The organism is Chitinophaga hostae, from assembly GCF_018224885.1.
GTDB classification, from domain to species: domain Bacteria; phylum Bacteroidota; class Bacteroidia; order Chitinophagales; family Chitinophagaceae; genus Chitinophaga; species Chitinophaga hostae.
Genome location: NZ_JAGTXB010000007.1, coordinates 288,358 through 346,028 on the forward strand (window position 1 = coordinate 288,358; position 57,671 = coordinate 346,028).

The 57,671-nt window shown below is 48.1% G+C and carries 47 protein-coding genes (2 of these 47 only partly in view); 15 read left to right on the forward strand and 32 right to left on the reverse strand.

From position 1 onward, the window contains the following. From KE626_RS16850 to KE626_RS16875, 6 genes are all read right to left on the reverse strand, one after another. Window positions 1-1,002, reverse strand: the 5' portion of a protein-coding gene (locus KE626_RS16850) for a mandelate racemase/muconate lactonizing enzyme family protein (RefSeq protein WP_211974091.1). The gene continues 165 nt to the left of window position 1, outside the view; the window shows 1,002 of its 1,167 coding nt (coding positions 1-1,002); its start codon is at window positions 1,000-1,002; the stop codon falls past the left edge of the window. An 11-nt stretch (window positions 1,003-1,013) separates the two neighbouring features. Next, window positions 1,014-3,872, reverse strand: coding sequence for a glycoside hydrolase family 2 TIM barrel-domain containing protein (locus tag KE626_RS16855; protein ID WP_211974092.1), 2,859 nt, complete (start codon window positions 3,870-3,872; stop codon window positions 1,014-1,016). Between the two features lie 18 nt (window positions 3,873-3,890). After that, entirely contained in the window at window positions 3,891-4,580 is a 690-nt protein-coding gene (locus tag KE626_RS16860; RefSeq protein ID WP_211974093.1) for an RraA family protein, read from the reverse strand. Between the two features lie 140 nt (window positions 4,581-4,720). Further along, window positions 4,721-5,620, reverse strand: coding sequence for an AraC family transcriptional regulator (locus KE626_RS16865; RefSeq protein WP_211974094.1), 900 nt, complete (start codon window positions 5,618-5,620; stop codon window positions 4,721-4,723). 39 nt (window positions 5,621-5,659) lie between these two features. Beyond that, the gene (locus KE626_RS16870) at window positions 5,660-5,872 is read right to left on the reverse strand and encodes a hypothetical protein (protein WP_211974095.1); all 213 of its coding nucleotides are present in this window, start codon (window positions 5,870-5,872) and stop codon (window positions 5,660-5,662) included. An 11-nt stretch (window positions 5,873-5,883) separates the two neighbouring features. After that, window positions 5,884-6,378, reverse strand: a complete 495-nt coding sequence (locus KE626_RS16875) for a DinB family protein (protein ID WP_211974096.1) — start codon at window positions 6,376-6,378, stop codon at window positions 5,884-5,886. 111 nt (window positions 6,379-6,489) lie between these two features. Here KE626_RS16875 and KE626_RS16880 point away from each other — a divergent pair, with 111 nt between their 5' ends. Next, window positions 6,490-7,491, forward strand: coding sequence for a GlxA family transcriptional regulator (locus KE626_RS16880; RefSeq protein ID WP_249207513.1), 1,002 nt, complete (start codon window positions 6,490-6,492; stop codon window positions 7,489-7,491). A gap of 2 nt (window positions 7,492-7,493) precedes the next feature. Here the strand turns inward: KE626_RS16880 and KE626_RS16885 are convergent, their stop codons facing one another. From KE626_RS16885 to KE626_RS16920, 8 genes are all read right to left on the reverse strand, one after another. Beyond that, window positions 7,494-8,015 carry a DinB family protein gene (locus KE626_RS16885; protein WP_211974097.1) on the reverse strand — a complete coding sequence of 174 codons (522 nt, stop codon included), beginning with the start codon at window positions 8,013-8,015 and terminating at the stop codon, window positions 7,494-7,496. Between the two features lie 292 nt (window positions 8,016-8,307). Then, complete coding sequence (gene uxaC, locus KE626_RS16890) at window positions 8,308-9,714, reverse strand: glucuronate isomerase (RefSeq protein WP_211974098.1); 1,407 nt, start codon at window positions 9,712-9,714, stop codon at window positions 8,308-8,310. Between the two features lie 19 nt (window positions 9,715-9,733). Beyond that, a complete protein-coding gene (locus tag KE626_RS16895; RefSeq protein WP_211974099.1) occupies window positions 9,734-11,389 on the reverse strand; it encodes a UxaA family hydrolase in 1,656 nt (551 codons plus the stop codon). A gap of 16 nt (window positions 11,390-11,405) precedes the next feature. Further along, window positions 11,406-12,869, reverse strand: a complete 1,464-nt coding sequence (locus KE626_RS16900; RefSeq protein ID WP_211974100.1) for a tagaturonate reductase — start codon at window positions 12,867-12,869, stop codon at window positions 11,406-11,408. A 3-nt stretch (window positions 12,870-12,872) separates the two neighbouring features. Then, window positions 12,873-14,051, reverse strand: coding sequence for a glycoside hydrolase family 88/105 protein (locus KE626_RS16905; RefSeq protein WP_211974101.1), 1,179 nt, complete (start codon window positions 14,049-14,051; stop codon window positions 12,873-12,875). Next, window positions 14,041-16,272 (reverse strand): glycosyl hydrolase family 28 protein, encoded by a 2,232-nt coding sequence (locus KE626_RS16910; RefSeq protein ID WP_211974102.1) that lies wholly within the window; start codon window positions 16,270-16,272, stop codon window positions 14,041-14,043. The genes KE626_RS16905 and KE626_RS16910 overlap by 11 nt, the downstream gene beginning before the upstream one ends. Then, the gene (locus KE626_RS16915; protein WP_211974103.1) at window positions 16,272-17,912 is read right to left on the reverse strand and encodes a RagB/SusD family nutrient uptake outer membrane protein; all 1,641 of its coding nucleotides are present in this window, start codon (window positions 17,910-17,912) and stop codon (window positions 16,272-16,274) included. The genes KE626_RS16910 and KE626_RS16915 overlap by 1 nt, the downstream gene beginning before the upstream one ends. Before the next feature lie 17 nt (window positions 17,913-17,929). Then, on the reverse strand, window positions 17,930-20,887 hold the full coding sequence (locus tag KE626_RS16920; protein ID WP_211974104.1) for a SusC/RagA family TonB-linked outer membrane protein: 2,958 nt from the start codon (window positions 20,885-20,887) through the stop codon (window positions 17,930-17,932). 223 nt (window positions 20,888-21,110) lie between these two features. Here KE626_RS16920 and KE626_RS16925 point away from each other — a divergent pair, with 223 nt between their 5' ends. Continuing rightward, on the forward strand, window positions 21,111-22,157 hold the full coding sequence (locus KE626_RS16925) for a LacI family DNA-binding transcriptional regulator (protein WP_211974105.1): 1,047 nt from the start codon (window positions 21,111-21,113) through the stop codon (window positions 22,155-22,157). A 32-nt stretch (window positions 22,158-22,189) separates the two neighbouring features. On the opposite strand, the gene KE626_RS16930 is transcribed toward KE626_RS16925, so the two are convergent. Together KE626_RS16930 and KE626_RS16935 are read right to left on the reverse strand one after the other, a co-directional pair. Continuing rightward, window positions 22,190-23,812 (reverse strand): glycoside hydrolase family 43 protein, encoded by a 1,623-nt coding sequence (locus KE626_RS16930; protein WP_249207514.1) that lies wholly within the window; start codon window positions 23,810-23,812, stop codon window positions 22,190-22,192. Further along, complete coding sequence (locus KE626_RS16935; RefSeq protein WP_249207515.1) at window positions 23,812-24,927, reverse strand: pectinesterase family protein; 1,116 nt, start codon at window positions 24,925-24,927, stop codon at window positions 23,812-23,814. Before KE626_RS16935 ends, KE626_RS16930 begins: the two co-directional genes overlap by 1 nt. Window positions 24,928-24,992: 65 nt before the next feature. Here KE626_RS16935 and KE626_RS16940 point away from each other — a divergent pair, with 65 nt between their 5' ends. The 3 genes from KE626_RS16940 to KE626_RS16950 all read left to right on the forward strand — a co-directional run bounded on the left by KE626_RS16940 (window position 24,993) and on the right by KE626_RS16950 (window position 26,262). Then, the gene (locus KE626_RS16940; RefSeq protein ID WP_211974106.1) at window positions 24,993-25,454 is read left to right on the forward strand and encodes a GNAT family N-acetyltransferase; all 462 of its coding nucleotides are present in this window, start codon (window positions 24,993-24,995) and stop codon (window positions 25,452-25,454) included. A gap of 54 nt (window positions 25,455-25,508) precedes the next feature. Then, window positions 25,509-25,973: a YMGG-like glycine zipper-containing protein gene (locus tag KE626_RS16945; protein WP_249207516.1), complete on the forward strand. Its 465-nt coding sequence runs from the start codon at window positions 25,509-25,511 to the stop codon at window positions 25,971-25,973. Window positions 25,974-26,052: 79 nt separating this feature from the next. Then, window positions 26,053-26,262, forward strand: a complete 210-nt coding sequence (locus tag KE626_RS16950; RefSeq protein WP_211974108.1) for an NADPH-dependent FMN reductase family protein — start codon at window positions 26,053-26,055, stop codon at window positions 26,260-26,262. Here the strand turns inward: KE626_RS16950 and KE626_RS16955 are convergent. Further along, a complete protein-coding gene (locus tag KE626_RS16955; protein WP_211974109.1) occupies window positions 26,259-26,579 on the reverse strand; it encodes a hypothetical protein in 321 nt (106 codons plus the stop codon). The two genes, KE626_RS16950 and KE626_RS16955, sit on opposite strands and share 4 nt — an antisense overlap. Before the next feature lie 8 nt (window positions 26,580-26,587). On the opposite strand from KE626_RS16955, the gene KE626_RS16960 reads away from it, so the two are divergent. Then, the gene (locus KE626_RS16960) at window positions 26,588-27,673 is read left to right on the forward strand and encodes a mechanosensitive ion channel family protein (protein WP_211974110.1); all 1,086 of its coding nucleotides are present in this window, start codon (window positions 26,588-26,590) and stop codon (window positions 27,671-27,673) included. Here KE626_RS16960 and KE626_RS16965 read toward each other — a convergent pair. From KE626_RS16965 to KE626_RS16980, 4 genes are all read right to left on the reverse strand, one after another. Beyond that, window positions 27,665-28,141 carry a GNAT family N-acetyltransferase gene (locus KE626_RS16965; protein ID WP_211974111.1) on the reverse strand — a complete coding sequence of 159 codons (477 nt, stop codon included), beginning with the start codon at window positions 28,139-28,141 and terminating at the stop codon, window positions 27,665-27,667. The genes KE626_RS16960 and KE626_RS16965 overlap by 9 nt on opposite strands. 221 nt (window positions 28,142-28,362) lie before the next feature. After that, complete coding sequence (locus KE626_RS16970) at window positions 28,363-30,990, reverse strand: glycoside hydrolase family 2 protein (protein ID WP_211974112.1); 2,628 nt, start codon at window positions 30,988-30,990, stop codon at window positions 28,363-28,365. A gap of 320 nt (window positions 30,991-31,310) precedes the next feature. Beyond that, window positions 31,311-31,748, reverse strand: coding sequence for an SRPBCC family protein (locus KE626_RS16975; RefSeq protein ID WP_211974113.1), 438 nt, complete (start codon window positions 31,746-31,748; stop codon window positions 31,311-31,313). An 11-nt stretch (window positions 31,749-31,759) separates the two neighbouring features. After that, window positions 31,760-32,743 carry a GlxA family transcriptional regulator gene (locus KE626_RS16980; RefSeq protein ID WP_211974114.1) on the reverse strand — a complete coding sequence of 328 codons (984 nt, stop codon included), beginning with the start codon at window positions 32,741-32,743 and terminating at the stop codon, window positions 31,760-31,762. Between the two features lie 119 nt (window positions 32,744-32,862). Between KE626_RS16980 and KE626_RS16985 the strand changes: the two genes are divergently transcribed. After that, complete coding sequence (locus tag KE626_RS16985; protein WP_249207517.1) at window positions 32,863-33,285, forward strand: VOC family protein; 423 nt, start codon at window positions 32,863-32,865, stop codon at window positions 33,283-33,285. A gap of 2 nt (window positions 33,286-33,287) precedes the next feature. Here KE626_RS16985 and KE626_RS16990 read toward each other — a convergent pair whose 3' ends face one another. Continuing rightward, entirely contained in the window at window positions 33,288-33,764 is a 477-nt protein-coding gene (locus KE626_RS16990; protein ID WP_211974115.1) for a VOC family protein, read from the reverse strand. 208 nt (window positions 33,765-33,972) lie between these two features. Here KE626_RS16990 and KE626_RS16995 point away from each other — a divergent pair, with 208 nt between their 5' ends. After that, on the forward strand, window positions 33,973-34,806 hold the full coding sequence (locus tag KE626_RS16995; RefSeq protein WP_211974116.1) for a ThuA domain-containing protein: 834 nt from the start codon (window positions 33,973-33,975) through the stop codon (window positions 34,804-34,806). A 54-nt stretch (window positions 34,807-34,860) separates the two neighbouring features. Here the strand turns inward: KE626_RS16995 and KE626_RS17000 are convergent, their stop codons facing one another. Both KE626_RS17000 and KE626_RS17005 read right to left on the reverse strand, forming a co-directional pair. Continuing rightward, window positions 34,861-36,042 carry a hypothetical protein gene (locus KE626_RS17000; RefSeq protein WP_211974117.1) on the reverse strand — a complete coding sequence of 394 codons (1,182 nt, stop codon included), beginning with the start codon at window positions 36,040-36,042 and terminating at the stop codon, window positions 34,861-34,863. A gap of 234 nt (window positions 36,043-36,276) precedes the next feature. After that, window positions 36,277-38,664: a glycoside hydrolase family 2 protein gene (locus KE626_RS17005; RefSeq protein WP_249207518.1), complete on the reverse strand. Its 2,388-nt coding sequence runs from the start codon at window positions 38,662-38,664 to the stop codon at window positions 36,277-36,279. Between the two features lie 655 nt (window positions 38,665-39,319). On the opposite strand from KE626_RS17005, the gene KE626_RS17010 reads away from it, so the two are divergent. Then, window positions 39,320-40,537 carry a glycosyltransferase family 87 protein gene (locus tag KE626_RS17010; protein ID WP_211974118.1) on the forward strand — a complete coding sequence of 406 codons (1,218 nt, stop codon included), beginning with the start codon at window positions 39,320-39,322 and terminating at the stop codon, window positions 40,535-40,537. Window positions 40,538-40,653: 116 nt separating this feature from the next. Here KE626_RS17010 and KE626_RS17015 read toward each other — a convergent pair whose 3' ends face one another. Next, window positions 40,654-41,238, reverse strand: coding sequence for a PhnA domain-containing protein (locus KE626_RS17015; RefSeq protein WP_211974119.1), 585 nt, complete (start codon window positions 41,236-41,238; stop codon window positions 40,654-40,656). Between the two features lie 207 nt (window positions 41,239-41,445). Here KE626_RS17015 and KE626_RS17020 point away from each other — a divergent pair, with 207 nt between their 5' ends. Further along, a complete protein-coding gene (locus tag KE626_RS17020) occupies window positions 41,446-42,882 on the forward strand; it encodes an MBOAT family O-acyltransferase (RefSeq protein WP_211974120.1) in 1,437 nt (478 codons plus the stop codon). A gap of 2 nt (window positions 42,883-42,884) precedes the next feature. Beyond that, window positions 42,885-43,814, forward strand: coding sequence for a DUF1574 family protein (locus tag KE626_RS17025; RefSeq protein WP_211974121.1), 930 nt, complete (start codon window positions 42,885-42,887; stop codon window positions 43,812-43,814). Window positions 43,815-44,057: 243 nt separating this feature from the next. Here the strand turns inward: KE626_RS17025 and KE626_RS17030 are convergent, their stop codons facing one another. The 6 genes from KE626_RS17030 to pdxR all read right to left on the reverse strand — a co-directional run bounded on the left by KE626_RS17030 (window position 44,058) and on the right by pdxR (window position 54,918). Beyond that, complete coding sequence (locus KE626_RS17030) at window positions 44,058-46,403, reverse strand: PDZ domain-containing protein (protein ID WP_211974122.1); 2,346 nt, start codon at window positions 46,401-46,403, stop codon at window positions 44,058-44,060. Window position 46,404: 1 nt separating this feature from the next. Beyond that, window positions 46,405-47,838, reverse strand: a complete 1,434-nt coding sequence (locus KE626_RS17035) for a RagB/SusD family nutrient uptake outer membrane protein (RefSeq protein ID WP_211974123.1) — start codon at window positions 47,836-47,838, stop codon at window positions 46,405-46,407. 18 nt (window positions 47,839-47,856) lie between these two features. Then, window positions 47,857-51,186: a TonB-dependent receptor gene (locus KE626_RS17040; RefSeq protein ID WP_211974124.1), complete on the reverse strand. Its 3,330-nt coding sequence runs from the start codon at window positions 51,184-51,186 to the stop codon at window positions 47,857-47,859. A 246-nt stretch (window positions 51,187-51,432) separates the two neighbouring features. Beyond that, window positions 51,433-52,617: a FecR family protein gene (locus tag KE626_RS17045; protein ID WP_211974125.1), complete on the reverse strand. Its 1,185-nt coding sequence runs from the start codon at window positions 52,615-52,617 to the stop codon at window positions 51,433-51,435. A gap of 66 nt (window positions 52,618-52,683) precedes the next feature. Continuing rightward, a complete protein-coding gene (locus KE626_RS17050) occupies window positions 52,684-53,259 on the reverse strand; it encodes an RNA polymerase sigma factor (protein ID WP_211974126.1) in 576 nt (191 codons plus the stop codon). A gap of 213 nt (window positions 53,260-53,472) precedes the next feature. Continuing rightward, window positions 53,473-54,918: a MocR-like pyridoxine biosynthesis transcription factor PdxR gene (gene pdxR, locus KE626_RS17055; protein ID WP_211974127.1), complete on the reverse strand. Its 1,446-nt coding sequence runs from the start codon at window positions 54,916-54,918 to the stop codon at window positions 53,473-53,475. 118 nt (window positions 54,919-55,036) lie between these two features. Between pdxR and KE626_RS17060 the strand changes: the two genes are divergently transcribed. From KE626_RS17060 to KE626_RS17075, 4 genes are all read left to right on the forward strand, one after another. Next, window positions 55,037-55,507, forward strand: a complete 471-nt coding sequence (locus KE626_RS17060; protein ID WP_249207519.1) for a cupin domain-containing protein — start codon at window positions 55,037-55,039, stop codon at window positions 55,505-55,507. A 52-nt stretch (window positions 55,508-55,559) separates the two neighbouring features. Then, the gene (locus KE626_RS17065) at window positions 55,560-56,441 is read left to right on the forward strand and encodes a dihydrodipicolinate synthase family protein (protein WP_211974129.1); all 882 of its coding nucleotides are present in this window, start codon (window positions 55,560-55,562) and stop codon (window positions 56,439-56,441) included. Between the two features lie 153 nt (window positions 56,442-56,594). Continuing rightward, a complete protein-coding gene (locus KE626_RS17070; RefSeq protein ID WP_211974130.1) occupies window positions 56,595-56,804 on the forward strand; it encodes a hypothetical protein in 210 nt (69 codons plus the stop codon). Between the two features lie 60 nt (window positions 56,805-56,864). Continuing rightward, complete coding sequence (locus KE626_RS17075) at window positions 56,865-57,332, forward strand: hypothetical protein (RefSeq protein WP_211974131.1); 468 nt, start codon at window positions 56,865-56,867, stop codon at window positions 57,330-57,332. A gap of 62 nt (window positions 57,333-57,394) precedes the next feature. Here the strand turns inward: KE626_RS17075 and KE626_RS17080 are convergent, their stop codons facing one another. Next, window positions 57,395-57,671, reverse strand: partial view of an HAD-IIA family hydrolase gene (locus KE626_RS17080; protein ID WP_211974132.1) — the 3' end only. The gene runs 542 nt beyond the window's last position; 277 of the gene's 819 nt are visible here — the last part of the coding sequence; its start codon lies beyond the right edge, outside the window; the stop codon is at window positions 57,395-57,397.

Below are 57,671 nucleotides of genomic sequence, written 5' to 3' on the forward strand. Positions count from 1 at the left end.
ATTAAACATAAATTCCTGCCGGAAGAAATTAGGTACCGATGCACATACATGCGCACTGGCGAGGGTAGACAAAGGACCATTAGGATTATGCGGCGCCAGCAAAACATTATACGCTTCCATCATCGTGGCCATCCGCTTCATTTCCGACGGACCGCCACAACGCGTGATATCGGGCATAATAATATCGCATAACTGCTTTTCCAATACCTGCCGGATACCATGACGCGTATAATGCCGCTCTCCCACACAAATGGCAACATTGCCCGGCAGCCGCTCCCGCACTGCTTTCAGGGTATCTGCACTTTCAGGCCCCACCGGTTCTTCATACCAGGTAATATCCAAGGCAGCCAGTCTTTGCGCCATTTTCACCGCCACCCTGAAATTTAGCATGGCATGGGTTTCTATCATAATGTCAAACTCCGGCCCCACCGCCTCTCTTACCGCCCTGCTTACCTCAAAAGCCAGGTCCTGCTGTGCTGCCGTAAGATTCAGACTGGCGGAAAGATCCTCTCCATAAAAATAATTTACATGGGCGAAAGGATCGAATTTCAAACCGGTGAAACCGGCAGCTTTCACCTGTAATGCCTGCGCAGCATAATCTTCCGGCGTATGCGCACCGCCGGTAAACCAATAATTGGCATACAGCTGAATATCCTTGCGGAAAGCGCCTCCCAGCAATTCATAACATGGCACGCCGAGTACTTTAGCTTTCAGATCCAGCAGAGCCATATCGATACCACTGATCGCACAAAGACTCGCTCCGTAAGGACCTATCCAGTTCAGATCGCGGTAAAGTTTTGTCCAGATGAAATCCGTGCGCATAGGATCCATGCCTGTTATACGATCTCCTACATGTTTGGCGGCATGGTAAACGATAGGACTTCCCGGCCAGTTGGTGGCTTCTCCCACACCGGTATAACCTTCGTCCGTATAAATTTTCAACAGGGTCCAGTTATACTTGACACCTTCCACCAGCCATACCTTAACATCAGTTATTTTCATATGCTAATCAGTTAATCTATTGTAAATACCAGCGCTCCTTTTACAATTTTGGGTACGCTTTGCTGCGCGTCGGTAAATGGGGCGCTGTAAAAAGGTTCTGATCCGTTATTACTATAGTCTGCTATCAGCAACTGCAGATGCGCATCCTGTAACCAGCTGCGGAGCGACTGTTTACCGTCCGACAAAACAGTAATACCGTTGCCTGCCGCATCTGTCAACGAAGCCCGCAGGATATGCTGTTTGGTGGCCCTGAAATCATTGCTGCCCAGCTCATTGGTATCGTCTTTCCATTTGCCGGCAGGCACTTTTCTCCAGGGCTCCACTCCTTCGGTGATCTGCGCGTGTAGAACAGCCTTCCCTTCATTACGTGCAATATCATCTGCCGGGTAAACGGAAAAACCACCTTTCCTTTTCCAGCTCAGCTGATCAAAGGTAGGGGGTAATTGCAACAACATTCCATATTGTCTTGCCAGCGAATCTGCCCCATGATACCGGATCTCATAAACCATACTTACTTTATTGTCGGGACGGAAATGATACCTGATGCTGCCTTTCGCATTAGTATAGGTAACGGTTTCGTTTACCACAATACCGCTGTCGGTAGCTGCCACCTGCAAGGCAGTGGCAAAGAGCGTATAAAGCGGGTAATTTTTTAACGGGTAGATGTTATTCTGATAGGTTTCTCCGGCTACGTTGGGCTTACCGCCATCTTCACGGTTCACCGGCACCACGCTCCACACCGGTCCCTGCGACAGGATCGTAACATCTCCTTTCTTTGCGGAAACGATCATGCCGGTTAACCGGCTGATATCAAAAGTATGATCTCCCTGGTAAATGGTATAGCTTTGTTCATTTTGTGTATAGCTCAGTTTCACCGGTGCTTTCTTTTCTTCCATAGTAGCGGATTTCAGCGTTATCAACTCTTCGTTCACCACGTTACCTTCAGGATCTGAAAAAGTGAGTTGCACTTCCGATCCCTCGTTTACAGGAATGGTTAATATACCTTCTCCATGCGGTGCTATGTGCACATTTATTTTCTTCTCCTGCCCGTCTACCTGGCAATGGATATTTGCGCTAGTGAGCGTGGTAAAATCAAAACGGTTCTCCACCTGCAATAGCAGTTGTTTACCTTTCACGACCGGCGTTTTGATGTTAGTGACCACTACCGGGGCATACGCTTTTCTCATCCCATAAAATTCCGGTTTTTCCCTTCTCCAGGCATCCAGCGGCCCCCATGGACCATAGCCCACTATACGGCCATCGGGAAGATGAAAGTCATCATCGATCCCCGCCCATATGGCGCCTCCCAAACAATTGGGATGACGGTACATGGCATCATACATCAGGGCGAGCGGCTCGCCGTAAGCGGCCCTGATGCCCGGATCTGTAGCCAGTTCACGCCGGTTGTAACAGGACACATGTGCGTACTCTCCAAACAATACCGGTCGTTTCATCGTATCTGCAGCACGCGGCCCGGTGCTATCCGGATAATGATATACTGCAATATCGGCCTGACTGCCCGCGTTGTTATAGCCGCCCCAGCACTGATCGTGAAAGGTGGTGGGCCGGGTAGGATCCATGGCTTTCACGATCGTATTTACACGTGCAAACAAAGGACTCCACAGCGATTCATTTGCAAGCGACCAGATAATGATACTCGGATGATTACGTTGCGCATTTACTTTTTCTACGTTGGCGCGGATAAAATAGGGCAGGTATTTTTCATCTTTATAATTCCATAATCTCCATATTGGTGAAGCGCCGTGTTCTATCCAGCAGATCGCCGATTCACTTTCCACAAACAATCCCAGCTCATCTGCCGCCGCCAAAAATTCTTCCGAAGGCGGATAATGGGAGGTGCGGATATAATTGCAGTTACCTTTTTTAAACAAGGCTGCATCTTGCCGCGACAGTTCCGGTGTAATGCTGCGGCCCAGGATGGGATGCACATCATGACGGCATACGCCATGCAGTTTCACCGGTTTGCCATTTACCAGCAAAAGACCACCGTTTACTTTTACTTCGCGGAAGCCTACCTGTTGAGCGATGGTTTCCAATACTTGTCCGTTTTCCAGCAAACTGGCCTTCAATGTATACAGGCAGGGCTTTTCCGGGTTCCAGGTCTGAACGCGGCCCACCGGTATTTCCTGCGGGGCGCCGGCAGCTATCGTTTTTTCCGCCACTTTTTTCCCGGCGGCATCCGTGAGTACATAATGCATTGTTCCTTTGGTACTGTTGGTACCCAGATCTACCAACAGTGAACCCTGTGTATAGTCCCGGCTTAACTGCGTAGTAATATTTAGTTTTTCGATATTAATATCCGGTAAAACAAATAAAGTAACTTTTCGTAAGATGCCACCCATCGTGTGCACTGCGTATTGTGAAATACATCCCAGTTTATCCGAAATGGTCAGGGCCTGCACCTGTACCTCCAGCTGATTTTCACCCGCTTTCACGGTGCTGCTGATCTCTGCTTCAAAAGGAACAAAACCTCCTTCATGCGTTACTACTGCTTTTCCATTTACCAGTACTTTACCCCAGGAGCTTACGCCGTCAAAGCGGATCATGATCCGTTTGCCCTGCCAGTCGTCCGGCACCCGGAAGTTACGGTGATAGATGGCAGTATCGCCTTCATTTACCCGGAACCCCTGCATGGTCCATTCGCCGGGTACTGCAATGGAGGCCGGCTTACCTGCGGCGCCATTTGAAAAAGACCAGTTGCCATTGAGCAACAATAACGGGGCAGTAACACCGGCTACCATTACGGGCCGGGGCGAAAGGCGGGGAATGGTATAATTATCAGTGGGGGTTTGTGCCTGTGCCCATCCATTGATCAAGAGGCCGGCGGCAAATAAAACTTTCTTTATCACCATACATATTTTAAACAACTACATAATTCCATACTTTTCAAAGGCAGCAGATGCCGACATCCCGTTCTCTATCTCCCGCTGCACTATTTTTTCTCCGCGTACCTTTTCAAGGGCGAGGCGAAACACGTCTTGTTCCGCATGCTGCGGCACAATGCAAGCGCCATCCATATCACCCAATACGATGTCACCCGGTTGTATAATTACCCCGTTCATTTCAATGGGGATACGGAAATCGAGCACTTTACCACGCGGGCCCTGGTCCTGCGCATAACGGCCATATGAAAAAGTCGGGAACTGTAATTTTAAAATACCCCGGGTATCGCGGGAGTAGCCGTTTACAACGGCGCCGGCAGCTCCCAGCTTCATGGCTCGGGTGCTCATCAGCTCACCCCAGAGGGCATAGGTTGGGGAAGAACCGGTACAGATATATACTTCATTTTTTTTCAGGTCATCGAGTGCCCGGAGCATCAGGCCAAACGGTTGTTGCAGGGTAGCATTGTGCAGACTTTGTTCTCCCGAAATCATATCCGCTTCCAACACCGTCATCGCTCGTCCGGCTACGACCATGGCGCTGTGCAGGGGTTGTATCTGCGGAGGCAGGAACTGCCGGAACAAGCCCATTTTATCCATCACGTCGCCTACCACCGCGGAAAACAATTCTCCTTTGATCAGCGAAAAAAGTTCATCGTCATTTTTCCATCTATTCATAGTTGTCCTGTTTCTGTTAATACTCCAAAGGTATTTCTCCTGTACAGGAGTTCATCCAACTATATTAATCAACATTGCAACTTTTTTAACCCGATTTGATGAAAATTCGTTTTAGTTATATTAATAAAATTACAATCTGGTTATGCTTTATGGGTAGATGTTCTCATTGATTTCCGGTATTGACTGGGGTTTTCTCCTTTAATTTCCCGGAAAAATTTATTGAAGTTGGTGAGGTTCTGGTAACCGCTTTCATAGCAAATTTCGCCTATGCTGCGATCTTCGTCCAGCAATAGTTTACAGGCATGACCTATTCTTATTTCGTTGATAAACCGGGTAAGGGATTTGCCGGTATGCTTCTTAAAATAACGGCAGAAAGCCGGTGGCGTCATATTCGCCAGTGCGGCTACATCATCGAGGCTGGTATCTCCCGGAAAATTATTCATCAGGTATTGGTAGACCACATTAATGCGGGCGGTATCTTTTGGCTGAAAGGAGTTTTCGAACTGTATACTGCTCAGGTATTCAAATTCGGCGGAGTCGGTAAGCAGCTCCAGTATTCTCATAAAATCGAGCAGCTTTCCCAGCCCTTTCCGGCGGGTAATGCCGGCCAGCAACTGTATTACCTGTTGCTGGGTGTCGCCTGTAAAACGCACACCCCGTTCCGCTCTTTCTATCAGGCGCTTTACGGGGGCAATGATTTCTTCTTCCTCTGATAGCTGCTGCAGAAAGTTCGCCGGGAAATAGACCACGATAGACTTTACATTTCCTTTAACCGGGGCGTCGCGGAACGAGGCATCGTTCAGCCAGATATGCGGCAGGTTGGGGCCCATCAGTACCAGGTCGCCCGGAAGAAAATGATCAACATGATCCCCGACAATACGTTTGCCATGGCTTTCCTGTATCCATACCAGCTCGCATAAATCATGAAAATGAAACGGCGACTGCAGGTAATCCGTATTGATTTTTTTAATATGAATGGTTTTCGCAGCAGGCGTTCCCACTTCAATAAACTGCGCTTTCATGCCCTGAAAGTAAGGCATATCTATGAATTAAGTATCCGGCTCGCCGGAGCCGGATACTTAGTCTTCCATCACCCGGCAATGAAAACCGGTTTCATTTACCAACATGACTATTTTTCCCGCCTGGAAATCCTCTCCTTCTACTCTTAGTACTTTATCGCGGTCTTCCAGGTCGAAATTGATTTTACTTTCCGGAAAATTCCGGCGTAACAGCGCTACAATTTCTTTTGCGGTATCCACCCGCTTAACGTTCGTTACAAAGACTTCTACCATTCGAGTTTTTTTTACATATAGCTCATAGCGGGATATCCCAAAAGCCGTCTCCACAGCGCTATCTGGCCAATACAGTTAGCTTCGCGGTAAATGGAGAATGTTACCATATCCCAAACAGGAAACGACATTTTCATTTCCGGGAAATCGAGGATACTGTTCAGTTGTTCATCGGAGGCCTTGATCAATGCTTCTCTTAACACGGGAGTAATAACTTCCCAGTCTTTCTGATATACATCGAGCGACGGATAAGTTACACCATCCTTGATGCCCTGATTTTTCTGGAAAAACTCACCAATGGATGATTTCTTTTCTACCTTTAAAAAATGTGCGAGATCAAACCGCTGTTGCACCAGGCTACCTGCCAGCCAGGCCACATGGTTGGCAGCAGTATCGAGGCGTTTGTGTGCATCTGAATCAGAAAGTCCAAACAGTGCTTTTGGGTAAAAGCCGGTCTGCAGATCATACAGTGAGAGAATGCCGAGCATCCTGTTGCTTACAGTTTCCATATTTTATTTATTTTAGGTATTCAAACTTCCTGTAAGTTAGCTGATAATCGCTTCACACACCGATGCTGATGGAGCCAATCTTAGGGGGTATTTGCGACAAAAACGTTATGTTTGAGAATAACACCAAAAATTGAAAACCGTATGTTACAGATAGGTATCCTGCTTATGCGCCACTACAAGCTGTTAAGCCTTGCAGCCATCACTGACGTACTTGACACCGTCAATAAGATTTACCACAAAAACGGTCAGTCAACCCCGTTTACCATTCACATGGTACACACCGCAGAAACAGCACATCTTGCAGCCGCTTTTCCCGACTACATTTCACATGGAATAGATGTTGCCACTACTTTTAACCTGGTATTGGTACCTTCTTTTACTACGGACGACCTGAAGCAGACTATCACAGCAAACCGGGAATACGTTCCCTGGCTGAAACAGCAGTATAAAAACGGCGCAGAGATAGCCAGCTTCTGTACCGGCGCCTTTTTATTGGGTGCTTCCGGCCTGCTGGATGGAAAAATTGCGACCACCCACGTGGATGCCTGCAAAGATTTCAGCACTGCATTTCCGGCGGTAAATTTATTATCAGACAAAACCGTTACCCACGACGCCGGCATCTATACCAGTGGTGGCGCCACCTCGACCTTCCACCTGCTATTGCATTTGCTGGAAATACATTGCGGTATTGAAATCGCTGTGAGAACCGCAAAAATATTCGCCATTGATATGGGGCGTGATAAACAATCCTATTTCAGCACTTTTCAGCCAACCCGCAATCATCACGACGACCTTGTGGCCACCGCGCAGCAAAGGATTGAAGCCAGCTACCAGGAGGCTGCCACCATTGAAGAAATGATCAAAGACATTCCTTCCAGCCGCAGGAATATTGTAAGAAGATTTAAGCAGGTAACCGGTGTGACCCCTATCGAATACCTGCAGCTCACCCGTATTGAAGCCGCTAAAAAACTACTCGAACAAACAGGACAACAAATGATGGAAGTGATCTTTAATTCCGGTTATAACGACCCCAAGGCATTCAGAAAGGTCTTTCGCAAAACAGTGGGAATGACGCCTTCTGAATACCGGGAGAAGTTTAATGCGGTGAGATAGCATTAGTTCCTGTCCCAGAAAAAGGGTGGTTCAATACCTAAAGAGCGGAGATACACAAACCCCTGTCCGCGGTGATGAATCTCATTGTCGATAAAATAGAACAGCAGGCTGGTAATAGTTCCTTCATATTGGCCAAAGGCTTTCATGGTTGTATGAAAACCGTCCGGGGCAATCCTCGGCCAGTAGTCGTCGATCTGCGTGGTCACCACATCCCATAACTGTAACAATTCCTCTTTGCTGGTTGGTGCTGTTAACCCGGTATGTTTAAGCAAATCTGCCATCTGCAGCCATTCCCCTGTGGCAAAGCCATGTACCCCGGAAGAGGCAATACGCAGCATTTCCATAATAAGCTCCGAAAATGGACGCATGCCACCCACGCTGTAGCTGAAAAGCTGGTCGGCCGGGAACTTCTCTATTGCCCTGCGGGTTACCTTGCGATGGCCCTGCCAGTGCTCCAGGAGCTGTTCACGATTGATAATAACTTCTGTAGCGGGTGCGGTAGCTGTCAATGTATTGTTTTCCATAAATCTGTATGTTTTTTGATTACAATACAAAGAAACCAGGGGGGGTGTGACAACCCTATGTCAGTAGTCTCAAAAAAAAGTTTCTGGAGCGGAGGGGAAGGCCTTCGGCCTTTGTCTTGGGCAGGATTAAAATGATTTTGATGATTAGGATGATTTTATTCCTTACTTATATAGGACGCTTTTTTTTACTAAAGGTCAGCGCAATACGATGGCACTACCTGGTAAAAGAAATAAAATCATCCTAATCATCAAAATCATTTTAATCCTGCCCAAAGACCAGCGCCGAAGGCGCTCATTCCCATCCAAAATAGGCCCTGGCATTCCCGTAACAAATGTTCTGAATCATCGCTCCCACCTGGTCAATATCGTCCGGGATTTCGCCCCGTTCTATTTCTTCCCCGAAGAGATCGCAGAGCAGGCGCCGGAAATATTCATGGCGGGGGTACGACAGGAAGCTGCGGGAGTCGGTGAGCATTCCTACAAAGCGGGAAATAAGCCCCATATTGGACAGCGCGTTTAGTTGCCGCGTCATGCCTTCCTTTTGATCGAGGAACCACCAGGCGGCGCCAAACTGTACTTTTCCGGCCACAGTACCGTCATTGAAATTGCCGGTCATGGTGGCCATGAGCTCATTGTCGGCCGGGTTGAGATTGTAAATAATCGTTTTGGCCAGTTTATCCTGGCTGTCCAGCCTGTCGAGGAACTTTGCCAGCGCCCGGGCCTGCGAAAAATCGCCGATGGAATCCCAACCGGTATCAGGCCCCAGCAAGCGCATCATGCGGGAATTGTTATTACGCAGGGCGCCGAGATGGTATTGCTGTACCCAACCCTTTTCATGATCCATCAGGGCCAGCTCCAGCAGCAACGCTGATTTGAACTGTCTTATTTCCCCCGGTTCCAATGCCTTACCTCCGCGTACTTTCAGAAAGAGCTGCCGGATGGTTGTTTCCGTAAAATCTTCCGCATATATTTCTTCAATACCATGATCAGATACCCTGCAACCATGTAAAGCAAAGAAGTCGTGACGCTCTTTTAAAACCAGCAGCAGGTCGTTGTAGGTGTTAATGTTGCGGTTGGCTGTCTGCTCCAGTTTTTGCAGATACTGAAGATATACCTGCGGATGATCCACATTCATGGCCTGATCCGGGCGGAAGGCAGGAATCACCGGTATTTCAAAACCATCCTGTTTTATTTGCCGGTGATACTGCAGGTCATCTGCCGGATCGTCGGTGGTGCAGATCAGTGCCACATTCCTGCTTCGCAGCAGGTTACGCACGCTGTATGCCGGTGTTTGGAGCAGCTGGTTACAGGTATCGTAAATACCTGGCGCCGATGCTGGATTCAATATTTCTGAGATACCAAAATAACGCTGCAGTTCCAGGTGCGTCCAATGGTACAAAGGATTGCGCAAAGTATGGGGCACGGTGTCTGCCCATTTTTCAAACTTCTCCCAATCCGTATTATTGCCTGTGCAATAGTTCTCCGGGATGCCGTTGGTACGCATTGCCCGCCATTTATAATGATCTCCGTATAGCCATGCCTGTGTGATATTATCAAAACGGGTATCCGCCGCTATCTGTGCCGGTGGCAGGTGACAGTGGTAGTCGATCACCGGCATATCCTTTGCATAATCGTGATATAATCGTTCCGCAGCTTCGCTATTCAGGAGAAAATTTTCATCCATGAATTTTTTTCTCATTAATCGTTCATTTTAAGCATTACAATGACACGCCTCTTTTCCAGGGAATAAAATCATCCTGTCCGTGTAACACGGATTTAGCGGTGATAGTTCCGCTGGCCACCTGTATAACGTAGTCGAGTATACGTTCTCCTGCCGCAGCAATGGTTTCTTCTCCATCTATAATGGTACCGGTGTTGATATCAATAATATCCTGCATGCGCTGATAGAGCTTTGTATTGCTGGACAACTTGACAACCGGCGCAATCGGGTTACCGGTGGGTGTTCCCAGCCCGGTTGTAAACAACACGATATTGGCACCGCTGCCTACTTCTGCAGTAGTGGACTCCACATCATTACCGGGCGTGCATAACAGGTTGAGGCCTGGCTGTTGTACTTTTTCCGGATAATCCAGTACGGCTGCCACGGGTGAGGTACCTCCCTTTTTGGCCGCGCCGGCCGATTTGATGGCGTCAGTAATGAGTCCATCTTTGATATTTCCGGGAGAAGGATTCATATCAAATCCGGAGCCTGCTTCTTCTGCGCGACGCTGGTAAGTGCGCATGAGCTGAATAAAGCGGGTAGCGTCTTCTGCGGAACGGCAACGGTCGCTCATTTCCTGTTCTACTCCGCATAACTCCGGGAATTCAGCCAGTATCACCGAACCGCCCAGGGCTACCAGCAGGTCAGAGGTGTAGCCGATAGCCGGATTGGCGGAGATGCCTGAAAAACCATCTGAACCGCCGCATTCCAGTCCTATGCAAAGTTTGCTCAGCGGCGCCGGTTGCCGGGTGCATTGATTAGCGGTTACCAGGCCGGCAAATGTTTTGCGAATCGCATCGGTGATCAGCACCTGTTCTGCACCTGTTTGCTGTTGATCCAGGATATAGAGTGGCTTGGAAAAATTAGCGTCCCGCTTTTTAATTTCTTCCTGTAACATGCTGACCTGCGCATTCTGGCAACCCAGGCTCAACACGGTTGCACCTGCTACATTGGCATGTGTAATATATCCTGCCAGCAAGCCGCAGAGCGTTTGTGCATCCTGCCGGATACCGCCGCAACCGCCGTCGTGGGTGAGAAATTTAATGCCATCCACATTTTCAAAAATGCGGTGTTGTTCGTTATTACCTGGTCCTGCAGCGTAGGTGGTTTCGAGGATGGCGGCAAGGTCTTTGCCCGCCTGTTGTTGCGCCACCAGCGAACGTGTAAAGGCGGCGTATTGAGCAGGACGGCTATACCCCAGTTCTGACAGCAGCGCTTCTTTCAACACTTCCACATTCCGGTTTTCACAAAATACCAATGGTATTACCAGCCAGTAGTTGGCGGTGCCCACGCTCCCATCGGCCCGGTGGTATCCCATAAATGTTTTTTGTTGCCAGCGGGAGATATCAGGCTGCTGCCATGCTGTTCTTCGCTGGGTAGCCAGTTGGTATCCACTGGCGGCGTGGTGCACATTTTCCACTGCAATGCGGCTACCGGCAGCAATGTGCTGCTGCGCCCGCCCTACCAGCACGCCATACATCACCAATGCATCGTCTTTATCAAAAGCTTTTGCAGCAAATTTGTGTTTTGCCGGGATCTGCTCCTGTATCGTGTATACGGTTCCGTTATACTGCACCGTTTCCGCCTTTTCCAGGTCCTGCAGTGCCACCAGTACATTATCGTCCGGGTGTACTTTTAATACTTTCTGCTTCATGACTATCTTCTTATAACTATGATATGGTTATTTCTGCTGCTACCCGTTCCAGGTAAGCAGCCGTTCCTTCCTGTAATAATGCATTGAGCATAATCGTTACTACGGCGGCAAAACCGGGAATGGCAGTGAGGTCGTGCCCCCACAGGTTTTTGTTACTCAATGTTGTTCTCACGAGTACATCAACCGGTAATTGCTGCCACTGCTCCTGGTACCAGCCCGCGTGTTCGTCCTGGATACTGTATGTTTCGCTGCCGCGCATAAACAACAGGTGTGCGGCAAAGCCCAGCGAAATAAGTGCCGGTATCTGTCCCGTGCGCTGGTTGTACTCCAATAATACCGGCACCACCCGCATCTTTAGTTTGGATGTATACTGTGTGCAGATACTCAACCAGCGGTGTTCGATATATGGATTACGGAAGCGGTCGAGTACGGCGCCGGCAAAACGAACAGCCGCATCGTTTCGTATATGCAAACCAGTTATGGCCGGAATAATCTCCTGCATCATCAGTCCTTCCATGTAAGCAGCCATTGATTCCTGGTTCATCGCCGCCACCACGGTATCTATTCCGGCCAGAAAAGCCAGTCCGCAACTGAGTGTATGCGTGCCGTTCAACAAACGCAGCTTCAGCTCGCGGAATACATTAATATCCGGCGATAATACCACGCCGGCATCTGCCTCACTGAAAGACAATACCTTCCGCACCTGTTCACTGTTTGTTTCAATGGCCCATAAACGATATACTTCCGTCATGATCATCAGCTCATCCTCATAGCCGGTATCCATGGCTGCAGCGCCGGGTACAATACAGTCCACCAGCGAATTGCAGTAATGGTTGCTATTATGCAGCCAGTCAACAAACGCATCATCCAGGCGGTTAAAGGCACATAACTCCAGCAGGATTTCTTTCAGCCTGCTGCCGTTATCCGGTATGAGTTCTGTGGGAATGATCACCATTCCCCTGCCGGGATCACCGCTGAAATGCTGGTAACGCTTATACAGGAAAGCCAGCAGCTTAGCAGGAAAAGATGCCGGCGGTACGGCGAATATACTTTCCGCCACATAGGCAATGCCGATCTCAGTGGTATTGGATACCACGATCTGCATGTCAGGGTTGATGGCGCATGCCAGGATCTGCTCCCATTGCGAAGCGGCATTCAACACCCTGCTGATGGAGCCATTCACAATATCCATCGCTACCTTTTGACCGCCTTCGATGCCGCGTATACATTGTGTATAGAGGTTATCCTGATCATCGAAGGCACCTGTACTTCCTTTGCCGGTAGATTTCACTACTACAACCCGGCCATTGAATAGCCCCTGCCTGTTCGCTTTATCAATGAAAGCATCGGGCAAACCTCTCAGCAGCACGCCCGTACCAAACTGTAGTACTTTTTCCGGCAACTCAAAACAGCCTGCAACAGGCAGTTGCAGCGTATCACTTTCGTTTAGCCGGGCCAGTGTTTTTTTTGATAATTTCATACCTTATTTTTTTGTCGTCATTTCCATTTCATTGGCAGCTAACAGGTACGCCCCTACGCCTTTTGGATCGTTGTCGATCACTTTTTCACTGAGATAATATTCATAGCTGCCATCACGGTAAGGTTCTCCGCCCAAACCGGCTACGCTAACGGTACCGGCCAGGGTGATATCTCCTTCCTTATTTTTTTTGATAAACTGTTGTAAGATACCGGCATATCCTTTTGCTGCCACCTTGCGGTAGCTGGCGGGTAAATAACCCAGACGCACGCCTTTCGCTAACGCATACACGAACATGCAGGAAGCAGAAGCCTCTACATAATTACCTTTACTCCCTGCCTTATCCAGCACCTGGAACCAGCAGCCGGTGGCGGTATCCTGGTATTTTCCGACCGCTGCAGCGGTGCGGTTTAAAATAGCGATCAGACTGTCTTTTCCCGGATCTCCTGCCGGGTAATAATCCAATGCATCTACCAGTGCCATCGCATACCAGCCCATGGCGCGGCCCCAGAAATTGGGGGACTGCCCGGTCACTTTATTGGCCCAACGCTGCTGCCGCGATTCGTCCCATGCATGATACAATAATCCTGTCCGGGCATCGCGCGCATGTGTTTCCATGAGTACGAACTGCCGCGTGATATCCCGGAAAGAGCTATCTTCATGAAACAATGCCGCATACGCTGCATAGAACGGCTCTCCCATGTAAAGTCCATCCAGCCACATTTGCCAGGGGTATCGCTGTTTATGCCAGAAGCCGCCATCGCTGGTGCGCGGCTGTCCTTTCAGTTGCTCCCGCAAATGCGCCGCTGCCAGTTTATATTTATTGTTGCCGGTGGCCTTATATAACGTCAGCAGCGCATGGCCGTTCTTTATATTATCGATATTATAATCCATTAGCCGGTACGTACGGATATCACCGTTATCTTCCACAAAAAAATCCATACTCTTTTGCATATACCGGAGGTAACGCGGATCACCGGTCCGCTTCCATAAACCGGTAAATCCATCCAGGATCACTCCCTGATCATAGTTCCATTTAACGGGCGTGCCGGGTTGCATTGTCAGCGAGTCTTTCCATATCCGCATAACGGTGGCGGCCATACCGGCAGCGCCGGTCTGCGCCCGGGCGCTAAGAGCGTTGATCGCAAACAGCCCGGTAATAAGTAAGGTCTTTTTAAAATGCATGGTCTTCCGTTGATTTGTTACGGGTATCACGATAACGGCAGCTATCGCGTATAATATCTTTGACATTGCGTGTTTGCATCACCGGTAAACCGGAGGAGGTAACGAGGTATGCATTTTGAAAATGCACATTATTTGCTTCCATACAGCTGATGCCTTCTTCCGCTTTCATGACAAGGTTGCGCAGAAAAATATTGCTGACAGGCATCTCCGGTAAACCGCGGATGAAAACAGCCTTCTTTGCGCCATCACACACAATGTTGTTAATATAAAAATTACGGAACCGGGGCGTGGCCGCTGTTACCGGCAACAGCTCCACCTTGGGTGCTGCCCTCTTTTCCCCCAGCAACGGCACAGGATCCTTGGCGGCATAGTACATATCGAACAGGATGGCTTCTCCCGGGATATCTTTCATGTTGATATCTGCCGCATAAATATTTTCCACTACCCCGCCACGGCCACGGGCGGTTTTAAAACGCAACCCGATATCGGTGCCCAGGAAGGAACAATCCGACACATAAATATTACGGGCGCCGCCAGACATTTCACTGCCTATTACAAAACCGCCATGCGCATGATATACCGTACAATTGTGTACAATCACATTCTCTGTGGGTTTGCCGCGTTTTCGACCCTGCTCATCCCTGCCCGATTTTATACAGATGCCATCATCCCCTACATCAAAAGTGCAGTCGAGGATCTGTGCATTGCTGCATGATTCCAGGTCTACGCCGTCTCCATTTTGTGCATACCAGGGATTTTTCGCGTAAATACCACGCAGCGTAATGTTTTCGCAAAGCAGCGGATGCAAACACCAGGCGGGAGAATTCTGGAACGTAACGCCTTCCAGCAATACATTTTTACAGGAAGAAATACTGATCATATTCGGGCGAAGAAAATCCTTGATAGCCGCATAGTCTGCAGGCTGGCTTCCCGGCGTAATGACGCCTGCCTGCGGAGTTTTGGACCCCAGGTACGATTGCTTCGATGGATACCAGGTAACGCTGTCTTCCCCCAGCAGCCCGCCGGAGGCCAGGAGTTTCTCCCATTGCGTAGCGGTGAGTTTTGCTTTCTTTACAATACGCCATGCATCACCACCGCCATCAAGGATGCCACTACCGGTAATGGCTATATTTTCCAGGTTATTGCCTGATACGGGCGGCTGACAACGAACCGCCGCCAGTCCCTCATAGGTAGTATTGATCAACGGGTATTGATCAAAGTCGGTAGTAAACTGTAATACGGCGTTGGCGGCGAGATGAAGATTTACATTGCTCTTTAATACCAGCGGCCCTGTAAGCCACAGTCCGCGGGGGATCAGCACTACGCCGCCCCCTTTATTGCTGCAGGTGGTAATAGCCTCATTAATACTTTTACTGTTCAGGGTAATACCATCTGCTTTAGCACCAAAGGCCAGGATATTGAAGGTATCGTTTCTAAAATGCGGTTCATATACCAGTGGCAGTTCATAAGCATACTTTCCTTCAAAAGGCGTTTTCTTCAGCCAGGCGGCCAGGGGTAATTGTTTGTCCCTGATATCGCGGGCAATCAAAGCAGCCATCTTCGCAGCGCCGTAACCGTTAAAATGAGTATTGTCTGTAACGCCCTCGGGCAAAGAGTTATAGTGTCCTGGCGGTATAGTTTTGAACATTTTCACGGAAGCGGTATCTCCTTCCTGCGCAAGCAATGCCGCGCTGCTTTTTTGCAGATCCAGTAACGGTACCTGCATGGACGCCGCCACGGCTCTTACTACGGTCGGGTATTCGCCATGGGTATCTTCTAAAATACCATTCACAAACTTACGCCGCGCTACGGGGGTAATAAGTACCGGGTGGGCGCCTTTGGCGCGGGCTTCTTTCACAAAACGTTCCAGGTTTGTTTTATAAGCGCCCTGCGGTGCGGCATAGCGGGTACTGTCGGTTATTTTGGCATCGTTATGACCAAACTGGATCATCACCCAGTCGCCGGCATGTAATTGCGCCAATACACTATCCCAACGATGTTCATCGATAAAGCTTTTGGTACTGCGACCGTTAACGGCATAATTTTTTATCACGGTGCCAGGCTCAAAAAATTGCGGGAGCAGCTGTCCCCAGCCTCTTTCCGGGTTGCCGGCCAATGGTTTGTCGGCCATCGTGGAATCACCGATCAGGGATATAGCGGGTTTGGGACCGGCTGGCGCCAGTCCCAATAATGATAACAGTAATAGCTGTAAATATCTCATTAGTTATATTTATCGTTCTGCTTAAACTCTCCTTTGTTGCTTACGGCATCTATCTGGTCCTGCGGGATGGGCCGTACATTGTGGTACGATTGGAAATACTGGCTGGCATCCGGATTATGGAGCGCAATCCTTTCTCCCAGTTTACCGGTACGTTTCAGATCAAACCAGCGTAATTGTTCGCCTGCCAGCTCCCGGGCCCTTTCATCGAGGATAAAATCCAGGTTGATGTCAGTGGCTCTTATCTCCATCGCCGTTTCCTGCCCGGGAATGGCCGCGCGTTTACGGATCACATTGATATAGTCTGCCGCTTTGGATGCATTGCCCAGTTTAAATTGCGCTTCGCCGGCAATGAGGTACATCTCTGCGAGTCTTATAATAAATGCGTCGCGGGCGCTTTGTTCTTCGTTCATGGATGCCCGTGTGGGGTCGTCAAATTTCTGCAACGATACATAGTGCGTACGATCGTTTCCGCCACCTGCTGCGGTATACACCGTATTCCGGTCGTACACGCGGTATTTCGTGGTAGCCGGTAAAACATATTTGCTGCAAAGCACCGCGGTATCGCCAAGCTTCATCCCTGCCGGCGCCGTTTTCAGGTTATTGCAGTACCATACTTGTTTAAAAGAGGCGCCGTAGCGGGCATCTGCCTTTTCATCAAACAAGTTTAACAGGAACAAGGTTGGCATATAGCGGTTAAACGGACGCTGATTAGCAATATCGCGTTGCATACCCGGGAGATCGTCGTACTTCATAGCAAACATCAGGTGACCGTTGTTGGCGCCACGGGAATGCCCATTGGGGAAAAGCGTGGCGTCTGTGCGGTCATCAAATACCAGGTTCTTCATATAGTTTACAGCCCAGATCACTTCTTTGTTCTGCAGGTTATCCATGCGCCACAGGTCTGCATACTTTGGCAATAACGTATAGCCGTAGCTGTTAATTACTTTATCTGCCAGGTCTGCAGCCTGCTGATTTTTGCCACGGGTGAGATACATCCTTGCCAGGAAAGCCTCTGCAGCGGGTTTTGTAACCCTCCCATAATCACCGGTGGTAACGGGAAGGTCATTTACAGCCACATCCAGGTCACGGAAAATTTGTGCGTAGAACGTATCCACCGGCGTGCGGTTCGCGGTGGTGATAACACCGGAGGTTTCTTCCAGCGTAAAATGTACCGGTCCCCAGGTTTCTACGATATGCCAGTAATAAAACGCCCGAAGGAAATGCAGCTCGGCATTGCGCGTTTTTTGTTTGTCGGCGGTAAGCCCTGCTTTACCGATGCGGGCGATACCTGTATTACAAAGATTGATAGCCGCATACAACTGTTTCCAGAGCCCGCTCATAACAGTGTTGCTGGCCTGCAGGTTGTTATAATTGGTAATGTCGGGATATTTGTCGCCGGTGCCACTGGTCCAGATATCCGTTCCCATTTCCGCGATGCTGTATCCTTCTTCTTTTCCGTACCACCAACGGTTATAGGTATACGCTGCATTCACCAGGGTTTCAAACCCTTCCGGCGTGGTGTAAACAGCATCTGTAGTAGTGCCGCCCGGATTGTATTCTTCCAGTTGTTTATTACAGGAAGTCATACCTGCCGCTGCTATGGCGAGTATAATAAGGTACTTATTTATGTTAGGTTTCATAACTGCTTTTTTAAAAATTAGAACTCAACATTTAATCCGGCCACATACATTTTTGTCAATGGGTTACTGAGGTCGCCTCCTCTTTCCGGGTCATAATTCTTTACCTTACTGAAGGTAAAGAGGTTCTTACCGGTTACGTATAAACGCAGACTGCTCAGGTGCAGCGGTTTCAACGCCTGTGTAGTGAAGGTATACCCGAGCGACAGGTTACGGATCTTGACAAAGGAGCCGTCTTTATAACCCAGCGTTTTAATAAACGGGGTACCGTCTTTCGAAAGACTCGCATTGGGCCTTGGATAATCGTTGGAAGCATTTTCCGGTGTCCAGTAGTTTAATGGCGCACTGTTTTCCAATCCCTGCGGATCGAATTTAGCGGCGTATTCGGAGTTGATCCACTGACCGATACGGGCAAATACATAAATATTGAGGTCAAAATTTTTGTATCGTATGTCATTATTAAAGCCTCCGCTCCATTTGGGTACCTGGGCGCCGAGGATGATGCGGTCGGCAGAATTGATCTGTCCATTTCCGTCCTGGTCCTTCACCCGGATATCACCGGGTTTATAACCAAACTTGGCAGCCTCGGCTGCATCGGCTGTTTGCCAGATACCAATTTTTTGCTGATCAAAATATACCCTCACCGGGGAGCCGATAAACCATCCGTTGGCTACATCATTGGTATTACCATCTGCCAGTGCAACAATTTCTTCCTTATTGCGGGAGTATACGATGTTGGAAGTCCAGCGAAAATCGGCAGTAGCGATATTGGTAGTATTGATACCTATTTCTACGCCACGGTTACGGGTTTTACCAATGTTCTGTACCACGGAGCTAACGCCGGAGGAGGTAGGCAAACTGCGCTGCAGCAGCAGGTCTTTCGTTTTGGTATCGTAGTAATCGATGCTGCCGCTTACTTTTCCGGCGATGATGCCGAAGTCGATCCCGATATTTTTAGTGGTAGACAATTCCCATTTCAATCCTTTGTTGCCTGTCTGGTCACCGATGGCGTAGGCCATAGCGGCGTTTGTGTCATCATAGGAGAAAGGGATTTTTGTCAGATAACTGGCGGTAGAATATGGATCTACCGCATCATTACCGGCCACGCCATAGCTCACTCTTAACTTCAGGTCGTTCAGGAATGTTTGTGATTTCATGAACTTCTCGTCGCTGATGCGCCATGCGCCTGCTACTGAGGGAAAGAAGGCCCATTTGTTACCGGGCGATAATTTAGAAGAGCCATCAGAGCGACCGGTAAGTGACAGCAGGTATTTTCCTTTAAAGGCATAGTTGAGCCGGCCCGTAAAGGAGATCAGTTTGCTGGCCTGGTACATGGTGCGCACCGCAATGCCGCTCACATTATTTTGCAGCGCATAGTAAAGCTGGGAAGGCAGTAATTGTCCTTCGCCCTGCATCAGGGAAGAATCGCGCTGATCAGACAATACGCTGGCTACGCCGGTAACGCCGAAGGTGTGGTCGCCGATGGTTTTGTTGTAGGTGGCCACGTTTTCCCAGCTGAGATACCTGCGGGTGCTGCCGTTTGATTGCGACCTCGAAGTAGAAGCCGTTGATCTGTCGATAGAACTTTTAGAAGCAAAAACGCCTTGTTTGGCATTTTCCAGGGTAACGCCAAAATTGGATCGGAACATAAAACCTGCGAAGGGCGTGAGTTCCAGGTAAGCATTTATAAAGGTGCGCGTGGTGCGGGTAATATTCTGGTAGGCATTGGGTTGTTCATCTGCCAGTGGGTTGATAGCGGAGCCACTGTTAGGAAACAGCACCAGGTTACCTGCAGAATCGTACGGCATTGCCAGCGGAATATATTTATTGGCCTGGTTCAACGGGTCGCGGCGGGCACTCTGATCATAGTAGGTAATCTGGCTTTGTGCACCTATCTTGATAGCGTCGTTGATGGTTTGATCGATGTTTAAACGGGTGGAATAGCGTTTCAGCTGATCCAGTTTCAGGAGTCCTTTCTCATCGAAATAATCGAAGGAAAAGTAAACTTTTGTTTTTTCAGATCCTCCGGAGATGCCCGCCTGGTAGTCTTGCTGTAAGCCATTATGCAGCAGCAGATCGGCGTAATTCGTCCACAGGTTATTTTTGATTTCATCCAATTCAAAGGCATTGAATATTTTCGGATCATCCGCTACACTGTTCCATCTGCCGGTAGTACGATTGGCTTCCCGTTTCAGGGCCGTATATTCTTCCCCGTTACTCATGCGCGGGTAGCCATTTACTTCAGACACGCCCACATAGGAGCTCACATTTACTTTTGGTTTGCCGGAGGTACCTCTTTTGGTAGTGACCATGATTACCCCGTTGGCGCCGCGGGAGCCGTATATGGCGGTGGAAGAGGCGTCCTTTAATACTTCCATGGACTGGATATCGTTGGGGTTGATGTCCTGTATATTTTCATATTGCACGCCATCAACGATGTAGAGCGGGCCGTTGCTCGCCTTGATAGACCTGTTTCCTCTTACCGTTACATTCACTTTTGCGCCGGCGGCGCCGCTGCTGCGGGTAATATCTACGCCGGGAAGCCGGCCCTGGGCGGCTTCCATAACGTTGGTAGAAGGCACTTTTTTCAATTCTTCCCCTTTTACAGAAACTACCGCGCCGGTGAGATCACGTTTTTTCACCATTCCATAACCCACTACTACGATTTCATCCAGTTTTTTATTATTCGATTCCATTTTTACTGTCATATTGACATTATCAGCTACCATAGTCAGTGGCGTGTATCCCACATAACTGAAGAGCAGCGCTGTTCTTTTCCCTTCCGGCACCTGGAGGGTAAAATTTCCATGTGTATCTGTTTGGGTACCACTGGTCGTTCCTTTCACCTGTACACTCACAAGTGGTAGCCCGTTGCCGGAAGAAGCATCGGTTACCCTCCCTTTTACGGTACGGGTCTGTGCAATCGCCCAGCCGCTAAAACCCAATAGCAGCAAGCAAATAAGGTAAATTCTTTTCATAACGTTCGGGTGAATTTAAATGGCAAATAAAGGTTGTGCGATAATGAGCAATAATTAAACGTGGCAATTTGTTGGTTGAAAACAGGATCGCTTTTTCGTGTCGTATGGACACAAGTCTACAGAACTATTTATTAATTGTGAAGTTTATTTACGCAATCGTTCCCGGAAAAATCAGTACTTTCACTGTCTGTGAAAAAGCCGGGAAACACAGACCGGAAGGCGTATGAAGTATAAAGCAGCTACTATAAAAGATATTGCACAGGCGCTTCACCTGTCTACCTCCACAGTATCCCGTGCGTTACGGGACAGTCATGAAATCAGCGCCGCTACCAAGCAGCTGGTGCTGGATCATGCAGCAAAGCTGAACTATCATCCCAACCCGATTGCGTTGAGTTTGAAAGAAAAAAAGAGCGGATCTATCGGGGTAATTGTATCTGAAATTGCGAACAGTTTTTTTTCACAGACGATCAACGGCATCGAATCTGTTGCTAACGAGAAAGGCTATACGGTAATTATTTCGCAGAGTCATGAGTCTTTCGAAAAAGAAGTGAGAACGCTGCACTACCTGGCTTCCCGCTCTATTGACGGGTTACTCATTTCTGTATCCAGCGCTACCAAAGATCTGACACAGCTGAAAGCCCTGCATCAATATGGCTTTCCGATTGTATTTTTCGACAGGATTGTGGAAGATATCGCTACGCATAAGGTGATGGTAGATAATTTCCAGGGAGCCTACAATGCTACCATGCACCTGCTGGCAGAGGGATATCAGCGTATTGCCTGCATCACCAATTCGGCGCATTTATCCATTACCCGGGAGCGGGTGGCGGGATACGTAGCGGCGTTGGAAAAGCATGGTATATCATCTCATCCTTCCCTCATCAAATATTGCTTTCATGGCGGCATGCTGCTGGATGAGGTTACGGCAGCGGTGAACCAGCTGATGAAGGCAAAGCCCCGCCCGGATGCGATCTTTACTACTTCAGATAAATTAACTACCGGTTGTATGCGTGCGCTAAAAAAAGCGGGCGTGGCGATTCCCGGAGAGATAGCGCTGACAGGGTTTTCCAACTCGGAGTTAATAGAACTGTTGCATGCGCCGATCACAGTAGTGCGGCAGCCGGCATTTGAAATGGGCCGGGTAGCCACAGAATTGTTGTTGCAATTGATAGAAAGCAAACGACCGGTAAAAGATTTTGATACCAGGATATTGCAAACAGAGCTGATCACAGCACCGGAAGTACCTGCAAAGAAAAAAGGACGGAAGTAGTTTTGGTGGCTGAAAAACTGCCCGCGCCTGATCTATTTATCTACCCGGAACCAATCCACATCAGTCCATCCGGCATCATTGGTTTTAACATTCCTGCTGCAACACAAGCCCAGTTTAGCTCCTATCCACCTGCCGGGAACAGCGGTAAACGGTGCTCCTGCCTCGTGAAATGTTTGCCCGTCGGTGCTGTAGCTGAACCGGCAAACGGCGCCTTTACTCACCCGTACCCGGAAAAATATATCTGTAGCCGTTATCTTCTCCTCCGTTGTTATTATTTCCGGCGCGCCTTTATCTGCTTTATTACAGGTAAACCGGGAAAGATAAACACCATCCGTTTTTTTGATAAGCGCGAGTCCTGCATAGTCAGCTCCCAATACCAGCATACTCATACGATCGCCTTCCTGCCTGGGTTTAAACGTACATTTTGTGGTAGCGGAAAATTCCGCCGCCGGAAATTTCTGCAACAGTACATTCGGAACCTCCCACAGGTTACGCGCACTATCGGGCTGTTGTGCAGCAAAGAGACGTAAGCACCCATGGGCAACGGAAGGGAAAGCCCAGCCCGCCGATGGATTGGCCTGCCATTGCCATTGCAGACCGATGGTATTGCCGTTAAACCCGTCTGACTCCTGCGGCGAGGTTACGGCTGTTGCGCCGAGGTTGCCCACATCCGGTTTGCGGTAACGGAGCACCGGCTCCCCTTTGCCATCGTTGTCTTTATCAACACCTATCACCGGCCAGTCATCGGTCCATTTCATTGGTTGCAGGTGCACTACTCTGCCATAGGCGTCGAGGTCCTGGAAATGCAGGAACCAATCGTCTCCTTTGGGTGTTTGTACCCAGGCGCCCTGGTGCGGACCATTCACGGGCGAGCCGCCCTGATCCATTACAATCCTGCTTTCGTAGGGGCCGTATATGTGTTTGGAACGCAGCACCAGTTGCCAGCCGGTACTTACGCCGCCTGCGGGTGCGAAAATATAATAATAGCCGTTCCGCTTATAGAACTTAGGTCCTTCCATCGTAGGATGATCATCATGGCCATCAAATACAAGCACACCTTCATCGAGTGCCTTTGTACCTGCATCGTTCAGTTGTTTTACCACTAGGATGCTTTTGATACCGGCGCGACTGCCTGCATAGGCATGGATCATATATACGTGCCCGTTATCATCCCACAACGGGCAGGGATCAATAAGTCCTTTACCCGCTACCACCAGCTCCGGGCTGCTCCAGGGGCCTGTGATCTGTTTCGCTTTGATTACATAAATGCCGTAGTCGGGATCCGGGTAATAGATATAAAACTCCTGCTGGTGATAACGGATGGCCGGCGCCCAAACGCCATTGCCATGTTGCGTGGTGGCAAAATGATCGTAGGGCGGCTGCCGCAGCAGCGCGTGACCGATGATTCGCCAGCTTACCAGGTCTTTGGAATGCAGGATGGGCAAGCCCGGCACTGCATCAAAGCTGGAGGCAACGAGGTAATAATCATCTCCTACCCTGATAGCATCCGGATCGGAATAGTCGGCATAGATCACGGGATTCCTGTAGGTGCCATCGCCATTATCCGGCACCCATACTTTAGAGCGTTCATTCTTTGTTTGTGCGATGGTAACTGTGGTGAACAACAGGCCCCACAGGAAAAGCATTATCTTCATTACAGGTTGAGTTTCCAGTCTCCGAATATATATTCCCTTGTGTATTGCTTTGCTTCTTTCCTGCTGAGTTGCCGGCTCCATTTCACTCTGTCGCCGGGCCTGGCGCCGGGGCCGCTGCTATTGTACTCCGCATAGCGGGCCGTTTTTTCGTTGGCTTCCTTGCGCCAGTTATCCCAGCCTTCCGGTAAAATATGTGCGCCCATTTTGCAGTTGAGCCATGTAACGCTGGCATAAGGCCGCCATGGCCTGCCTAGAAACACCTTCGTAACGCTGCTGTCGGCGGTAAGAAGGCAGTCTTTAAATACATACCCCACCGGGCGGGATTGCAGTGTAGCCGCTGCCGTAATATAAGAGTTCCTATTACTGTTTATATGACACTTATAAAACAAAGCAGCCGCATAGCCAAAAATGAAGTCTGTACTTCCGGTGATATAACAGGATTTATAGTATTGCCTGCAGTAAAAGGTGCCGGCCAGCAGTGTATCCTGGAAGCCCAGCATGCGGCAATGTTCAAAAACGGCCCTGTCTCCCTTAACACTCAATGCCACTGCCTGACCGGCATACATGCCCGCAGTGTTTTCAAAGGTGAGATGCGCTGCCCGGAAATCATTGGCATTGATCATACAGGAGGGAGAAGAATAGGTAGTAATGCTGTCACCGGCAATATTACGCATCCCGGCGTGATCGTCGTATGTGAGGATGGTATTGTACTCGTCTTCTCCCGTCAGCGTAACAAAATCTTTGGTGGAATCCAGGTGTAGTTTTTCCCTGTAAATACCTTTTTTTATGAAGATGTGTACTGGTATTTTATTATGCAGCGGTACCGCATCCAAAGCCGCCTGCACGGAGGTGTAATCGCCGCTGCCATCTTTTGCCACTGTTTTTGTCAGCGGCCGGGCAGCAAGTTGCAGGCACACAAACAGGTAAACGAATGTCAGGATAAATTGTTTCATAGCGTGGTAGTATTTGCGTGGTTCAAAATAATAAATGGTATACAGAACAGCAGTGTTATTTACGCAATCGTTCCCGGAGGAAGGTGGCGTAAGATCTTCCTCGCCCTGCACATCTGCACCGCTGCATGGTTTTGTGGTAAGTGGCGGGTTGTAATTTACCATTACTGTATATTGATAGTAGTCTTAAAAAACTGATATTTGCGTGCAACATTTTAATCAAAACAATCATGGAAAATATTAAAATCCGGAAAGCTGTGGTAACAGACCTGCCTGTTCTGTTAACATTTGAGCAAGGGATTATCGCAGCAGAACGTCCGTATGACAACCGGTTAAAAGAAGGTACCATCCATTACTATGATATTGCTGCAATGATCGCCGCAACGCATATAGAAGTACTGGTAGCCGAAAGCGATGGCGTCATCATTGGCTCAGGGTACGCGCGTATACAGGATGCCAAGCCATATCTTAAAATTTCGCAGTATGCCTACCTGGGATTTATGTATGTAGTTCCCTCCCATCGTGGCAAGGGCGTAAACAAACTGGTGATGGCGGGGTTAAAAGCCTGGGCGATGGAACAGGGCATCGCTGAATTGCGGCTGGATGTGTACGCCGGAAATGAGGCGGCTATTAAAGCTTATGAAAAGGCCGGGTTCGCTAAAAATCTGATAGAAATGCGGCTGCCACTGTGATTTCCCATTTTGGCACAATTTTCGACAATGGGCAGGTATAAAAGGATTTTAACCATGAAACAGATACTTGTAGCCTTAGCAACAGCAGTCGTTTTATTTTCTTGCAAAAGCAATGCTGATAACGCTGCTGCTATAGAAAGTGCAAAAAAAGCCACCATCGATTCCATGAATAATGTGAGTGCGATCAAACAACAGGTGGTAGATTCGATGAACAACCTGAAAAGACATCGTCATAGCAGCGAAACTGCACCGGTGGTAGTAGATAACAATACCCCACAGGGTGGTGGCGGTGGAGGAGAAACAGTAGCTCCGGCCCCTGCTCCTAAAAAGAAAGGATGGAAATCATGGAGTCACACCGCGAAAGGCGCCGTAGTAGGTGCTGGCGCAGGTGCCATCACCGGAGCCATCGTGAATAAAGACAGGGTAAAAGGTGCGGCAATTGGTACTTTGATTGGTGCCGGTGTTGGCGCCGGAACCGGGGCGATCGTAGATCATAAGAAAAAGAAACAAGGACAGTAAGTAGCTTTTATAAGGATAGAGGAGCGGTGCACTTTTTAGTGCGCCGTTTTTTTTACGACTACCTCGTCTTCCGGTGGTCATGCCCGGTTTACCCGGCGACCTCAACACCATGCTGAAACCTTTGTACCGCGGTATTTTCCAGTTCACCGGCTTTTCGGTCCTTGCACCACAGGTCGTGTACGGCCCGAGCAGGCAAACACCCGAAGAACGCAGCGAGGCGCTCAACAGCTGGGCCGGCCGGTTGAATCATATCTTTGATGAATCACCCATCACCATTACACCTTACTAACAGGCGGCTACTTTATTACCGGCACGACCGGGGCCGGTAATAAAGTAAAAGAAGAGCTGGTCGCCAGGCATGATATTATCGGTGCAGGCCGCAACAGCGATGATGTATAGCACGATAAAGATACCTTGCGGCAAATTATGGCCATGCTGGAGAAAGAAATCCTCACTCCGTCCCCTGCATATATAACAGGGCTCTTTAATGTAACTGCCGTACAACAAATGCAGCCGTTGCCGGAACATAACCAGGGCAAAGGCCGCAAGCCGGTGACGACGGTGCTGCCGGAAAATGCATACCAGTACGGCATCATCTTTGGGCATCGGCGCGCATGTGGAATCAATTTACAGCATATGCGGATCACCTGCCAAATCTCCTATGGAACCTGATGCTGGCAGGTATTGCAGTCGTTATCGGATGGCTGATCAAATTTCTGTTATCGATCTTCCTGCGCAGATCAGTACAGCCTCACCATGAATTTTCGCTGGTGCACAGTATCCTGTTTCGTTTAGGTAAAGCGTTCAATTATTTCCTGCCCCTTTTGCTGTTGAATATGGCATTGCCCCTGATGCGTGTAAACCCGGTGTTGGTACCTGTGATGAGTAAGCTGGCAGAAATAGCCCTTACCTTGTCTTTCGCCGCGCTGGTAATAGGCATTATCAAAGTGTTGGAAGACTATGTATATCACGCGTATGATCTTAACAAAGCCAACAACCTGAAAGAACGGAAAATACGTACGCAGCTGCAGTTCATCCGTAAGCTATCCGTCACCCTGGTACTTATACTAACCGCCTGTATCATATTGCTTAGTTTCGACAGCATGCGCAGGCTGGGAACCGGATTGCTCACCGGTGTGGGAGTAGGTGGTATTATTATAGGTTTTGCGGCGCAAAAGTCGTTAGGGAACCTGCTCGCCGGTTTCCAGATTGCTTTTACGCAGCCTATCCGTATTGATGATGTATTGGTGGTAGAAGGAGAATGGGGTCGTGTGGAAGAAATTACACTGACCTATGTAGTGTTGAACATCTGGGATCAGCGTAAACTGATTTTACCGATTAACTATTTTATAGAGAAGCCCTTCCAGAACTGGACCCGCACCGGTGCGGAAATATTGGGTACGGCTTTTTTTTATATGGATTATACCATACCGGTAGATCAGCTGCGAACAGAATTTGAACGGCTCCTCTCCTTGTCGCCCCTATGGGATAAACGCGCACAGGCACTCCAGGTCACCAACACCAGTGAACGCACCATTGAAGTAAGGACGCTGATGAGTGCAGCCACTTCCGGCGCGGCATTTGACCTGCGTTGTTATATCAGGGAAAACCTGATCAAATATGTAAGGGAGCATCATCCGGACAGTTTGCCGAAAACAAGGGCAGTTATCGAAAATAATCCGGCTACAGCGTCAGCCTAACCATTTTTCCAACACTACCAGGTGTTTGCATTGAATACCGTTTTCGTAGATCGGCTCCTGGTAATGCAGCATAAAATAATCCTTTTTAATACCAACGATTTCAAATCCCTGGCGTTGATACAAATACAACTGCGCAATACTGGAGTTGCCGGTGCCAATGCAAATGCGCTTATAACCGTTGGCCCTGGCCCGTTGCGCGGCATCCTGCAGCAATATTTTACCCAGTCCTTTCCCCTGCCAGGCAGGGTTCACTGAAATATTTTTTATCTCCGTTATATCGGTATTATGGGCCAGTAACACATAACAGGCAATTGCCTGCCGGTTCTGTTCCATCACGTATACTTCAGATAATGATAAATAGGAAGTGATCAGCACAATGGAGGGATCGGCCAGTAATAACAGGTCATAGGGAATCTTTTCGCCCGGCGCCAGTTTCCGGATAAGAGTGTCTTCCTGGATAGAGGTCATCGCTAATAATTTGTTGCTGGTAATACAATTGATGATTGTTGTTTCAAAACCAGGTCCCGAACAACAGCCGCAAATAGGATCTTAGGGATCAGATTAACAAAATGAAGATACAAAAAACCTGCTAGCAAATGCAACGAAAAAATAGAAAGTTGCCGGCACAAAGCAAAAGGCTCAGGCCTGTCAGCATTCAAAGTGCTCCTTTCCGTTGCATTTGCTAACCTCTAACGGCTAATCGTTAAAAGCTGGCGCAACACATTATTGCCGTACACTTCTATCAACGCACCACCATTAGCTGCTACAGCAGCGCCGCTTACGGTAATGGTCCGCTGTTCTCCCGGCAATACGGAAACATAGTTATCGCTGTAAAACACGGGCAATACTCTTTTCTTCGTTTGTGCATCGACCAGCGATATACGGTTAAAAAATGCAACAGGGCCACCAGCGGGGTTATTGATGGTAACAAGAACACTGTCGGCATTTGTTTTACGGGCAGTTATTTTCACCGATGCCGGCAACAGGTGCTGCAACCCGGAATAGTTGCCCGTGGCATCCGGCAGCCAGTAAAGATTTTCATCTACTGCCTGTTGTTGGGTATTAAGGAGACGGAGAGAAAAGAATGCGCCTTCTTTTTCGCTTAATTTGTCCAGCACTGCTTTCACGGACATAAATTTCTGTACGGTGGCGGGTCCGGCTTCCACAAATACCTGCGACAATAACGAATCGTGTCCGTGCATATCATAAACTTTCAGTTCCAGCATCAGGTCACGGGCGTAGCTGAAGGTATTGTTTACGGCCATCACCATGCCATCGGTGGGATCGTACATCACATGCAGCGGAGCCGCTCCCTTGCGGGTGCCATACAAACAGGCATTAGGATCCAGGTAGTAGTCATACATCTGGCCCCGGAGCGCGGTCCATGGATTCTGGGTTTTCCAGATGATCACACCGGTATACCAATCCCACATATGAGAACTGAACCCTTCCATCAAACCGCGGTACTGGTCGTAGTTGACCAGCTGCGCTTTGTCGGCCCAGGCTTTCAGATCAGTGGTCTTACCATAGGGATCGATCGATTTATTATAGGCAATATATTTATGATAATCCCATAGACTGTCTATCTTGCCGGGTTTCAGATCCGGTGGCACCTGGTTGGCTACCGGTAAAAATCTTTCCAGCGATTCATAGTCCCCCACCCCTACGGAGCCTACTTCCGAATTAAACGGGAAAGTGCGATAGCTCCAGAAATAAGGGACAGACTGGATACCATAGGGTCCGTCTCCATTGCCGCCAATGCCGTTATACGACATACTGTCGGAGTTGGAGTAATCGAAAAAATAGCGGGTACCGTCCAATGCCGGGAGAATAGCATCTTTCATGGCATGAAAAATATCTGCCGGAGGCGTAATTTCATTACCACCACACCAGAATGCCAGGGAAGGATAGTTACGCAACATTTTTACCTGGTCGGCCACGCTTTCCAGGAACAGCTGGTGGTTATCGGGATACTTGCGGCGGGTCCACTGGTCATCTTTTTTCATCGGATCCTGCCATCTGCCATTACAGTCGCCCGACATCCAGAAGTCCTGGAATACCAGCAAACCATACTTATCACAGGCTTCGAAAAATTCCGGCCGCTCTGTCAGGCTGCCGCCCCATATCCTGATCAGGTTGAGGTTCATATCGCGGTGAAAGCGTACTTCCGCATCGTATCGTTCTTTGCTGAAGCGGAACATCGCATCGGAGGTGATCCAGTTGCCACCTTTGATAAAAATTTTCTGCCCATTCACCGCAATTTCGCGGCTGCGGGTATGTGTATTCCAGCTGGTTTGAATTTCGCGGACACCAAATTCCACCTCTTCCACATCATCCTGTTTTCCGTTATTGAGGAATTGCAACTGCAGCTGGTATAAATGCTGCGGACCATATCCTGCCGGCCACCACAGGGAAGGCTGTTTCAGCAACAGGTCCGGCAGCTGGATGGTAGTTACCGCATGTGGCGCCAGGGTTACCTTCTGTTGAATCGTGTTGCCGGCCAGCGTATAGCGCAGGGTGCCGGCGATACTTTTAGCGCCGGCATTTTCCAGCGTTGCAGATACCAGGATGATAGCCGGCGCCTGGGCGCCCCCGGGTTTCCTGGTACCGGGTACCCGGGTAATGATATGCGGATCTTTAATCCTTACCGCACCTGTTTTCTCGATGGTTACCTTATCCCAGATACCGGTGTTGCGGTCGCGCATAGGCTGTATCCAGTCCCACCCTGCGGTATACTGCGGACCCACATTCCTGGCAATAGTGCCATCGCCGCCCTGACCGCCGTTTGGATTGCCGGGAAACTCCGGCGGATACACGATCACGGCCAGCCGGTTTTTGCCGCTTTTTGCCAGCCAGGGCGTAATGTTGTAAGACTGGCGCAGGTAAGCGCCGAAGTGGGTAGCAGCAGTTATTTTATGTCCATTCAGGAAAATGTCGCAGCCATCGTTTACACCTCTGAAATGCAGCCATACCTGGGCATTGCCGGCAGGAGCCTTTTCAGGGAAGTCTTTTACAAACCAATAGGTATAGTGGTTGCGGCCCGTATGATAGATATCAGGAATCCGTTCGTTGTTCATCCCATACATCGGATCCGGTACCTGCTTATTATCCAGCAACGTGGTTAATACCGTACCCGGCACTGTGGCGGCTGTCCAGCCGGACAGGCGGTAACCGGGATCTGAAATCTGTTGTCCTGTTGCCTGTATCCCGGCAATGTTCCTGCATTGCCATCCGCTGTTAAGTTCATATTTTTCCTGCGCTGATAATTTCAAAAAAGCCATTAGCAGCAGGCAGGAGATCACTGATTTCCGAAACATCATGTATAATTTTCTGCGGCAGCTAAGGTAACGATGATTGAACAGCTTTTAGCCATTAGCTTTTAGCTTTTAGTAAAAATGCAGCGGGTTTTGTCTTGCTCAGGATTAGACTGATTTTAGGATTTTCAGGATTTTTACTTATATATTTTATGATTATGAAAGATAAAAGGGATAAAAGCAGATATCCGCTTATATCTCCGCCAATCTTTAAGAATCAAAAGAAAAAAATCCTGAAAATCCTAAAATCAGTCTAATCCTGAGCAAGACAAAACCCGCTGCATTTTTACTAAAAGCTAAAAGCTAATGGCTAAAAGCTGTAATCACTTTTCCGAGAGTGCTTTTAATTTGTCGAGGGCTACCGGCCATGTTTTCTCGAAAAATTCCTTGAATGTTTCATCTGACTCCATTTCCACGAGCAGGGAGGTTTTCCCGTTGTCGTCTTTCAGCGTATAGTTTTCCATGGAGCCCGCCCAGGCTTTTACGGCATCGCTGGTGAGGTCTTCCACCCCATTTTTGATCTCGCCCAGGTGTTTGAACGACATGTACTCACCCGGTATTTTCCTGGCGATAGAAGATACCATACCGTTATTACTTCCATCGTGAAATAATACACGGCTGCCTTCCTCCCAGTTGGTTTCCACTGCAGAACCCTCTGCGAATGCGGCAGTCCAGGCAGGATAGGTATCCTTACCCCACAATACTTCCCATACCTTCTGACGGGGAGCGTTAATCGTTGCTTTAAATACTAACTTTTCCATGACTTATCAGTTTACAGGTTAATGGTTTGTTTATTGTATTTGTTCCGGTACTCCAGCGGCGTAAGCCCGGTTACTTTCTTGAAAACAGTTCTGAATGCTTTTGTGTCAACATAGCCAACATCATAAATTACTTCGTTTATATTTTTGGTGCTGGTTTCAAAATCTCTCTTAGCTGCTTCTATTTTGATGCGTTGTATGTATTCCACCACGGTATTGCCGGTCGATTTCTTAAATCTTCGTTCAAAGGTCCTTCTGCCTATGGCCGTCATATCTGACAGCTGATCCACCGTAATCTTATCCTGGTAGCTGGCTTCGATAAATTCCTGCGCTTTGCGGATGGGTTCATCGAGGTGGGCTTTTTGTCCTTCGAAGATAATAAAGGGCGACTGGCTTTGCCGGTCTATATCGATCGCATAACTTTTAGCGGTGAGGATGGCAATATCTCTTCCGGCATATTTCTCTACCAGGTAAACCAGCAGGTTGAGATAGGAATAAGCGCCTCCGCTGGTGAAGATGCGGCCTTCTTCGGTGATGATCTTATCGTCCATGAGATGTACACCGGGAAACATTTCCCTGAATGCCGGCGCCATTTTCCAGTGGGTGGCGCAGGGCTTTCCTTCGAGCAACCCCGTTGCAGCGAGGAAAAATGCGCCCAGGCACAAACTGGCCACAGCGGCGCCCTGCTGGTATTGTTGCTGAATCCAGGGGATAAACTCCTGGTTCAGTGCGGCCGCTTTTTGCTGATCGCCATGCAACGAAGGAATGATGATCAGGTCTGTTTTTTTCACATCTGCGGCCAATACCTCCGGAGAAATGGTGAATAAGCGATTACGCTGACTCACTTCCGGGGCGAGGCCTACCAGTTGTACTTCAAACATGGGCTCCCTGCCTTTTTCCGCCAGGAAATTATTCAGTTCCGAGAGGATCTGGTAGCTGCCTTCGATGTTCACCAGGCTGGTGTGTCCGAGTGGAACTAATATGGAGATATGTATCATATCCTTAAAAATAAATAATGAATGCCGCATTTTACCTGTGAATTGTCGCTATCTCCCCCCATCATTGTGCCAGCGCCTTACGACTTTTGTGGTATATTTTTCACCAGCAAATCCGGCATATGATGACGATGATCCACACCTACCTTACTTTTAATGGCAACTGCCGGGAGGCAATGACTTTTTATAAGGAATGCCTGGGTGGGGAGTTAACCCTTCAAACTATCGGAGAGTCGCCTATGTCTGTTGATATTCCCTCCTTTATGAAACCTTTTATTCTGCATTCGAGTCTTACCAAAGGAGCGATGGTGCTCAACGGGTCCGATATGGTGCCTGAAGCGGGTCTTACTGTGGGTAATACCGTTTCGCTGCTGTTAAATTGTAATACCGAAGAAGAAGCAAGAACCTTTTATTCCCGTCTTTCTGCCAATGGTACCGCCACACACCCGCTGGAAAGCACCTTCTGGGGCGCGTTATTCGGCGGTCTTACAGATAAATTCGGTACGCATTGGCTCATCAATTTTGAAGGCAATTCCAAGCAATAATATTATTCCCCGTTATAAGCCTTTTCCAATGCAGCGATATCCAGCTTGACCATTTTCATCATCGCCTGCATTGCCCTGCCGGATTTTTCGGGATCCTTATCTGAGATCATCTTGTGCAGGCTGGTAGGCGTGATTTGCCAGGATAAGCCGTATTTATCTTTCAGCCAACCGCACTGTACTTCTTTTCCGCCGTCTGCCGTGAGCCTGCTCCAGTAATAATCCACTTCTTCCTGGTTTTCACAATTTACGATAAAGGACACTGCTTCCGTAAAAGGAAACTGCGGTCCTCCGTTCAGCACCATAAACTGCTGACCTGCCAGTTCAAAAGTGGCAGCGAGCAACAGGCCTTCAGGCATGGGGCTGCCTTTGCCGTAATAAGATTTGTCGAGTACTTTCGATTGTTTGAAAATACCACTATAAAAATTGATGGCTTCTTCTGCGTTATTGTCGAACCATAATGATGGTGTGATCTTTTGCATAACGGTGCTTTTTATTTGAATAAGGTTGCTTATCCATACAAAGATACCAGCCACCCCGATCTTATCGACGGTGCATAAGCGACATTCTAAAGGGGTGCTTGCGACAAATAACAGCTGCGAACAGAGATCACCCGGAACCTGCTATGAAAAAGAGAATATTCTCCTTAAATGAATTATTTTGTATACCTGAATACCTCATTTACTTATTATGAAGCTAAGATTCCACAAAAGCATCCTCCTGCTTATTTTAAGCATGTGTGGCAGCGTTTTCACCCGGGCGCAGGACATACCACCCAAATTCAGGGTAATTGCCTTCTATACCGCCAAAAATGACCAGGCGCATATCAGTTTTGTACATGAAGCCAACAAATGGTTTCCCAAAATGGGAGCGCAATATCATTTCAGCTATGACAGTACCAGCAACTGGCAAAACCTGAACGCCGGTTTTTTATCGAAATACCAGGTAGTGATATTCCTGGATACCCGCCCCGATGATCCGGCCCAGCGGAAAGCCTTCCAGGCGTACATGGAGCATGGAGGCGGCTGGATGGGCTTCCATTTCTCGGCATTTGCGCTTACCCCTTCCGACTTCCCGCAAAACTGGGACTGGTACCACAATACCTTCCTGGGCTCCGGTTCCTACGGCAGCAATACCTGGCGGCCTACCTCAGCTGTATTGAGGGTAGAAAACCACCAGCATGCCGCCACCAAACAATTACCGGATACATTTTCAGCAGCACCCAATGAATGGTATCGCTGGAGCAACGACCTCCGCAAAAATCCCGACATCAATATACTGTTGTCGATAGACTCCAGCAGTTTCCCCTTGGGCACCGGCCCCAAGGCATATGAGATATGGCACAGCGGCTACTACCCGGTAGTATGGACGAATAAGAAATTCCGGATGATCTACCTGAATATGGGGCATAATGATATTGACTACGAGCACCACACCAATAAAGAACTGTCGTCCACCTTTGCCAATGAAGCGCAGAATAAGTTGATACTGGATGCCTTACAGTGGCTGGGGACGGGGAAGTAATAAAAAGCGGTTGCAACATGGTCGCAACCGCTTTTATTACTTCTTATGTCGGATTTACTTCTTTGAAAGTTGTGTAATGACCTCCTGTTGTTCGGCTACTTTTTTATTTAAGGTATCCACGTTTTTGTTTAGCTGGATAATGTACAGGGTCAGTTCCTCTACCTTCTTTAGTAATTGCTTATCAAAATCGCCGAGGTCGAGGCCTTCTTCGGTTACTTCTTTTTCCGAAGGAATACCGGGTAGGTGATGGCGGGTAGTGACAAAGGCTTCTACTTCCTGCAGGGAGGGCAATTGATAGTTGCTATGAAATACGTAATCAGGCCAGCCTGTTTGTACTACTTTAATGCGCCGCGCGCCAAACGTGCCTTCTACTGCAAGCTTATACTTTGGATCCGGATAAGTACCGCCTATTGTCATGTTACCGGAAGTGCCGTCGGCTATCATATAATAATTAGCCGCCCCTGATCCGTCTACGTTTGCATGGGAGAAATAGAATGCACCTCCGCTTGTTCCCATTCCAAATGACCTTGTGCTCCCGGCAAATTCCATAGCAGCACCATTAAAGAGCTTTATGGATTTTGTCCAATTATTGGTAGTCCATGTTGGGCCTCCACCGACTACTAAACTGGCCCCTCCTACCGGAATGCCAATACTAAGACTTCCAGGTATGCCGATGACGTTAGTTTGCGTAAATAATTTTCTCCCTGATATCTCATTTAATTTGACCAATTGCAATGTTTCAGATGTGGCATACCCAGTAAATGAAAAATTATTCAGTGTGGCTCCGTTATAAATTTCTACCGCCAGATAGTTTTTGCCATTGAATACTACTGTCACCAGCCCTGCCATCTCATTATAAGAGATCAAAGATCCCAGGTTGGCATTATAAGCAGAAGATGTATTTACTTCTATCGTCAACTTTCTATTGTAGGCTCCGGCAGACCCTCTGATACCGGTAATTTTTCCCATAACATGCCGGTCTGTAATAAGCGTGCCAGTGGTCGAATCATATATTTCGTGAAGTAATAAATAATTGGCGCCCTGTGAATCTCCCGTCTGGCCAGCAATTGGCCGGTTCACATAATAATTGCGGTTGTTATCAAACACCTGCAAGCGGCTGATAGGCGCTGTTGTTCCAATACCAATGTTACCAGTATTACCGATCAGGTTAGTCGGCGTTTGTGCATGAACATTCACTGCTGCTAAAATGGCCAGCATACTTAATAATCTTTTCATGATTGCTTACTTAAAAAAGGATGTACTTGAATAGGTTTAAGAGGTTTGATGCTATTATACTATTGTAGTATAAACGGGTTAACCAACTACTTTAGGTAAATAACAAACTTAATATCCCGGCAAAGAAAGCAAGAAAAAACAAGACTCGCTGTAATACGTTAGTTGTATTCCGGACAATCACAAAAGAGCCGCATAGCTGTAACAGATGCGGCTCTTTTATTTACTGTATTATCCTCAATTCATAAATGCCTCTATCTTCTTTTTTTCAGACAGTTTTACAAACTGACCATACTTATCCAGGTATTCTTTCGCCACGGGTTTGAATCCTGCTTTATCCTGTTTATTCAACAGGTAAATAGTTTTTGCGCGGAGAAATATTTCGTCACCCGGAGCGCCATAGGCCTGTACATTGGCATAGATCGCTGACCAGTCGGGATTGGCGCCGCCATCCGGAACTGCCGGTGCGATAAGGTCCTGGTAAATCAGGTTCATCATTTTTACAGCTGCCTGCCTGGCGCCCATGGCTTTATCAATTGCTTCCATGTTGTTGCGGATGATGCTGAAGCCGGTATCGTGTGTGCTGCCGGTTACCTGCATCACATAACGCAGATCATCGTCTGAATAGGGTGGTTTCATGAGCGCGAAGTAATCATCGCCGGCCATCGCCGCACCTTCTTTATCACCTGCCTGTACTGCCATCATCGCCAGTTTTCTTAAAAAATCCGGTTCTCTTTTACCGTCAATATACTCCTGGAGTAATGCGCTGTAGATGGCAGCAGGTTCGGTCAAATCGGCGTCCTGTACGGCAACAGCCGGCAGGGTGCCCATATCAGGATTCAGTGGTGCATGTATTTTCCTGATTTCATTAAATGGAATTTTTACTACTTGCCTGTCGTAGGTCAGCAATCCGTTCTGCTCTCCTTCCACATCAAAGGGCTGGGTGTAAATGCTGGCCGACAGGCCCTGTCGTTGCAGGAGCTGCAGGTGCTGGTTCATGATCGCATACTTTGATTTCAGGGCGGCGGGTTTCTCAAGAATATATCCCCAGGCGCTGCTCATATTCCACTGGTGGTCGGGAATAAATACGCCGATGCCGCCAAACTCGCCCAGCACCTGGGCTTTACCCGCCATGCGGATCGCGTTCATGGGGTTGGGATAGCTGTGTACATCGGTGAGATCGGCGCTTACATAGGCGTTGGGGCTGGGACTGCGCAGTTTATCATTTACATACAGGTATTCACCGGAATGTCCGTTGACCAGCCGGGAAGGATCGCTGCGTTTGATCCATTCGGTTAAACGTTGCTGATCAAACTGTCCCCATTTTTCGTTGAACAGTACCCAGGTGGTAATGCTGGGATGATTCCGCAATTGCGCCAGCGTTTCTTTGCATTGTTGCTCAAAGGCTGCCTTAGCGCCTTCCGGCAAGCTGTGATTAGGACTTACCATGTCCTGCCATACCAGTATGCCCAGTTTATCTGCCCAGAAATACCACCTGGCGGGTTCCACTTTGATATGCTTGCGGATGGTATTAAAGCCCATCGCTTTGATCACTTTAATATCGAACGATAAAGCCTCATCCGTAGGCGCAGTATATAATCCATCGGGCCAGAAGCCCTGGTCCAGGGTACCGAGATTAAAATAGGGTTTGTTATTCAGGAAAATGCGGTCCACTCCTTTTTCATCTTTTGAGATGGATATTTTCCGCATACCGAAATAGCTGGTTACTTTGTCGATGACTTTGTTTCCTTTTAGCAGGGTAACGGACAGGTCGTACAGGAAAGGGCTTGCGGGCGACCACCATGCGGCGTCCGGCACTTTCAGTTGCAGTTTTGTGCCGCTGTTGCCGTTTACTTTGCCGGCTTCCGTGCCTGCTTTAAAAGCCACGGCTGCTACTGTGTAACCCTGGGGCGCATCTACGGTAATATTCACCATGCCTTTGTCGATATCAGGCGTGACAGTAATCCCTGAGATATAATCTGCCGGCACATTTTCCAGCCAAACGGTTTGCCAGATGCCGGAGCTGGGCGTGTAATAAATATCCGCAGGATTCAATACCTGCTTGCCATGCGGACCTATGCCACGATCGGAAGGGTCATATACTTTCAGCAGGAGAGTATTTTCTCCCGGCTTCATTGCGTTGGTAATATCGATGGTGAAAGCGGTGTAACCACCGGTATGGCTGCCCACTTCCTTATCGTTGAGGTATACCGTAGTTTGCCAGTCGACCGCACCAAAATGCAGCAGGGTTCTTTCGCCGCTGACCGGGGTGATATTAATTTTCCGGCGGTACCATAAGCGTTGTTCCGGCTGCAGGCTTTTCTTTACGCCCGACAGGGCCGATTCCAGCGGATAGGGCACCAGTATCTGTCCGTCGAATGTGACCGGCGTTTTTGCTGCCGCCGGCGTAATAGCGTATTCCCACAGCCCATTGAGGTTTTGCCAGTCTTTACGTTGCAGCTGTGGTCGCGGATATTCCGGCAATGCATTTTGCGGACTCACTTCTTTGGCCCAGCGTGACTGGATCGCTACGGGTTTCATCTTATACGCTTCCTGTGCCTGTAATGAAGTACATGCCAGGAACAGGGCGATAGCCGGCAACAAATGTTTTCCTTGTTTTAACATAGTGGATGTTGAAGATTATTCTTTATTGGTTAATTGAGCGGCAGGTTATAAAACTGATCAGCTGATCGTGTGTCTTTTTAATTCGTCGGTAAAACAGGTCCGGGCGTTAAACAAAAGCAGCAAAATATACATAATTCTCCGGTGATCGCGCCGCGGTGGCTAACGGCAAATGTTAATCTGTTTATTTTCAAAATTCATTAATATTATTATTTCTATTAATATTAATGAATGATATAAAAAAGCAGTATACAAGCAGGTTATCTTTCAAATTCTTTAATATTCATACGCACATTTAAAATAAATATAATGTTCTCATAAATAAATAATATATTACATATTTAAACACTATGATAATATTCGTTTGTACCGGACACTACATTCCCTGCATATTTACAACATGATAATATTCGGTCAAACAGGATGTTACAAGCAAACCGGCATTAATAACAGCAATGAATACACGAATTTTCCGGTTGAATGGCACGATATTATCTATGAAAGGGTGTAGGGGCCGAATGGCGTGCCCATCCGCTATTTGCTATTAATTTCTTAAAACAATTTCATAATTCATAATTAAAAAAAAAATTATATAGTTTTGTCTTCTGAATCGAAAGCGCGAACTAATACTACAACTGTCACAACTTAAATGAGTAACATGCAAAGCTTAGCCATGAAAGGCCGCTGGGATGCTATCTGTCGCACTATTAGCAGGATCCCTCCGAAATATCTGTATATCCTGTTTTTGCTCATGGCGGTAGGCATTTCTTTTCATTCCTGGTATTCATCGCAGGATATGGAGAAATGGACGCGGTACAACAACTTCCTGATCTTCAAAGATGCGTTTGCACACCTGATCCATAACCAGGACTTGTATGTGTTATACCCTGCGGAATACTATGACCTGTATAAGTACAGTCCCTCTTTTGCCATGTGGATGGGCGCTTTCGCCTGGATGCCGGATGTGCCTGCACTGATTTGCTGGAACCTGATGAATGTGATCGTTTTTATTGTTGCCATCAGAACGTTGCCGGTAAAGAAAGAAAAACAAACCCTGTTGTTGCTGTTCCTGGCCATAGAGATGATGATAGCGCTTACCAGCTCACAGATCAATGTACTGATTGCGGGATTTTTTATCCTGGCATGGCATTGCATGGAAAACAAGAAAGTTTGGCTGGCAGCATTACTACTGGTGATTACCGTGTATATTAAAATTTTTGGCGTGGTGGCGATGTCGTTGTTTCTGTTGTACCCAGAACGCTGGAAAGCGGCGCTGTATACGGCTTTCTGGACAATAGCAATTGCCCTGATGCCTTTGCTGGTTATTTCATCTGAGCAACTTACCTTCCTCTATAAGAGCTGGGCACATCTGCTGGCCAACGATTACTCCGCGTCCTATGGCGTGTCTGTAATGGGCTGGTGGCATACCTGGTTTAACATGGATATCTCCAAACAGGCATTCATACTCACGGCCGCCGCCATTTTTATAGCGCCGTTTATCAAAATATTATACAGCCGGGAAACGAAGTATAACCTGGGTATGCTGGCGTCTATCCTCATATGGGTGGTGATCTTCAATCACAAGGGAGAATCGCCCACCTATATCATTGCGCTGACGGGCGTGGCCATCTGGTATTTCACGCAACCGCCTACACGGATAAATACCATCCTGGCAGTGCTTACGCTGGTATTCACCTCCTTCTCCTCCACCGATCTGATTACACCGTACTGGATTGCCAGAACCTATGTGGAGCCTTACGCAGTAAAAGCAGTATTCTGCTCTATTGTATGGGTTAAGATTGTACTGGAACCTTTCTTTGTAGTCCGCGAATCCAGAACGGTGGCGGCAGCAGAAGAATTGTATAAGGCGGCGTAAAGCAGAAAGCGTAAAGCGTAAAACAAAAAGCTATTGAGGCGAACAACTAACGTAGAGTGTTTCTCGTTAATTATTCGCCTCAATAGCTTTTTGTTTTACGCTTTACGCTTTCTGCTTTACGCGTTTTGCTTTCTCACATATTTCGTCAGAATAACAATCAGCTGTCCTTCTATTTTACCTTCTATCTGTTCCGTATTATCTTCTACCAGCCGGATATTTTTTACCACGGTACCCATTTTTGCGTTTAAGGTAGTGCCTTTTACATCCAGTGATTTTGTGAGCACAATGGTATCGCCGTTCTGCAATACCGCGCCGTTGCTGTCGCGGTGCAGTTCCACAGCGGCGTCATTATCATGATCGCCGGTAGCTTTAGCCCAGGTCAGCGCTTCATCATTCAGATAAATCATATCCAGGTTATCCATGGCCCAGCTTTCCTGCTTTAAGCGGTTCAGCATACGCCAGGATACGATCTGTACGCCAGGGATTTCGCTCCACATACTCTCTGTTAAACAACGCCAGTGGTTACTATCCAGTTCTGCTTTTTTCTCAATCTGCAGCTGGCACTGTTCACAAACCATGATGCAGTTATCCTGATCAGCGTATGACTGAGGAGGCACTTCGTACACGTTCAATGTTGCCGCTGCCTGGCATAGTTCACACTTATTGCCACTTCTTTCAAGTAATAGTTCGTTCAGCTTCATAATATCCTTTATAAAAAATGTGCACAAAGGTAACATTTTTGACGCTGCGGTCCTACTCGCTTTTCTCCCTGGTAATCGGTCGCTGTTATTGTTTCTCTCTCATTTTTTCCCTACTTTCGCGGATTCCTACAAATTCCTTATTAAGGAATTTTAAAATACCTATGACATTGGCCTTCTTAAATTATTAAGATAAATTAAACCTGTTTCATGCTTTTTAACTCGATAAATTTTGCCATATTTTTACCAATTGTGCTGGCACTTTACTGGTTTGTCACAAATAAAAGCCTGAAACTTCAGAATACATTATTGCTGGTATCCAGCTATTTCTTTTATGCGTGCTGGGACTATCGTTTCCTTTTTCTCCTGATCTTTTCCACCCTGCTGGATTATTTTACCGGTATCAAAATGTCGGAAGCAGAGCGGCCGCGCATGAAAAAATTTTGGTTCTGGCTGAGTGTGATTGTCAACCTGGGATTTCTCGGCGTATTCAAATATTTTAACTTCTTTGCGGAATCATTCTCCCAGGCCTTATCCCTGTTAGGGTTTCATACAAGTCCCTGGGTATTGCATATTGTGTTACCGGTAGGTATCTCCTTTTATACCTTCCATGGCTTATCCTATGTTATTGATATTTATAAAGACAGGATCAGGCCGGAAAAGGACTTTGTCACCTATTCCGTATTTGTTAGCTTCTTTCCCCTGCTGGTGGCCGGACCTATTGAAAGGGCCACGCACCTGCTGCCACAGATCAAAAAGCCGCGCACTTTTGATTACAGCCAGGCGGTAGATGGTTTGAAACAGATCTTATGGGGCATGTTTAAGAAAGTAGTGATTGCAGATAACTGTGCTTACTATGCCAACATGATCTTTAATAACGCTACCGATTACTCCGGCAGCACGCTGGTGATAGGCGCGTTATTTTTCACCTTCCAGATCTATTGCGACTTTTCAGGCTACTCTGATATTGCGTTGGGTACAGCCAGGTTGTTTGGTATAGAATTGCTGAGAAACTTTGCCTACCCGTATTTCTCCCGAGATATTGCGGAGTTCTGGCGGCGCTGGCATATTTCCCTTTCTTCCTGGTTCAGGGACTACCTGTATATTCCGCTGGGCGGCAGCCAGGGCGGTACCTGGATGAAGGTGAGAAATACCTTTATCATTTTCCTCGTGAGTGGTTTCTGGCACGGCGCCAACTGGACCTTTATTGTATGGGGTGCGCTGAATGCCCTGTTTATTATGCCGCTGATCATCTTTAATAAAAACAGGCATCACCTCGAAATTGTGGCACAGGGCAGAACCCTGCCTACTTTCAGGGAGCTGGTAAATATGATACTGACCTTTTCGCTGGCTACACTGGCCTGGATTGTATTCCGGGCTGAAAATATCGCGCACGCCTGGCAGTATGTTTCAAAAATATTTTCCCGCTCACTGTTTACGGTGCCGCAGGTACTGCCCGGAAAAATATTTGCGCTGATCGCTATTTTTATGATCATTGAGTGGATGGGAAGAGAACAGCAATATGCCATTGCCCGCCTGGGAATCAGCCGTCCGCGGCTTGTCCGGTGGTCTGTGTATTATGCCATCGTTTTCTGCATTTTTTATTTTGCAGGTACAGACCAGCAATTCATTTATTTCCAGTTTTAGACATGAAAAAAGTAATCAGGAAGATATCCATTTTTATATTACCGATCGTAGTACTGGCACTGATTTTCGAGGTGCTGCTCCGGCGTATACCCAATGAATATACGTATAAGCGAACCTACCTGGAGAAACATGCCGACAGTATCCAGGTCCTGTTCCTGGGCAGCTCCCATGCTTACCTTGGTATTAACCCGGCGTATATGTCGGTCAACAGCTTTAATGCCGCCATCAGCAGCCAGAGCATCGATTATGATCTGCAGATCCTGCAGAAATTTGATACCCGGCTTACACACCTGAAATATATTGTACTTCCTATCTCCTACTTCAGCTTATTTACCAATCTTTCTGAAGCCAGCGAATCCTGGCGGATAAAATATTACATGCTTTATTTCCAGCTGCACAGCGCCAAAAAATTCACGGCCTACACCGAAATACTTTGCGGCAGTTTGGAACTGAACCTGAAAAGACTGGTCCTCTACTACGTCCGGAAAAAACAAAGTATTGGCTGCTCCGACCTCGGCTGGCAAATACCATTTGCCACCAACCAGGATGTAGCCGCCACCGGTTTGGAAGGCGCAAAAAAACATACCAACAAAAACCGCGCATTATACCCTGAACAGGTAGATATGCTGAAGCAGATCATCTCCATCGCCAAACAAAAAAATGCGGTGGTGCTCTTTTACACGCCGCCTGCCTATAACACCTACTACAATCACCTCGACACCGCGCAACTGTCGCTGACCATGAATACGGCAGCGGAGCTGGTGAAGGAAAACAGCAATACCCGGTATCATTCCTTTCTCAGGGACTCCTCCTTCACCATCAGCGATTTCTACGACGGAGATCACCTGAATGGCCCCGGCGCCGAAAAGTTCACGCGCAAAATGGATAGCCTGATACGCAGTATTGACAAGGATAAACATTTGCTGGAGTAGCAAATTGTCTTGCCCAGGATTAGACTGATTTTGATGATTTAGATGATTTTTTATTTTCTATTTTTTATTTTTTATTTTTTTGATTTAAGAAAGATTCGGGAAGATATGAGCGGATAAATGTCGCTCATATCTTCCCGAATCTTTTTAATCTTATTAAATCAAAAAATAAAAAATAAAAAATCATCTAAATCATCAAAATCAGTCTAATCCTGCCCAAAGACAAGCGCCGAAGGCGCTCCACATTTATTTCAGTCGCAATGTAATTTTCTGTTGCTGCTGGTTGCGCATAATCACCAATGGGATGCTGCTTTTCCAGGAAGCGCCTTTTACAATATCCAGCAGGTCGGTGACTGTTTTCACTTTTTGTCCGTCGGCCATAATGATCACGTCTCTTGTTTTTATCCCGGAAGATGTTAGCAGGCCCTCTTCTCCCGATGCTACTACCAATACCCCGGATTCATCTGCCAGGCCATAGGCAGAGCGCTCGCCCAGGCCGCTGATGGATTTTATCACACCTCCCAGCAAAATTACCCCGTTGCCTTCACTGCTGGTATTACCGCTCTGGTTTATAAACGCGGGGATGTCCGGTTGCAGCGCAATTTTGCGCAGGGCAGGTATCATCACACCAAAACTATCCATGGGAATATTTTTGAAACCAATGCTGAAAGCCGGTGAGGCAGCCGCCACTTCGTAGTTGCCCTGTGCCGCATGAATGAACTGCGGATCACCGGCTACACTGTGCGCATCGGTACCGTTCTGCTGTGCGGCCTGCAATGAGGTGGCATCGGGGAACAGGTTATAGTCCACTTCTTTGCCCCAATCGTTTACCTGGATCGGGAAATACTTCCGGGTAACGATGTTATGTTTAAAAACATCGCCGCTGTTTTTAAACCATACATGCGGGTGAAAGGAATTGTTGACCATGATATTGTTCTCCACTACGCGGGCAAAGCCTTCACGAAGTTTCAGTCCGCCGTTCAAACATACGTTGTTATAAATATGATAATTGGAGGAGCCGTCGTCCAGGTCTATATCCCAGCCATGATCACAGCGGAAACGGTTGTTGCGGATCACGGTTGTTTTTTGCGCATCCAGCAATATCAGTTCCGGGTGGGCGGCAGCGAGACTATCCATATAGCCTCTGTCGGGCGCCCAGTAACGGTCACGCCCCCACGAATTAAATGCGCCATGGTCACCGGTTTCCATCACGGTATTAAATACATCGTTGTATTCCAGCAGGTGGCCGCCAAAACAGCCGTCGCCGATATTGATACCGGCGCGGGGAGTGTTATAGATGCTGTTGTGACTGGCGGTGATAGCCGATGCGATAGAAATTTCCACGCCGGTGGCCTGTTTTTCTATTTCGCCGGCATGATGAATCAGGTTGTTGATGGCTGCACATTCCCGCGGGTAGTTGTTGGTGGCTGGTCCGGGTGTTTTGTCGAGCTGTGCATAAGGTGTATGATCCTCATACCTGAAATTGGGTGAGCGTACCGCCTTCACGTTCCCTACAAAACAAACGGCGCTGGCGCCCATATCGTGCAGGTAGCAACCGCTGATGGTATCGTGGTAATTGTAGTTGCTGAGCATAATGGCGTTGCCGCCCAAACCGCTGAACTCACAATCACTGATCCGGCAGTTTTCTGTACCATCGAACAATACGGCGCCGCCGCGGTAAATGGTCCAGTCGCTGCGCAGCAGCGGCTCCCGGGTGTCCATAAACGTGCGTTCATTATGTATAAAGTGCAGTCCCCGCAATGTTACATTCTTTACCGGTGCGGCAGCAGATCCGCGCAATACGATGCTGTTTTTCAGGTGTGCCACTTCCACGCGGGCCTGCGGCAGTTGTACATCTCCAGAAGGGTAATAATATAACTGCCGGGCTTTGCTATCGAAGTACCACTCGCCGGCAGTATCCAATGCTTCCAGGTTATTTTCCACAAACCGGTATTGCGGATGCATGCCATTGGGGCGGTTGTTTTGCCAGCCCCCTTCCATCAGCAGCGTAGTATCTTTAACGCCGGTGATGCGGTAGTGAAATCCGCCCCAGTCGAATGCATGCAAGGCATGCACATAACTGTTCTCAGGGTGCTTCCATTTGCGTGCCTCTTGTAACGCATCGGCGGCGGTGCCGTGAAAGACTTTGGCATTCGGGTCATAATTGGGATAACGCGCCAGTACCTGCAGGCGGCCGTTTACAAACAGTCGCTCAAAGGTAATGCCTGCCGGTACTGTGGCGGTGTAGATCCCGTTTTTCCAGGGCTTCCACTGCAATGATAAAAGGCGGCCGGCGCTGATAAATACTTTTTCTTGTTGATAAGCGCTCATAGCAAGACTGCTGCAGGTCATACCTGCAGCAGCAATATTGATCTCCTTTTCCAGGTAATAGGTACCGCCATGCAGCAATATTGTTACCTGTTCCCCGGTTCGTTTGGTAGCCAGTTCCACTGCCTTCGCAACAGTTTTTAGAGGTTTGGCTGAACTGCCCGTATAACGGTCGTTTCCGTCCGTAGACACATGAATAATGGTTTGTGCGCTGACCAGTTGAACAGTGAACAAAACACAACAAAAGAAGAAGATCTGTTTCATACTATTGATACTGCGGATTCTGTTGAATATTATTGTTGGTAATTTCCTGTGTTGGTATCAGCCAGGTTTGATTGTATGCGCCAATAGGCACACTCAGCGAATTGCCTCTAACCGTTTGAATACGCTGAAAGGTATTGGTGCGTTTCAGGTCAAACCATGCGCTGCTTTCATTTGATAGTTCCCATTTACGTTCCATGATCACTGCATCGCGGAACTGGTCTTTACTTAAATTTTTAAGGTCCGGTACATCGGTGTTGCTGTTTTTGTTGATCCTTGCGCGCCAGCGGATCTTGTTCACATATTGATAGGCCTGCGCAGGGCCATTTACTTCATTTTCTGCTTCGGCCGCCACCAGGTACATATCTGCCAAACGCAATATAGGGAAGGCATAGGGCACTTTTGCTGTGCTGGGTCCTATGTTCTGGTCTACTACAGTAAGGTCCACAAACTTAGTAAAGAAAGCGGGAAGTGTGCCTCCTGCCGGTGAAGGATAATTTATTTTGATGCCCCATGCTTTACGTTGATCACCGGGGGCATAGCTGTTGATAAACCAGGTGGCGGGCAGCAGGATGGGCTGATAACCCGGCGAAGGGCATACTGCCCCCAACATTGGATTTCCCTGCCTGCCGGGGATGTATTGTTTTTCCCAGATCGACTCGCTGGTATAAGCAACGTTATGAAACACGTCGGCATAATTATCTTTCAGCGTAAACTTATTGGATGCAATGACCGCTACCGCCTTATCGCGTGCTTTGGCATAGTTCTCTGTTTTTTTCAGCGGGTTGCCGGCCATGGTCAGGTATACTTTTGCCAGCATAGCGGTGGCTGCCAGCTTGTATACACGGCCCTGCTGTGCTGCTGCATCCGGCAGATTTGTTTCCGCAAAAGTAAGATCACTGAGCACCTGGTCGTAAACACCTGCCTGCGGCGAACGCGGCAGCTGTACATCCTGGTAACTGGATGCAGCTTTCAGCGGCATCGGCACATCACCAAACATTTGTACGAGGTAGAAAAAAGCATACCCTCTCAGGAACCTGGCTTCGGCGGTGAGTTGTGTTTTCTTTGCGTCCGACAGCGGTGCTGCCGGGAGTTTCTCCAATATAAAATTGGCATTTTTAATAATCGAATAAGGCACGCTCCAGGCGGTGCCGGAGGTATAGAAATTGGCGGAGGGCTGGTTCTGATAAATAGGCAACACCTGTTCGGCTGGCTGTGGCGTGCCATAAATGTCGGAAAACATTTCATTCAGTTCTACCACATTCAGCGGCAATCCGCCATACACGCCAATTACGGCCGACTCATAACTTTCCGGATTGGTAAAATAAGTATCCGGGCTGATGGAAGAACGCGGATTTTCCTGCAGCGCCTTTTTACAGGCTGGCAGCAGCAGGATCGCCGGGCATATGCAGATAAGCAGTAATAAACAATATTTCATCTCTCAGCATTTACAATGTTAAAAATTTACTTTAGCACCTACTGTAATGGATTTGGTAGAAGGATAGTTACCGCGGTCCCACCCGTTCACAGTAGGTATGGCCCAGGAAACTTCCGGATCGTAACCGGAATAGCTGGTAAGTGTTAACCAGTTCTGCGCACTCACATATACCCTGATGGCCGACAGTTTGGCAAAGGATAATTGTTTTGCAGAAAAAGTGTATCCCAGTGTGATATCCCTCAAACGCAGATAGGAGCCATCTTCCACCCACAATGTGTTGGCATAGTCGCGGATAGAATTACCGCTGGTGGCAGATGGTTTATCGATGCTGTTACTGCTCCCCGCTCCTTTCCAGCGGCTATCGTAAGCTGCCTGCGTAGGTGTCCATTTCCCGTTCATGGTGATATTGTATTTGCGGAATTCGTTCACGATATCATTGCCATAGGAACCTACCAGCAGGATGGAGAGGTCGAAATTTTTGTAAGAGAAATTGTTGTTGAAACCAAAAGTGAATTTAGGTTCCAGGTGAGAAATGGTGGTGCGGTCGTCCTGGTCGTTGACAGTTCCTTTGCCGTCCCAGTTTTTAAATTTGTAATCGCCTGCATGTTTGGATGGTTCACCGTTGTCGATCGCTTCCTGGTCGGTTTGATATACACCTGTTACCGTATAGCCATACAGCTGCATCATGGACTGGCCCACAATAGTAGGGAACCAGTTACCACCGGCGCCTATTTCCTTATAGGTAATGGGCTTGCCCTGTGCATCTTTGCCGAGGTCCAGTACTTTGGTGCGGTTGCTTGTAAAAGTGAGTGCCGACTCCCATTTGAGGGCGCCCTGCAGGTTTTGTGTGTTCACCTGGAATTCAAACCCCTTGTTCTGAATTTTTCCTACGTTCTGTATCACGGAACTGTAGCCGCTGGAAGAAGGCAGGCTAACGGACAGCAACAAATCGTTGGTACGTTTGTCGTAATAATCTGCCGAAATCAGTACCCTGTCTTTAAACAAACCGAGATCAAATCCTGCATCAAACTGGCGGGTAGTTTCCCACTTCAACCCGCTGTTATCGAGTGAAGAGGGCGTAAAACCGTTATACTGCGCGTTATTGAAAACTACGGTATTAGCGCTCATAGTAGCCAGCGTCTGGTAAGGATTGATGGCCTGATTACCTGCGGCGCCGTAGCTGAGCCGCAGTTTCAGGTTGGTAATATCCCGGCTGTTTTTCAGGAACTCTTCCTGTGACACATTCCAGCTCAGGGCGGCGGAAGGAAAAAAGGCGAACTTATTATCGTTACCAAATTTGGAAGATCCATCATACCTGCCGGTAACGGTAGCATAGTATTTACCCTTATAGTTATAGTTGATTCTTCCAAGGTAAGAGATCAGTTTATAATCGCTGTAGCCGGTGCCTGGCTGGGCAGGTACTACCGCAGCGCCCAGGTTATTATTTTTATACAGGTCGGTGATGAAGCCGGTGGCAGTGCCGCTTTGCAGGCCGTCGGTACTGCTTTGCTGGTAGGTGATACCACCTACCGCATCGATGTTATGATCACCAAATGTTTTGTTATAGCTGAGGGTATTTTCGTTAATAAAAGTAAGGCTGTTGGAGTAGCTCTTGCTGGCCACACCGGAAATGGGATTGCCATCTTTATCGGTACCGCGGCCGATGGTGATACTGCCGGGAGCATAGTAATCGTTTTTACTATCATTTTTATCGATGCCGGCAGAGAGTTTCAGCAGCAGTCCGGGAACAATTTTATAGTTAAGTGCCACATTACCGATAATCCGGGTGGCATTGGAGGGCTGGTATAATTCCCTGGAGATGCCCACCGGGTTGGATTCTCCCCAGGGTACACCGGTAAAGCGGGTGTAGGAACCATCGGGATTGTATACCGGTTGGGTGGGTGGTATTACCATGGTAGTCCAGGGTACGCCACCACCGCCTTCTGCGCCCTGGTATTGCGCCTGCTGGTATTTGGATTGTTGCAGGGAAAGGCTGGAGGTAACGTTAAAATGCTCGGAGATAGTTTGATCCAGGTTTGTTCTGAAAGAGAATCTTCTGAAAGAAGAATTTTCGATGATACCATCCTGGTTAAAGTAACCGAAAGAAGTAAAGTATTTAGTGGTTTCGCTGCCGCCGGCTATGGAAATATTATGATCCTGCACGGGTGCTTTGCGGTATACGAGGTCCTGCCAGTCGTTACCTTTGGTGCTCAGCGAGTCGATCTGTGTATCCGTCCATGGAATGGCGGTACCATCATTTTTTGCTACTTCATTTTGCAGGGTAGCAAATTCCCTGGCGTTGATGAGGTCTATTTTTTTGCGCAGTTGCTGCACGCCATAATAACCGCTGTAGGATACGCGTGCCTTGCCTGATTTACCTCTTTTTGTGGTGATGAGGATAACGCCGTTGGCGCCCCGTGAGCCGTAGATCGCCGTAGCGGAAGCATCTTTCAGCACTTCCAGTCTTTCTATATCATCCGGGTTCAGCTGGGCGGTAAGATTATCGAGTGGCAGTCCGTCTACCACATAGAGCGGGTTGCTGCTGGCGCCGATGGAGGTAGTACCACGGATTTTAATGCGCATAAATTCGCCTGGTTGCCCGGAGGCCTGGTTTACCTGTACCCCGGCCACATGGCCCTGCAATGCCTGGGAAACGTTTGATACGGCGTTCACCTGGGTGATTTCATCGGAAGTAACAGAAGATACTGCGCCGGTGAGATCTGATTTTTTGGTGGCGCCATAGCCAACGATCACGATATCATTTAAGGAGCTGGAAGATGTTTTCAGCGTAATGTGCAGGTTGCTGAGGTCTTTATCTACGGTAATTTTCTGTTCATAGGTGGTAAAGCCGATAAAGGAAACCCGGAGGGTATAGCTGCCTGGTGTAACGCCTGTAATGGTGAAGGCGCCACGGGCATCCGAAAGGGCGCCTTTGTTGCCCGGCAGCAGGGTAACGGTGGCATTTTCCACGGGGCTGCCTTTTTCGTCCAGCACAGTGCCGCTAACGGACGACGTTGACCTGGGCATGTTAATTACCAAGGTAATTTTTGGAGGAAAAGTTTCCTTTACCACAATGATCTTGTTCCTGATTTCGCAGGTAAATGGCTGGCCTTTTACGATGATACTCAGCGCATCTGCCAGCGGCATGTTTTTTATATCCAGCGCCACGGGGTGCGCTTTTTTTACGAGGGCGGCATCGTATACGAAAGCGTATCCTGTCTGGTCTTTGATGCGGTCAAAGATCTGTTCCACCGGTAGCTGCTGCCCTTTCAGGGTCACCGACTGGGAGAAGGTTTTGGCACTTACCTGTAACAGTGTTAATAAAAGAAGACTTGCAGTCAATTTCATAACCAGGAATATTTGTCTTGGTCGCCTTTTGGCGGACAGCGGAATTTTGATAATGGATTGTTGTTCCATATTTTTGCATAGTTTGGATGTCCATAATTTCAGTTAGTCAATGCGTGGCTGCGAAACTGGCCATCCCGATATTTGCCGGAGGTGTTGGTAGCACTTCCGGTTTTTTATTTGGTGGCCAGGTACAAGGTTATGTTTCCATGTCTGGTTGATATTTAAATGGTCAGCGTAAAAATGTTACTATAATGGTTGTACGATAATTTTCCTGTTCTTCACTTCAAAGTGTACCTTTCCCGTTGCCTGCAGGGCATCCAGGAGTACGGATATATCTTCGGTTTTAGGAATAATGCCGGAGAGTTTCACGTTATCTGCCGCATCGCGGTACTCCACTTCCACATCATACCATCTGCATAGTTGCCGCATAATATCCTTGATACCTGCTTCACGGAAGCGGAACTCCCCATTTTTCCATGCAAGGATATCGCGGAAATCGGCGGGCCCGGTTTTAAAGTGTTGCTGACCGTGGGCAAGACTGGCACGCTCTCCGGGTTTGATCATCACGCTGTCGGCTCCGCTGGATGCGGCCACTGCACCTTCCAGCAGGGCGGTATTGATGGTGGCTTCATCTTCATATGCCATGATGTTAAATTTGGTGCCGAGCACGCGTACGGTCATGTCTTCTTTACGGGAAAGTACCCGTACCAGGAAGGGTATTTTTTTCCCTTTGCTGTCGGTAAATGGTTTGACTTCAAAATATCCTTCTCCGCTGAGACTTACTTCGCGGCTATTACCCGTAAAGGCGGTGGGGAATTTCAATGAAGAAGCTGCGTTGAGCCACACTTCGGTGCCATCGGGCAGGGTAACCTGGTATTGACCGCCGCGGGGTGTGCGGATGGTGTTGTAGGTAACGGCGCCGCCGGAAGCATGTCCTGCTTTATAAGCCAGCATACCGCTGTTTAATTTTATGACGCTAGTGTTTCCCTGTTGACTGAGCATGCCGTTACCGGCATTATCGAGCAGGATGCTGTCGCCGTTGGCGAGCACCAGTACTGCGCGGTTACCACCGGGAACAATGTTCCCTTTTTTACCAATATTTTGGGAGATGACGGGCGTGCGGGCCTGTTTTCCCGGCTGGAGAAAAAACCAGGCGCCTCCTGCCAGCCCAAGGAGCAGCAGTACAGCCGCGGCTATTCTGCTGATGTAGAAAACGGTTGTTCTCCCGGTGGGCGATGTGTTAAGGTCTAATGTTTGCCGGAGGCGGACGTGAATACGTTCGCGGATCTTTTCGCGCAAAGCGCGGTCATCTGCCGGAATTGCTATATTATCATCATCAAAAGAATAGTACCAGTTATTGACCAGTTGCTGTTCTTCCAGGCTTGCGGTGCCTGCCAGGTAATTTTCTATGGCGCGTTGTAGATCCTGCATAAATGCCCGTTATACTATATAAGTGATCCGGGCGGGAAAAAATACCTACGCAGGTTAAAAAAAATTTCAAAAAAGAAAAGTGAAGCAGGAATGAATGAGGTGTTTCATCTTATGCCGGAGAAGTGTAATGGCTTTGTGTAATTGATTATCCACTGTTTTATGGCTGATACCCAGCTGGGCAGCTATTTCGCGGGAGCTCATGCCACTTTGCCGGCTGTAGCGGAATACGATCCTGCATTTTTCAGGAAGCTTGTCTATCTCTTCATTGACCAGCTGCAGCATATGCCGGTAATGCACCACATTTTCCATACCGGGTTCCTGCGGATCGAGACGGGTCACAGCTTCCCGGTATTGTTCACCATATTCTCTTTTCCGGAAATAAGCGATGGTCATATATTTCACGGCGGCGGCGAGATAATTTTTAAGGGATTCGGCGGCGAGATTTTTACGGTTACGCCAGATGCCGGCAAATACGTCGTGAACAATATCTTCGGCTGCCGGCAGATCTTTTAAGCGGTTAAAAGCCATGCCCAGCAACAGCTCCCAATAGCGGTTGTATAACGCTGTAAAAGCGGCTTCATTATCATCCGCCATCAGCACTATCAATTCCTCATCACTGAGCGGAAGTGCTCCCCTTGACATACAGCTAATATTATTCATAACACGTGGCATTCACTGACTTTCCCGCGGCAACGGCCGGGTGTATTATTCTCTCCTGATTGAAATATAAAGAAAAAGTCCGTATTTACCGCAGAAAAAAAGGAGAGTTGAGAAAAAAATATTGATAAAAAAGAAAATCATATCGGCATAAGGGAAGAAGCGTATAGTCAACGCCTGTTGCGCCCGGAGCATCGTTTATTTTATCACTGTTGCCAGTAGGCGGATTCCTTCTTCCAGTTCTTCAGGCGTGAGAGATGCATAACCCAGGCGAATGGCGTTCAACGGTACACCGGAAAACGAGAAGCGCTCAGTAGGCATAATAGATACTCCTTTTTTCAGGAGCTGCGCTGCCAGGTTTTCAGTATTATGCGCACGCTTAAATTTCACCCAGTAGGCCAGTCCCCCGGCGGGTTTCACGAATGCCGTTTTTCCGCCAAGATATGTTTGCAGGTATTGGTACATACACTCCCTTCTTTCTTTGTAGATATTAAACGCCCTGCGTGCGTGGCGGTTAACGGCTCCCTGTTCCATCAGCTCTGCGATCGCCTGTTCCATGATGGGATCGCCCTGCCGGTCTACCAGCCCTCTCAGCTGTGCCAGCGATGCGATAAATGCCGCCGGTCCGGTTACATACCCGATCCTGACTGCCGGCGCCACCAGCTTACTGAGGGAGCTGATATAAATTACATTAGCGGCATGTTGATTACTGGCCAATGGTAACAGGCTCTTTGCATCAAAATGAAACTCATGATCGTAATCATCTTCTATAATAGCAAAGCTGTAGCGGTTAGAGAGTGCTATCAGCTTTAGCCTGCGTTCCATTTTCATACTTACGGCGGTAGGAAACTGGTGATGCGGTGTTACATATACTGCTTTCAGCGGAGTAGTACTGCATACCCGTTCCAGCTCTTCTACTACCAGTCCTTTATCATCTACGGGGATGTTGATCATCCGCGCTCCTGCGCCTGCAAGTGTTTGCCATGCGGGTAAATAACCCGGGCATTCTATGGCTACGGCATCGCCGGGTTTTATCAGCGTGTGTGCGGTGAGGTACAGTGCCATCTGGCTGCCGCGGGTGATGCAGATGTTTGCTTTATCGGTATTCATTCCGCGTTTAAACGCCAGCATGTTTACCAGTGCCGTGCGAAGTCTTTCTTCGCCCTGCGGATGTCCATATCCCAGCATCCGCCAGCGGGCCTTTTGCTGGAATATCCGTTTATATGCTTTGGCCAGTTCGTCCATTGGCGCCAGCCGGACATCGGGCCAACCATCGTTGAATGTGATGAGTGCCGCGGCGCCGGTGGTTTGCTCCGGGAGGATGCCGGCAGTATGATTAAATGCAAACGGACTGCCTGCTTTCAGCAATGGCTTTTTGCTGAGTGGCAAATTGTTCGACACAAATGTTCCTTTCTTATCTGCTGTTTCCAGCCAGCCTTCTGCGATCAGTCCTTCATAGGCCAGCACCACGGTTTTCCGGTTTACGCCGATATCAGCTGCCAGTACGCGGCTTCCCGGCAATGGAGTGCCTGGTTTCAGGCGCCCCTTGCGGATTTCCGCAATAATACCATCGGCTATCTGTTGGTAAACGGATAACTGTTTGTCTACGTCAATCGCAAGTATCGTATTCCAGGGCCTTAACATCTGGACCATCTATTTAAGTAAAAACTGGATGATTATGATCATCCAAAAATAGACAAATTTTGTGTGGTCAGAACAAATCAACGATAAACATTTTCTCACCTCTTAAATGCGTTTACACATGAAACAAAGTACCAACATCCCCGCTCCTTTTTCTTCAAAAGATTTCCATCAAACCTTTGCCCGTCCTGTATTTGTGAAGGCGGAGAAGCTGATACATAAAAATGTGGAACAGGCCGGCGAGCATCAGCACTTTTCTGCCGAGCGTAAACACCCGGTGTTTTTTGTAGACCTGCCCACCAAAAACGTGAGCATGACGATCGGCGGGCTGCTGCCAGGGCAGCTGACGAACCGGCACCGGCATACCTATGAAACCGTGTTGTACGTGCTGGAAGGAAAAGGCTATACCGAAGTAGAAGATGAGAAAGTAACATGGCAGGCGGGCGACGCGGTATACATTCCCAGCTGGGCATGGCACCGTCATCAAAATCTCAGCGACAGCGAACCTGCCCGGTACATCGCCTGCGAAAACGCCCCACAGCTGCAAAACCTGGGAGTAGCGCTGCGCGAAGAAGAAGGACGCGATCTATGATCCTGGCCCGGGAGCTTCTTTTCTATCACCATCTCACTAAATAAAAACAGGCATGAACAACACAACATTCAAAGGCATCATCGCCTACCCGATCACACCTTTTGATCAGAACGGGCAGGTAGATACCCCCTTATTCAAAACACTGACCGAGCGGCTCATACAATCAGGGGCTCATGGTATTGCGCCACTTGGCAGCACCGGCGTGCTCCCTTATCTCCGCGATGAGGAAAAAGAGGCAGTGACTACTGCTGCCATAGCACAGGTGAACGGCCGGGTACCGGTGTTGGTGGGTGTTTCCAATCTCACTACCGAACGCACCATCTATCATGCGCGCTTCGCAGAAAAAGCCGGCGCCACAGCGGTGATGATCATTCCCATGAGTTACTGGAAACTAACAGAAGATGAAATTTTCCATCATTACGAACAAGTAGCCAGCCAGCTGTCGATCCCCATCATGGCCTATAACAACCCGGCTACTGGTGGTATTGATATGTCGCCCGCCCTGCTAAAAAGACTACTCCGGATCCCTAACGTCACCATGATCAAAGAAAGCAGCGGAGATATACAAAGGATGCATTTTTTACGCAGCGCATTGGGAGAAGAAACAGCATTCTATAACGGGTCCAATCCGTTGGCATTGGGCGCATTTGCCGCAGGGGCCAGCGGTTGGTGTACGGCCGCCTTTAACCTGATCCCTGCATTGAACCAACAGCTATACGACGCCGTTTGCAACAACGATCTTGCAACCGCCAGAACTGTTTTCTATCAACAGTTTGAGCTACTGCAGTTCATCGTGGCCAAAGGCCTGCCGGCGGCGATCCAGGCAGGATTAAAAATACAGGGAATTGAAAGCGGATACCTGAGAAGTCCGTTACAGCCATTGACGGAAGCCGACTACCAGCAGCTGTCGGAGATACTGGCACGTGTGAACTAATGGGAAAATTCGCCGGAGTTGAATCCATGGAAATTGTCTTTCCCAGGATTAAACTGATTTTGATGATTTGATGATTTTTTATTTTTTGATTTTAAAAGATTAGGGGAGATAACAGCGGATAGCTATTTGTTGTTATTTCCCTAATCTTTAAAAATGAAAAATCATCAAATCATCAAAATCAGTTTAATCCTGGGCAAGACAATTTCACTTTATGGAATAAAGGTAGGCAGGCATTTTTTTGAAGACACGCCGGAAAATAAAACGGTAGCAGTGTATTTAAAACCTGGCTTGTTAAACATTCCCTGGTATGAAGTGGGAGAAACGGTAAATATAAATCCTCCCCAAGGGACAACTCCCCGTTAACAAGAGAAATTGCCGAACCGCAGCGAATTTTGTACCTTATACTACTAATTATCGCTATCTATGGGACTATTCAGTTTTTTTTCCGGCAAGCGCCGGGATCCCTTACCGGAGATCAATATCCGGCATCCCTTCTTCGGACATATGACCTACGTCCATAACGAACGGGATGCAACCCGGAGTCACTTCCAGGGCAAACAACATTTTGCCCCTGTTCTCCGGCCAATAGCGCTGACTATTGTTGCAGATACAACAGGCCCAACTGCTATGCAAACTGATTTATTCAAATCCATTGAACAAGGCTATGATACCGTGTTAGCAACGATTACACCGCTGATAACACAGGAGTTCAGTTCCCGGAAAAATTTTGTTTCCAGGAGCTTCGCCGGCGAATACCGCCTGTTCTATATCCATCTTTATGCTGATGGACATTCCTGGGAACTTTCCTATGAAACAGTATCCGATGAGGAGCCCGTTATCAGCGTCACCATGAAAAATTTTGAAGTAATGGAAGTATTTGTAGATGGATAACAGCGGCAATAAAAAAACCCCACGATAAACGTGAGGTTTTTGCTTTTCGGGTGGATTTTATATTAGTAAGTTGTTTCCATTATCACTGGTTCTCCCATTACTCTCATAAACAATTCTTCATTCAGCAGATCCTTGATGGATTTAATGATGAAGTCGGGAGAATAACCAAAATTGGCGAGATCACTTTCATGTGTTACGCCGGTGAGGGTAAGTATGGTGGTGAAGCCCATTGAACCGGCGCCGAGGATATCGGTACCCATGGTATCGCCTATCATCACGGTTTCATCGGTAGCGAGCTGCAATGTTTTCCTGGCCATCCGCATCATTACCGGGCTTGGT

What these genes read in the sequence shown, in the direction of transcription:
- KE626_RS16910 (WP_211974102.1), bottom strand. Translation starts at nt 16,272, where the DNA reads ATGAGATATTTACAGCTATTACTGTTATCATTATTGGGACTGGCGCCA.
- KE626_RS16940 (WP_211974106.1), top strand. Translation starts at nt 24,993, where the DNA reads ATGGAAAATATTAAAATCCGGAAAGCTGTGGTAACAGACCTGCCTGTT.
- KE626_RS16990 (WP_211974115.1), bottom strand. Translation starts at nt 33,764, where the DNA reads ATGCAAAAGATCACACCATCATTATGGTTCGACAATAACGCAGAAGAA.
- KE626_RS16930 (WP_249207514.1), bottom strand. Translation starts at nt 23,812, where the DNA reads ATGAAGATAATGCTTTTCCTGTGGGGCCTGTTGTTCACCACAGTTACC.
- KE626_RS17060 (WP_249207519.1), top strand. Translation starts at nt 55,037, where the DNA reads ATGAAACAAAGTACCAACATCCCCGCTCCTTTTTCTTCAAAAGATTTC.
- KE626_RS16945 (WP_249207516.1), top strand. Translation starts at nt 25,509, where the DNA reads ATGAAACAGATACTTGTAGCCTTAGCAACAGCAGTCGTTTTATTTTCT.
- KE626_RS17070 (WP_211974130.1), top strand. Translation starts at nt 56,595, where the DNA reads ATGAAAAATCATCAAATCATCAAAATCAGTTTAATCCTGGGCAAGACA.
- KE626_RS16900 (WP_211974100.1), bottom strand. Translation starts at nt 12,869, where the DNA reads ATGAAATTATCAAAAAAAACACTGGCCCGGCTAAACGAAAGTGATACG.
- KE626_RS17045 (WP_211974125.1), bottom strand. Translation starts at nt 52,617, where the DNA reads ATGCAGGATCTACAACGCGCCATAGAAAATTACCTGGCAGGCACCGCA.
- KE626_RS17020 (WP_211974120.1), top strand. Translation starts at nt 41,446, where the DNA reads ATGCTTTTTAACTCGATAAATTTTGCCATATTTTTACCAATTGTGCTG.
- KE626_RS16920 (WP_211974104.1), bottom strand. Translation starts at nt 20,887, where the DNA reads ATGAAAAGAATTTACCTTATTTGCTTGCTGCTATTGGGTTTTAGCGGC.
- KE626_RS16950 (WP_211974108.1), top strand. Translation starts at nt 26,053, where the DNA reads ATGCCCGGTTTACCCGGCGACCTCAACACCATGCTGAAACCTTTGTAC.
- KE626_RS16955 (WP_211974109.1), bottom strand. Translation starts at nt 26,579, where the DNA reads ATGCCCAAAGATGATGCCGTACTGGTATGCATTTTCCGGCAGCACCGT.
- KE626_RS16870 (WP_211974095.1), bottom strand. Translation starts at nt 5,872, where the DNA reads ATGGTAGAAGTCTTTGTAACGAACGTTAAGCGGGTGGATACCGCAAAA.
- uxaC (WP_211974098.1), bottom strand. Translation starts at nt 9,714, where the DNA reads ATGAGAAAAAAATTCATGGATGAAAATTTTCTCCTGAATAGCGAAGCT.
- KE626_RS16915 (WP_211974103.1), bottom strand. Translation starts at nt 17,912, where the DNA reads ATGAAACCTAACATAAATAAGTACCTTATTATACTCGCCATAGCAGCG.
- KE626_RS17040 (WP_211974124.1), bottom strand. Translation starts at nt 51,186, where the DNA reads ATGAAATTGACTGCAAGTCTTCTTTTATTAACACTGTTACAGGTAAGT.
- KE626_RS17015 (WP_211974119.1), bottom strand. Translation starts at nt 41,238, where the DNA reads ATGAAGCTGAACGAACTATTACTTGAAAGAAGTGGCAATAAGTGTGAA.
- KE626_RS17030 (WP_211974122.1), bottom strand. Translation starts at nt 46,403, where the DNA reads ATGAAACAGATCTTCTTCTTTTGTTGTGTTTTGTTCACTGTTCAACTG.
- KE626_RS17065 (WP_211974129.1), top strand. Translation starts at nt 55,560, where the DNA reads ATGAACAACACAACATTCAAAGGCATCATCGCCTACCCGATCACACCT.
- KE626_RS16860 (WP_211974093.1), bottom strand. Translation starts at nt 4,580, where the DNA reads ATGAATAGATGGAAAAATGACGATGAACTTTTTTCGCTGATCAAAGGA.
- pdxR (WP_211974127.1), bottom strand. Translation starts at nt 54,918, where the DNA reads ATGTTAAGGCCCTGGAATACGATACTTGCGATTGACGTAGACAAACAG.
- KE626_RS16975 (WP_211974113.1), bottom strand. Translation starts at nt 31,748, where the DNA reads ATGGAAAAGTTAGTATTTAAAGCAACGATTAACGCTCCCCGTCAGAAG.
- KE626_RS16925 (WP_211974105.1), top strand. Translation starts at nt 21,111, where the DNA reads ATGAAGTATAAAGCAGCTACTATAAAAGATATTGCACAGGCGCTTCAC.
- KE626_RS16885 (WP_211974097.1), bottom strand. Translation starts at nt 8,015, where the DNA reads ATGGAAAACAATACATTGACAGCTACCGCACCCGCTACAGAAGTTATT.
- KE626_RS16965 (WP_211974111.1), bottom strand. Translation starts at nt 28,141, where the DNA reads ATGACCTCTATCCAGGAAGACACTCTTATCCGGAAACTGGCGCCGGGC.
- KE626_RS16895 (WP_211974099.1), bottom strand. Translation starts at nt 11,389, where the DNA reads ATGAAGCAGAAAGTATTAAAAGTACACCCGGACGATAATGTACTGGTG.
- KE626_RS16935 (WP_249207515.1), bottom strand. Translation starts at nt 24,927, where the DNA reads ATGGTAAATTACAACCCGCCACTTACCACAAAACCATGCAGCGGTGCA.
- KE626_RS17075 (WP_211974131.1), top strand. Translation starts at nt 56,865, where the DNA reads ATGGGACTATTCAGTTTTTTTTCCGGCAAGCGCCGGGATCCCTTACCG.
- KE626_RS17005 (WP_249207518.1), bottom strand. Translation starts at nt 38,664, where the DNA reads ATGTTAAAACAAGGAAAACATTTGTTGCCGGCTATCGCCCTGTTCCTG.
- KE626_RS16970 (WP_211974112.1), bottom strand. Translation starts at nt 30,990, where the DNA reads ATGTTTCGGAAATCAGTGATCTCCTGCCTGCTGCTAATGGCTTTTTTG.
- KE626_RS16960 (WP_211974110.1), top strand. Translation starts at nt 26,588, where the DNA reads ATGTGGAATCAATTTACAGCATATGCGGATCACCTGCCAAATCTCCTA.
- KE626_RS17050 (WP_211974126.1), bottom strand. Translation starts at nt 53,259, where the DNA reads ATGTCAAGGGGAGCACTTCCGCTCAGTGATGAGGAATTGATAGTGCTG.
- KE626_RS16985 (WP_249207517.1), top strand. Translation starts at nt 32,863, where the DNA reads ATGATGACGATGATCCACACCTACCTTACTTTTAATGGCAACTGCCGG.
- KE626_RS16875 (WP_211974096.1), bottom strand. Translation starts at nt 6,378, where the DNA reads ATGGAAACTGTAAGCAACAGGATGCTCGGCATTCTCTCACTGTATGAT.
- KE626_RS17035 (WP_211974123.1), bottom strand. Translation starts at nt 47,838, where the DNA reads ATGAAATATTGTTTATTACTGCTTATCTGCATATGCCCGGCGATCCTG.
- KE626_RS17025 (WP_211974121.1), top strand. Translation starts at nt 42,885, where the DNA reads ATGAAAAAAGTAATCAGGAAGATATCCATTTTTATATTACCGATCGTA.
- KE626_RS17000 (WP_211974117.1), bottom strand. Translation starts at nt 36,042, where the DNA reads ATGAAAAGATTATTAAGTATGCTGGCCATTTTAGCAGCAGTGAATGTT.
- KE626_RS17010 (WP_211974118.1), top strand. Translation starts at nt 39,320, where the DNA reads ATGCAAAGCTTAGCCATGAAAGGCCGCTGGGATGCTATCTGTCGCACT.
- KE626_RS16995 (WP_211974116.1), top strand. Translation starts at nt 33,973, where the DNA reads ATGAAGCTAAGATTCCACAAAAGCATCCTCCTGCTTATTTTAAGCATG.
- KE626_RS16865 (WP_211974094.1), bottom strand. Translation starts at nt 5,620, where the DNA reads ATGCCTTACTTTCAGGGCATGAAAGCGCAGTTTATTGAAGTGGGAACG.
- KE626_RS16980 (WP_211974114.1), bottom strand. Translation starts at nt 32,743, where the DNA reads ATGATACATATCTCCATATTAGTTCCACTCGGACACACCAGCCTGGTG.
- KE626_RS16905 (WP_211974101.1), bottom strand. Translation starts at nt 14,051, where the DNA reads ATGCATTTTAAAAAGACCTTACTTATTACCGGGCTGTTTGCGATCAAC.